Genomic DNA, 57,428 nt, shown 5'->3' with positions numbered 1-57,428 from the left:
CAGGTCCTGGTTGTTCCACACGGCCACCACCAGCCGCGGATCCGGCCAGCTGTCCCGGTACTTCGCCGCCGTGATCATCTCCGCGAGCCCGTTCATCTGCATCGCGCCGTCCCCGACGAGCGCGAACACCGGCCGGTCCGGGTGGGCGAACTTCGCCCCGATCGCGTACGGCACCCCCGGGCCCATCGTCGCCAGCGTCCCGGACAGCGAACCGCGCATGCCGGCCCGCATCGTGATGTGCCGCGCGTACCAGTTGGCGACCGAACCGGAGTCCGACGTCAGGATCGCGTTGTCCGGCAGCAGCGGGTCCAGCGCCCGCGCCACGTACTCCGGGTTGATCGGATCGGCCGACATCCCGGCCCGCCGCTCCATCGTCTCGTGCCACCGCTTGACGTTCGCGCACACCGTGTCGTGCCACTCGCGCCCGCGCCCGTCCGCCGTCAGCAGCGGGATCAGCCGCCGCAGCGTCGCCTGCGCGTCGCCGACCAGGTTCACCTCGTACGGATAGCGCATGCCGATCATGTGCGGGTCGATGTCGATCTGCACCCCGCGCGCCTTGCCGAACTCCGGCATGAACTGCGTGTACGGGAACGACGAGCCGATCGTCAGCAGGGTGTCGCAGTCCCGCATCATCTCGTACGAGGGCCGGCTGCCGAGCAGTCCGATCGGCCCCGTCACATACGGCAGTTCGTCGCTCAGCACGTCCTTGCCGAGCAGCGCCTTCGCCACGCCCGCGCCGAGCATCTCGGCGATCTCCTGCACCTCCGCGATGGCACCGGCCGCGCCCTGCCCGATCAGGACGGCCACCTTGTCGCCCGCATTCAGCACGTCCGCCGCCCGGCGCAGCGCCTCGTCCGTCGGGGTCGCCGTGTACTCGCTCATGCCGAGGCTGGACGGCACCATCTTGAACGCGTGCGTCGGCGGCGAGTAGTCCAGTTCCTGCACGTCGGCCGGGATGATCAGCGCGGTCGGGCAGCGCCGGGCGTACGCCGTGCGGATCGCCCGGTCCAGCACGTTCGGCAACTGCTCGGGCACCGTCACCGTCTCCACGAACTCGGAGGCGACGTCCTTGTACAGCGTGTGCAGGTCGACTTCCTGCTGGTAGGAGCCGCCCATCGCGGTCCGGTTGGTCTGGCCGACGATCGCCAGCACCGGCACGTGGTCCAGCTTCGCGTCGTACAGGCCGTTGAGCAGGTGGATCGCGCCGGGTCCGGACGTCGCCGCGCACACCCCGAGACGTCCGCTGAACTTCGCGTAGCCGACCGCCTCGAAGGCGGACATCTCCTCGTGCCGGGACTGGATGAACCGCGGGTGGTTCTCGGCGCGGCCCCAGGCGGCGAGCAGCCCGTTGATGCCGTCGCCCGGATAGCCGAAAACCTGTTCCACGCCCCAGGCGCGCAGGCGCTCGAGGATGTGGTCCGAGACCTTGGTGCCCATGGAGAGACCTCCCCGGTGCGGTACGAAGCGGACGGTCGGTCCAGCGGGTACCGAGTCACCTGCGCGGCAGCCGGAAAACCTCCGGCGCGCCCGAAGGTGCGGGCTCCGCGCGTGCCGTCACCCGGCCGGCCCCGCGTGTCGCGCGAATGGGCTCCGGCCGCGCGCGGTACGGCCCCGGCCGGGCTGTCATGACAGCGAGGGCACCGAACCGTGCCCCCGTGGCCGGGCGCCGTACGGCGTCGCCGTGGTACCGGTGCGCCGGCGCACGGCCGTCCGACCGCCCGCCGCAGCCTGCCGAGGAGTCCCTCCCATGCGCCGCACCGCCCGCGCCCTGTCCGCCGCCTTCGCCGCCGGTGCCGTGCTCGCCCTCACCGGGCCGGCCGCCTCCGCCGCCCCCGCCGCCCCCGCCGCCCCTGCCGTCCCCGCGTCCTGCGATCCCGGCACCGGTCTGCTGCTCCCGGACGCCTTCGCCGCCACCCCGCCGGCCGCCGCGCAGGGCACCGGGCACCCGGACGGTGCCTCCGGTACCGGCGGCAGCGCGGCCGGTCCTCCCTACCCGGGCACCGCCCGCCTGCGTGCCGGCGTCCCGGCCCAGGGCGAGCCGGGAGGCCCGGCGTGCGACGACGGGGCCGGGTGGAGGGAGCCCGGGGCTGAGGCGTCCGGGCAGGCCGGCGCCGGGCCGCTCGGCGCCGACCCGCTCGGCGGCGGGCAGGAGGGAGGAGGGCAGGCCGTGGGGGGCCAGATCGGTGGGGGGCAGGCCGTGGGTGGCTCGCGCAGTGGTGCTCCGAGCGGTGCCGACCCGGGCGGTGGTGAGCTGAACGGTGGTGGCCCGGGCGGTGGTGACCTGGGCGGTATCGGCCCGGGCGGTGACCTGGGCGGTGGTGGTCCGGGTGGTGGTGATCTGGGCGGTGCAGGGCGGGCGGACGCCGGGCAGGACGGTGGCGCCGGGCACGACACCGCCGGGCACGACGGCGGCGGCCCGGACGGCGGAGGACCGGACGGCGGCGGCCCGGATGGCGGAGGACCGGACGGCGGCGGCCCGGATGGCGGAGGACCGGACGGCGGCGGCTGGGACGGGAGCGGGAAGGACGGCGGTGGCCGGGACGGCGGCGGGCAGGAGTGCGCGGGCGCGGACTGTGCGGGCGGTGGTCACGGCTGCGGTGACGCGCCCGGCGCCGACGGCTGTGCGCCCGCCGCCGTCCAGCACGGCGTGGACGCGGGCCGGGGCGGCGTCTTCGGGGACTCCGTGCCGGCGCTCGCGGCCGGTGCCGCGCTGATCGCCGTCGCCTGCGCGGGCGCCGGCTACCGGGTGTACGGCCGCGTACGGTCCGCGGCGGGCCGGTCCGCCTAGGAATCCGTCCGAGAGGCCGCGGATGTGACCTGGGCAACTCGGGGCGGCGCCATGGACGGCCGCGCGGCGGGTACACACCCTCCCGAGGGCGGCACCAGGGGCCCCGCCGGTGGCACCCGCCGCACTTCCGGGCCCCGCCCACCCGGGTACGGCGGCCCGGGACGGCCGCCCGGCCCGGGCCGGGCGGCGGCACGGCACCACGGACTCGCGGAGGCGGACATGCGGCGCACGGACTCCGGGCGGGGCCGCCGGGAGGACCACGGTCCCGTCCGCTACGGCCCGCCGTTCCCGGGCGACGGCCTGCCCGTGCTCCCGGAACTGTCCGCCGTGCTCGCCGCCGCCGCGGGCCGCGCCGACGCCCAGCCGGTCGGCGGCGCCCCCGCCCTGCTGGAAGCGGCCTGCGGCTACTGGACCCGGCGCGGGCTGCCCAGCGTCCCCGACCAGGTGGCCGCGGGCCCCGGCGCGCCCGCCCTGCTGCTCGCCCTGACCGCCGCGCTCGCCGGGGACGGCGCCGACGTCCTCGTGCCCCGGCCCTGCGCCGCCTGGTGGGCGCCGTACGCCCGGATCCTGGGCCGGCCCGTCTACCACGTGCCGACGCCTCCCGAGAGCGGCGGGGTGCCCGACCCGTACGCGCTGCTGGAGACCGTCCGCCGGGTCCGCGCCGAGGGCGGCGACCCACGGCTGCTGGTGCTGTCCGTCGCCGACGATCCCACCGCCGGTGTCGCCCCGCCCGAACTGCTGCACGAGACCGTGGAGGCCGCCACCGCCGAGGGCCTGCACCTGGCCAGCGACGAGACCTGGCGCGACACCGTGCACGCCCCGCACGGCACCGTCCTGCTCAGCCCGGCCGAGATGTGGCCCGACGCCGTCACCGTCGTCACCGACCTGGCCGGTGCCCTGCTGCCCCCGGCCTGGCCCGCCGCCGTCGCCCGCTTCCCGGCCACCGGTGCCGGCCGGCACCTGCACGCGCGCGTGCTGGACATCCTCACCGGTCTCGGCGCCGCCCTCGCCGGACCGGTCGCCGCGGCCGCCGGCTACGCCCTGGACGAACCGCCGCCCGTCATCGAGCGCCGGGAGGCCGCCGTACGGCTGCACGCGCGCGTGGCCGCCGCCGCGCACGCCGCCGTCGTCGCCGCCGGCGCGCTCGCCCGGCCCCCGGCGGCCGGCCGTCACCTGTACGCCGACCTCGCCCCGCTCCGCGAGCCGCTGGCCGCCCGGGGCGTCGGCGACGCGCAGGAACTGGAGGACTTCCTCACCGCCCGGCTCGGCATGCCCGCCCCCGGCGGCCACCGCTTCGGCGACGACCTCGGGGCGCTGCGCGTACGGCTCTCCACCGGGCCGCTGCTGGGCGGCACGGACGAGGAGCGCACGGAGGGGCTCACCTCCCCGGCCCCGTTGGAACTGCCGCACCTGCACCGCGCGTTGGCCTCCTTGCGGTCGGCCTTCGACGAACTTGGCGACGACGCTCAGCGATGGGAGCCTCCTCGATGACGCAGCAGACGCACGAGCCCGGCCCGGCCGCGACGACCACGGCGGCCGGCGTACCCGGCACACCGGTCCCCGGCGCCGTACCCTTCCCCCCGCTGGCCGAGCCGCGTCCGCTGGGCGAACACCGGGTGTGGCCGCGCGCCTTCCACGACCGGCTGACCGCGCCGCTGCCCGGACTGAAGGGCCTCGCCCGCTTCGCCCGCGAAGGCGCCGTACGCCCCGGCCCCGAGGGTCTCGCCGACATCCCCCGCCTGCCGTACGCGCCGGCCCCGCTGCCCCGCGTCGACGCCCGCACCCTCGCCGTGAGCTGGGCGGGCCACGCGAGCTGGGTCGTCCAGGTCGGCGGGCTCACCGTCCTCACCGACCCCGTCTGGTCCCGCCGCATCCTCGGCACCCCGGCCCGCGTCACCCCGGTGGGCGTGCCCTGGGAAGACCTGCCGCGCGTGGACGCCGTCGTCATCAGCCACAACCACTACGACCACCTGGACGCCCCGACCCTGCGCCGGCTGCCGCGCGAGACCCCGGTGTTCGCGCCCGCTGGCCTCGGCCCCTGGTTCCGCCGCCGCCGGTTCACCCGCGTCACCGAGCTGGACTGGTGGGAGGGCGCCGAACTCTCCGGTGTGCGCTTCGACTTCGTGCCCGCCCACCACTGGTCCAAGCGCACCCTCACCGACACCTGCCACAGCCTCTGGGGCGGCTGGGTGCTGACCGCGCCCGACGGGCAGCGCCTGTACTTCGCCGGCGACACCGGCTACGGCCACTGGTTCTCCCGCATCGGCCGCCGCTACCCGGGCATCGACCTCGCCCTGATGCCCATCGGCGCCTACGACCCGCGCTGGTGGCTCAGCGACGTCCACTGCGACCCGGAGGAAGCGGTCCAGGCCACCGTCGACCTCGGCGCCCGCCGTATGGCCCCCATGCACTGGGGCACGTTCATCCTCTCGGCGGAACCGGTCCTGGAACCGCTCACCCGGGTGCGGGCGGCCTGGGAGAAGGCGGGCCGGGACCGCGCGGACCTGTGGGACCTGCCGATCGGCGGCTCGGCGGTGCTCGGCTGACCCCGCCTCAGGCGGCGGGAGCCCTCCCGGTCCCGGTTCAGCCGGCGGCCCGGACCCGCCGCCACAGCCCGGGCGCCACGCTGACGACGACGGTCAGCACCACCGCCACCACGACCCCCTCCCACGGCTCCTTGAACAACGAGCCGCCCAGCACACCGATCACCTGGTAGGTGGCCGTCCAGGCCAGACACGCGGGCAGGTTCCCGCGCGCGAACCGGCGCGGCGGCCACTGGGCCATCAGACACGCCAGCATCACGGGTATCCGCCCGGCCGGCACCAGCCGGGACAGCACCAGCACGGCCGTCCCGTGCGCGGCCAGCTTCGCCCGCGCCTGCGCGAGCCGGTCCTCCGGTGCCCGCGCCCGGATCGCCTCCAGCCACCGCGACCCGTTCTTCGACCGCATCCCGCGCCGCCCCAGCCAGTACAGCGCCGCGTCCCCGAGGAACGCGGCCAGCGACGCGGCCAGGAACACCCAGAGCAGCGCGAACGGCGCCGACCGGTGGAAGGCCACCACCGCCGCCGAACTCACCAGCGCGCCCGTCGGCACCACCGGCACCAGCGCCCCGATCAGCACCAGCAGGAACAACGACGGGTAGCCGGCCGCCTGGTGCGCGGCCTCAGGCGTCAGGGTGCCGGCCGCGTCGGCGAACCACGTCACCGCGCGACCTCCAGCCGCACGCTCTGCCCGTGCCCCAGCCTGTGCACCGCCACCTCCGGCGCGGCCGCCGCGGCCAGCCGCACGAACTCGTCGCCCGGCGCGTGGAACTCGTGCGGGCGCACCGCGTCCATGCCGAGCGGCCAGTACGTCCCGTAGTGCACCGGCACCGCGGCCCGCGGCGCCAGCCGGGCCAGCGCCCGCGCGGCCCGGCCCGCGTCCAGGTGCCCCTCGCCGAGGTACGGCCCCCAGCCGCCCACCGGCAGCAGCGCCACGTCCACCGGCCCGACCTGCTCCGCCATCCCGTCGAACAGGCCGGTGTCCCCGGCGAAGTAGGTCCGCGCCTCGCCCTCCACGACGTAGCCCAGCGCGGGCGAGCGGTGCGGGCCCACCGGCAGCCGCCGCCCGTCGTGCAGCGCCGGCACCACCCGGACCAGCACCTCGCCGATCCGCACCTCGTCCCCGGGCGCCACTTCGGTGATGCGCAACTGCCCGAGCCGGCGCAGTCCGGGTACCGCCCGTGGTGCGCCCCGGGGCACGAGCAGGCGCGCGCCCGGACGGAGCGAGGCCAGCGAGGGCAGATGCAGATGGTCGGCGTGCAGGTGGGAGACGAGCACCACGTCCGCGCGCCGGTCCGCGGCGGGCGGCACGGCACCCCGGCGGCGGCGCAGATGCGCCAGCCGGCGGGCGAACAGGGGGTCGGTGAGCACCCGGACGTTCGCATCCTCCACCACACAGGTGGCGTGACCCCACCAGGTGATCTCCACCGGCACCTTCTCCGCCTCCTTCACGCGACTCCCCGAAGCCTACGGGCAGGAGTAGGGTCGGCGGCGAAAACCGGAGGTGAGGGGAGTGCCATGAGACAGCTACGGGGTGTTTCCGGCGTGCTCACGCCGGTGCGGGTCACCGCCATCGCGAGCCTGACACCTCTGGAGGAACTGGAGGCCGACCCCTTCCTGGTGGACTCGCGCAGCCAGCACGCCATGTGCGCCCGGTGGGCCGCCGAGCGCGGCTACGTCGTCGCGCGGGAACTCCTCCTCGGCGGACTGCGCGTCGACCACTGCGCGTTATGGGAGGGAGTGCGGCCCGGCGCGGACGTGTTCGTCGCGCCCAGCCTGCGGGTGCTGCGCCGGGCGCTGTCGTCGGTGGAGGAGTTCACCGCCGAGTGCGCGCGCCGGGGCGTGCGCGTGGAGACGGTCGGGCGCGCCGAGCCGTCGTACGACGCGCAGATGAAGGCGCGGGTGCACCGCCGCCTGTCCATGCCGACGGCGGGCTACGACGGCGGGTGACGCGGGCCCGCCCGGCCGCCCGTCCGGCCCGCCGTGTCCCGTGTGACAGGGTGGGGCCGGGGCCGACCGGCCCGGTGGAGCGAGAGGCGGGTCCCTCCCGGCCCGGAGGGCGGGGGAGGGCCGGGACGTGAGGTGTACGGGGCGTGCGAGGCGTGCGGTGGCGGCGGATCGCCAGTCAGGTCGGACGGAGCGTCGCCGTGTGGGCGGTCTCCACGGTCACCATGCTGGTCCTCGCCGGGCTCCTGCCCGACTTCCGGCTCCAGTCCGCCGACGGTGACAGCGCCACGCGCATCGCGGCCACCGCCGTCTGCGGCGCCGGTGCCTTCGGCGTCCTGTCGGCCGTGGTCTGGCCGCTCCTGGTGCGTCTGCTGCTGCTCGTGCCCGCGCTGATCCTCGGCCTGCTGGTCTTCTTTCTCAACGGTTCGCTGCTGCTGCTCGCCCTGCGGGCCAACCCCTACGGCCGTGGCGAGGCGGCCCCCGAGACCGCCGTCATCGTGGCCGCCGTGATGTCCGCGGTCGCCTCCGCGACCGGCGCGGCCCTCGCCGTGCGCGACGACGAGGCGTACCGCCGCCGGCTGCACCGCCTCGCCACCCGCGGCCGCCGGGCACAGCCGCCCTGCCCCACCGCGCCCGGCCTGGTCTGCGTCCAGCTCGACGGCGTGGGCCACGACGTCCTCACGGACGCGGTCCGCAAGGGCCTGATGCCGACGGTGGCCCGCTGGCTGTCCCCGGCGGCCGGCGACACCCGGCCGCCGGGCGGGGGCACGCGCGCCCCGAACGGCGGCCCGCACCCCGTGACCGGCCCCGGCCGGCCCCCCCACCGGCTCACCCCCTGGCGCACCGACTGGTCCAGCCAGACCGGCGCCAGCCAGCTCGGCATCCTGCACGGCAGCACCTTCGACGTGCCGGCCTTCCGCTGGTACGAGAAGGACCGCGGCGAGGTGATGGTCTGCAACCGGCCGACGAGCGCGGCCGAACTCCAGCGCCGTGCCGTCCTGCGGACCGGTGACGGCGGGCTGCTCGCCGTCGACGGCGCCAGCCGCGGCAACCTGTTCGGCGGCGGCGCCGGCGAACAGGCCCTCGTGCTGTCCATAGCGACCCGCCGCCGCGGCCGGGGCAACCGGTCCCGCGCCGGCTACTTCGCCTACTTCAGCGACCCCGCCAACGCCGTCCGCACCGCCCTGTCCTTCGTCGCCGAGGTGGCCCGCGAGATCGGCCAGTCCACCCGCGCCCGGCTGCGGGGCCGGCGCCCGCGGGTCGGCCGCGGCGGGCTCTACCCGCTCGTCCGCGCCTTCGCCACCGTCGTCGAGCGGGACGTCGTCGTCGCCGCGGTCATGGGCGACATGCTCGCCGGCCGCACCGTCGTCTACGCCGACCTGGTCGCCTACGACGAGGTCGCCCACCACTCCGGGCCGCACAGCCGCGACGCCGAGAAGGTCCTCGAACGCCTCGACCGCTGCCTGGCCCTGCTGGAACGCGTCGCCGAGCACGCCCCGCGCCCCTACCGGATCGTCGTCCTGTCCGATCACGGCCAGAGCCCGGGGGAGACGTTCCGCGCCCGCTACGGCCTCACCCTCGGCGATCTGGTCCGGGCCGGCTGCGGGCTGCCCGTGCCGCGCAAGGCGGGCCGCACCCGCAGCGGCGCCGAGGCCCGCGCCGCCGTCCGGGCCGCCCTGCGCCGGCCCGTGGAGGAGAAGAGCGGGCGCCGGGAGCCCGCGCCCTCCCGGGAGCCGGTCGTGCTGGCCTCCGGCAACCTCGGCCTGGTCTCCTTCCCGGACGTGCCGCACCGCATGTCCAAGGAGGAGATCGACGCCCGCCACCCCGCGCTGCTCACCACCCTCGCCAACCACCCCGGCATCGGCTTCCTGCTGGTGCGCAGCGAGCAGCACGACGGCGTGGTGCTCGGTGCCCACGGCGCCGAGATCCCGCTGGCCGCGCTCGACGACGAGCCCGGCCCGCTGGCCCGCTTCGGCCCCGGCGCCGCCGACGCCGTCCGCCGCACCCACGCCTTCCCGCACACCGCGGACATCATGGTGAACTCCGCCTACGAACCCGCCGACGGCGAAGTCCTCGCCTTCGAGGAGCAGATCGGCTCCCACGGCGGGCTCGGCGGCGCCCAGTCACGCCCGTTCCTGCTCGCCCCGGCGGACCTGTCGGCGCCGGCCGCGGACGGGCGGGAGCCGGCCGGCGCGGAGCAGGTGCACGCCGTCCTGCGCCGCTGGCTGGGCGAACTGAGCGGCCCCCAGGTGCCGGTCGCCGCCGCGGCGGAGGAGGAACAGGCCGCCTGAGGGACATCCGCCGTTCACACCGGGTGGGGCGGTCCGCGCGGTGCCGGGGGCCCGGATGTGATCGGATAGGGAGACCGGGAACCCCGGCACCGCGACACTCGCGAAAGGAAGCATCGTGGCAACCACGCGCACCGCGCACACCGTCTGGGAAGGCAACCTGCTCGAAGGCAACGGAGTCGTCACCTTCGACTCCTCCGGCATCGGCCAGCAGCCGGTGTCGTGGCCCTCGCGCGCCGAGCAGGCGAACGGCAAGACCAGCCCCGAGGAGCTGATCGCCGCCGCCCACTCCAGCTGCTTCTCCATGGCCCTCTCGCACGGCCTGGCCGGCGCCGGCACCCCGCCCACCCGGCTGGAGACCAAGGCCGACGTCACCTTCCAGCCGGGCGAGGGCATCACCGGCATCCACCTCACCGTGCGCGGTGAGGTGCCCGGTCTGGACGCGGAGGGCTTCGCCTCGGCCGCCGAGGACGCCAAGAAGAACTGCCCGGTCAGCCAGGCGCTGAGCGGTACGAAGATCACCCTGACGGCCGAGCTGGCCTGACGCCCGGACGTTCTTGGGTGCCGTGCCCCGCTCTCCGGGGCACGGCACCCGCGCCGTTCCCGGCCGCTCAGCCGCCCAGCCGTTCCCAGCCCCGCCGGTCCGCGCGCGGGCCGAGCTGACGCGGGTCCCGGGTCCGGTAGACGACGTACGGGCGGAAGAGGTACTGCACCGGCGCGCTGAACATGTGCACCAGCCGGCTGTACGGCACGAACGCGATCAGCACCATCCCGGCCACCGCGTGCACCTGGTACAGCACCGGCACGCCCTCCATCAGCGTGATCCGCGGCCGGAGCGTGAACAGGCTGCGCGCCCAGGGCGCGATCGTGGTCCGGTAGTCGTAGCCCGCGCCGGTGGTGTGCGACAGCTTGGCGGCCATGCCGAGCACGGTCGCGCCGCACAGCAGCAGGTACATCGCCTTGTCGTTGGCCGTGGTGGCGCGGAAGACGGGGGCGCGGGTGCGGCGGCGGTACACCAGCAGCAGGATGCCGGCGACCGTGAGCACCCCGGCCGCCGTCCCGCCGTACAGCGAGAACAGGTGGTAGGCGCGCTCGTGCACGCCGGCCGCGTCCGTCCAGGACGCCGGCACGAACAGCCCGACCAGGTGCCCGACGAGCACGAACAGGATGCCGTAGTGGAAGACCGGGGAGGCGATGTTCAGCAGCGGTGACTCGTACACCTGCGAGGAGCGGGTGGTCCAGCCGTACTTGTCGTAGCGGTAGCGCCAGACCAGGCCGGCGGCCAGCAGGGCGAAGGCGGTGTAGGGCAGGGCGCCCCAGAGGAGGACGGTCATCGGCGCGCTCCGGAGGGTGCGGCGGGCAGGGTGGCGCACACCGCGTCCAGGACGCCCGCGTACGGGGTGCCGCAGGCGGTCAGCCGCGCCCGCAGCTCCGCCAGCGCCTCGCGGTGTCCGGTCAGCAGGCTGGTGTCGCCGGTCCGCGCGGTGAACTCCAGCACCGCCGGCAGGAAGTCCGGCAGCTCCTCGCCGCTGAACTCCAGGCCGTGCCGGCGGTAGACCTCCTTGAAGCGGACCAGGGACATCCCGCGGCGCCGGGTGTCGCCGTCGTGCCACCAGCTCAGGTACAGGCTGTGCCGGTTCTTCAGGTCGAAGACCTGCACATAGTGCGCGGCGAGGTCCCCGGGCGGGGTGACGGCCGCGTAATCGGTGAACGCGCGCAGCCGCGGGGCGGCCTCGCGCAGCAGCGGCAGCCGGGCGGTGAAGTCCTCGTCCGGGTAGGTCAGACAGAGGGCCGCCGCCTGGTAGAACACCGCGTCCGAGGGCATCAGGCCTCCTTGGCGTCGTCGGACGTCTGCCGCCGGCGCAGCAGATGGAAGTTCTCCACGGACACCAGCGGCAGCCTGCGGCGGCCGGAGTCCCGGCCGAACGGTCCGTCGCCGCCCATGCCGGGCCCGCCGGCGACGTCGAGGCTGCACTCCCCGGGCACCGCGGACTCCTCCAGCCGGCGGGCGTCACCGACGGCCGCGGTCGGGATGACGTAGCGCTCCTCGTACTTGGCGATCGCCAGCAGCCGGTACATGGCCTCGATCTCCTCCGGGCCCAGACCGGCCGCCGCGGCGGCCCGCGGGTCCGGTTCCTCGCCGAGGTTGATCGCCCGCATGTGGGACCGCATCGCGGCGAGCCGCTCCAGCGCCGTGCGCACCGGAGCGGTGTCGCCCGCCGTGAACAGCTCCGCCAGGTACTCCAGCGGCACGCGCAGGGTGTCGATCGCGCCGAACAGGTTGCCCGCGTCCTCCCCGTCGTGCCCGGTCTCGGCCAGCGCGTCCACCACCGGCGACAGCGGCGGGATGTACCAGACCATCGGCAGCGTCCGGTACTCCGGATGCAGCGGCAGCGCCACCCGGTAGCGGCTGATCAGCGCGTGCACGGGGGAGCGGCGGGCGGCCTCGGTCCAGTCGCGCGGGATGCCCGCCTCCTCGCAGGCCCGCAGCACCTCGGGGTCGTCCGGGTCGAGGAAGACGCCCAACTGTGCCTCGTACAGGTCCTTCTCGTCCGGTACGCGGGCCGCGGCCGTCACCTTGTCGGCGTCGTAGAGCAGGACGCCGAGGTAGCGCAGCCGGCCCACGCAGGTCTCCGAGCAGACCGTCGGCAGGCCGACCTCGATCCGCGGGTAGCACAGGGTGCACTTCTCGGCCTTGCCGGTGGCGTGGTTGAAGTACACCTTCTTGTACGGGCATCCGGTCACGCACATCCGCCAGCCCCGGCACCCGTCCTGGTCGACCAGGACGATGCCGTCCTCGGCCCGCTTGTACATCGCCCCGGACGGACAGGAGGCCACGCAGGACGGGTTCAGGCAGTGCTCGCAGATCCGCGGCAGATAGAACATGAACGTCTCCTCGAAGGCGAACCGCACCTTTTCGGACGCCTGTTGCCGGGTCCGTTCCACCATCGGGTCCAGGCCGCCGTAGGCCGGGGCGCCGCCCAGGTTGTCGTCCCAGTTCGACGACCACTCGATCTTCATCGGCTTGCCGGTGATCGCCGACACCGGCCGGGCCACCGGGTAGTCGTCGCCGAGCGGGGCGTCGGTGAGGTTCCGGTACTCGTACGTCCAGGGCTCGTAGTAGTCCTTGATCTCCGGCAGCCGGAGGTTGGAGAAGATCCCGGCCAGCTTGCGCAGCCGGCCGCCCGCCTTGAGTGTCAGCGCGCCGCGCCGGTTCAGCTCCCAGCCGCCGCGCCACTTCTCCTGGTCCTCGTAGCGGCGCGGATAGCCCTGCCCGGGGCGGGTCTCCACGTTGTTGAACCAGACGTACTCCATGCCGCGCCGGTTGGTCCACGCCTGTTTGCAGGTGACCGAACAGGTGTGGCAGCCGATGCACTTGTCGAGGTTCATCACCATCGCGATCTGGGCCATGGGGCGCATCAGTACTCCACCTCCTGGGCGCGGCGGCGGATGACGGTGACCTCGTCGCGCTGGTTGCCCGTCGGGCCCAGGTAGTTGAACGCCCAGCTCAACTGGGCGTAGCCGCCGATGAGATGGGACGGTTTGAGGAGCAGCCGGGTGAGGGAGTTGTGGATGCCGCCGCGCATCCCGGTGGTCTCCGTCCTCGGCACGCTCACCGTGCGTTCCTGCGCGTGGTGCATGTAGACGGTGCCCTCCGGCATGCGGTGCGAGACGATCGCGCGGGCCACCACCACGCCGTTGCGGTTGACCGCCTCGACCCAGTCGTTGTCCCGCACCCCGATCGCGTCGGCGTCCCCCGGGGACATCCAGATGGTCTGCCCGCCCCGGGACAGGGCCAGCATGAACAGGTTGTCCTGGTACTCGGAGTGGATCGACCACTTGTTGTGCGGGGTGAGGTATCGGACCGTCACCTGGCGCTGTCCGTCCGCGCCGAGGACCGGTTCGCCGAACAGCCGGTGCATGTCCAGCGGCGGTCGGTAGACCGGCAGGGCCTCGCCGAGTTCGTGGATCCAGTCGTGGTCCAGGAAGAAGTGCTGGCGGCCGGTGAGGGTGTGCCAAGGCTTGCCGTGCTCGGTGTTGAGCGTGAAGGCGGTGTAGCGCCGGCCGCCGGCCTCGCTGCCCGACCACTCCGGTGAGGTGATCACCGGCACGGGCGCCGCCTGGGTGTCGGCGTACGTGACCCGCTTGCCCTCGTGCTCGGCGGCCAGGTGGGCCATCTCCCGCCCGGTGCGCCGCTGAAGGGTGCGGAAACCCTGGGTGGCCAGGCGGCCGTTGGTGGTGCCGGACAGGGCGAGGATGGTGTCGGCCGCCTTCACCGCCGTGTCCAGCGCCGGGCGCCCGTCCGCCGGGCCGCCGCGCACCGCGCCGTTCCGCCGCAGCAGGTGCGCGACCTCCTCGTCCGGCCGCAGGGTGATGCCCTTGGCGGGCAGGCCCCGTTCCTCCACGAGCGGGCCGAGCGCGGCGAACTTCGCGCCGACCGCGGTGTAGTCGCGTTCCACGACGGCCAGGTGCGGCATCGTCCGGCCGGGCTCGGGCGCGCACTCGTCGCGCCGCCAGTCCCGGACGGTCCCGCCCGGCTGGGCGGTCTCGCCCGGGGTGTCGTGCTGGAGCGGGCTCGCCACCAGGTCCCGGCGCACGCCCAGGTGGTCCACGGCGAGTTCGCTCAGCTTCTCCGCGAGCGCCTTGAAGGTGTCGAAGTCGGTGCGGGCCTGCCAGGGCGGGTCGACGGCCGGGGTGAACGCGTGCACATAGGGGTGCATGTCGGTGGAGGACAGATCGTGCTTCTCGTACCAGGTGGCCGCCGGCAGCACCACGTCCGACAGCAGGGTGGAGGAGGTGTGCCGGAAGTCCAGCGACAGCAGCAGGTCCAGCTTGCCCTCCGGGGCCCGCTCCCGCCAGGTCACGTCCCGGGGCCGCTCGTCCGGCGCGGCCTCCTCGGCGCGCAGCGAGGAGTGGGTGCCCAGCAGGTGCCGGGCGAAGTACTCGGCGCCCTTGGCCGAGGAGCCCAGCAGGTTGGCCCGCCACAGGGTGAGCACGCGCGGCCAGTTACCCGGCGCGTCCGGGTCCTCGCAGGCGAACCGCAGGGTGCCGGCGCGCAGTCCGGCCACCGCCCGCGCCACCGGGTCGCCGGGCTCCTCGCCCAGCTCCAGCGGATTGCGGTCGAAGGTGGGGTACGACGGCATCCAGCCGGCCCGGGCCGACAGGGCCAGGCAGTCGGCCGCGGTCATCCCGGCGAACCGGCCCTCGCCGAGCGGCGAGGCCAGCACATCGGCGCCGAACCGGTCGTAGCGCCACTGGTCGGTGTGCAGGTACCAGTACGCGGTGCCGATCATCTGCCGGGGCGGGCGGGCCCAGTCGGAGGCGGCGGCCAGCGTCGCCCAGCCGGTCACCGGACGGCACTTCTCCTGGCCGACGTAGTGCGCCCAGCCGCCGCCGTTGCGGCCCTGGCAGCCGGTGAGCTGGAGCAGGGCCAGGAAGGCGCGGTAGATGGTCTCCGAGTGGAACCAGTGGTTGGTGCCGGCGCCCATCAGGATCATGCAGCGGCCCCGGGACCGCTCGGCGGTCCGCGCGAACTCCCGGGCGATCTTCACGCACCGCGCGGCCGGCACCGAGGTGTGCGCCTCCTGCCAGGCGGGCGTGGCCGGCGTGCGCGGATCGTCGTAGGAGTCCGGCCAGTCGCCCGGCAGACCGGGCCGCGCCACCCCGTACTGGGCCAGCAGCAGATCGAACACCGTGGTCACCAGCGGGCCGTCCGGACCGCCCAGCCGGGTCACCGGCACCCCGCGCCGCAGCACCTCGCCGCGCCCCTGCCCGTGCGGTCCGCCCTCGGTGTCGAACCGGGGCAGCAGCACCTCCAGCGGGACCGCGACCTCCCTGCCGTACAGGCTCAACAGGGGCTCCACGTCACCGAGTTCCAGGTTCCAGCGGCCCTCGCCCGACGCGGTCCAGCGAAAGCCCAGCGAGCCGTTCGGCACCACCGCGCGGCCGGTCGCCCCGTCCAGCACGACCGTCTTCCACTGCGCGCCCTCGCCGTCCTGGCCGACGTCGGCGGCGCGCAGGAACTTCGCCGGCACCCACGCCCCGTCCCGCTCGGTGAGCGTCACCAGGAACGGCAGGTCGGTGAACTTGCGGACGTAGTCCGTGAAGAACGGCGTCTCCCGGTCGACGTAGCACTCCTTGAGGATCACATGGCCCATCGCCATGGCCAGCGCGCCGTCCGTGCCCGGGTGCGGGTGCAGCCACTCGTCGGCGAACTTGGCGTTGTCGGCGTAGTCGGGCGCGACCACCACGACCTTCTGGCCGCGGTAGCGCGCCTCCGCCATCCAGTGGGCGTCCGGGGTCCGGGTCACCGGCACGTTGGAGCCCCACATCACCAGATAGGCGGCGTCCCACCAGTCGCCCGACTCCGGCACGTCGGTCTGGTCGCCGAAGACCTGCGGCGAGGCCACCGGGAGGTCGGCGTACCAGTCGTAGAACGACAGCATGGCCGCGCCGATCAGCGAGTGGTAGCGGGCGCCGGCCGCGTGCGACACCATCGACATCGCCGGGATCGGGGAGAACCCGGCGATCCGGTCCGGGCCGTAAGCCTTGATGGTGTGCACCTGCGCGGCGGCGACGATCTCCACCGCCTCCTCCCAGCGGGCCCGCACCAGACCGCCCTTGCCGCGCGCCCGCTGGTAGCGGCGGCGCCGCTCCGGGTCGCCCTGGATGTCCGCCCAGGCCAGCACCGGGTCCTTCAGCCGGCCCTTGGCCTCCCGGTACATCTCCAGCAGCACGCCCCTGACGTACGGGTAGCGCACCCGGGTGGGGGAGTAGGTGTACCAGGAGAACGCGGCGCCGCGCGGGCAGCCGCGCGGCTCGTACTCGGGGCGGTCCGGGCCCACCGACGGGTAGTCCGTCTCCTGGGTCTCCCAGGTGATGATCCCGTCCTTGACGTACACCTTCCACCGGCACGATCCGGTGCAGTTCACCCCGTGGGTGGAGTGCACCACCTTGTCGTGGCTCCACCGGTCGCGGTAGAAGGCGTCCGCCTGCCGGCCGCCGGTCAGGGTCACGCTGTGCAGGTCGGGCGCGGGCGTGCCGGGCCGGAAGAAACGGCCGGCGGCCAGCAGCGCCGCGCCGGGCTCGCGCGGCGGTGTCTGCGTGTCGGTCACGTGCGCTCCCTAGGTTCACCCCGTACTCCGAACCTAGGGGCGGCCCCGGCAACCCACCTGTCCGCAGACCCGTACGGGTCACGCCGGGGCCGGTGCTCACAGGCGGGCGCGGTGCTCCCGCAGCAGCCTCAGGGTGCGCCGGGCGGACGCGGCGCGGGCCGTCATGTGGTCCAGCACCTCCAGGTGCGCGGCGACCTCCCGGCGCGAGTCCAGGTAGAGCGCGCCGGTCAGGTACTCGGTGAACACCATGTCCGGCAGCTCCGGCTCGGCGAACCGGAACAGCGTGAACGGCGCGTACGTCCCCGGGTGCGGGCCCGCCGCGAACTCGGCTATCTGGAGCGTCACCCGGTCCCGCTCGGCGTACTCCAGCAGCCGGTCCACCTGGTCCCTGAGCACCCGCGGCCGGGTGCTCACCGGGCGCCTGAGCACGGTCTCGTCCATGATCACCCACAGGTGGGGCGGGTCCTCCCGCTCCAGCAGCCGCTGCCGTTCCATACGCAGCGACACATGCCGGTCCACCGCCTGGGGCGAGGACTGCCCGACGGTGCCCGCCTCCATCACCGCGCGCGCGTACTCCTCGGTCTGGAGCAGGCCGGGCACGAAGTGCGGTTCGTAGGAGCGGATGATCCGGGCCGCGCCCTCCAGGCTGACGTACAGGCTGAACCAGTCCGGCAGCACGTCGTGGAACCGCTGCCACCACCCCGGCTGGTTCGCCTCCTCGGCCAGCCGCACGAAGGCGTCGGCCTCCTCACCGGCCACCCCGTAGGCGTTCAGCAGCACCTGCACGTAGGGGATCTTCAGCGCGACCTCGGCCATCTCCATCCGCCGTACGGTTGCCGACGCCACCCTGAGGACCCGGGCGGCCTCCTCGCGGCCGAGCCCCGCGGCCTCCCGCAGCTCCTGCAACCGCTTGCCGAGCACCACCTGGCCCACGGTGGGCGCAGCCCGCCGCTCACTCACCGCCACGCCCTCCCCTACGCGCCGACGTACGCGGGCAGCAGTCTGTCACGCGCGGGCCGTCTCGCACATGTGCCCGAGGCAACTGATCGCCGGACGGGCTCAACCGGCCAGCGTGTGCAGGTACTTCGCGGTCGCCGGATCGGCCGGCAGGAAGGTCTCGACGGCGAGTTCCGCGACCGTGACGTCCATCGGCGTGTTGAAGGTGGAGATCGAGGACACGAACGACAGGGTCCGCCCGGCGTGCTCGATCCGCAGCGGCAGCGCGAAGTACGGCACGGGAGCGGCCGGTTCGGCGGCGGGCGGCTCCTCGGGCACCGGGTAGGCCGCCACCTCCTCGTACAGGGCGCGCAGCCGGTCCGAGCGGTGCAGGGCGATCTCCCGCTCCATCTGGGCCAGCAGATGGCCGCGCCACTCCCGCAGATTGCGGATGCGCGGTGCCAGCCCCTCCGGGTGCAGCGTCAGCCGCATCGCGTTCGGCGCCGGGCCGAGCAGCTTTGCCGGGACGCCCTCCAGCAGCAGGGCGATGCCCCGGTTGGCGGCGACGACCGTGTAACCGGCGTCGACCACCAGCGCCGGATACGGCTCGTAGCCCCGCAGCAGCCGCTCCAGCCCGTCGCGCAGCGCGTCCAGTGCCGGGTCGTCCAGCGGGGTCTCCGGATAGCGCGGCGCGTAACCGGCGGCCAGCAGCAGGGCGTTGCGCTCGCGCACCGGCACGTCCAGCCGCTCGGCGAGCCGCAGCACCAGTTCCTCGCTGGGCCGGGACCGCCCGGTCTCGACGAAGCTGATGTGCCGCGCGGAGGAGCCGGCGCGCAGGGCCAGCTCCAACTGGGAGATCCGGCGCCGCTCACGCCAGGCACGCAGCAACGGCCCGACCCCGCGCCCGGCGGCGGAGGCGGTGCCGACGGGAGGAAAGACGGCAAGGGACATACGCCCGACCCTAACCGAGCCCCACCACCCCCCGACGAGCCGCCGGCCGGAACACCCGGTGCGCCGGTCCGCGTCGGTCCGGCGTGTCCGGTGGGGGCGTGGCAGGGTGAGTCCGTATCCGCCCGTGCCCGCCTCGCCCCGCACGGGACCCGTAGCGAAGGGAGCCCAACGCCATGGCCGTCGGACCGCTGTCGCAGCAGGAGATCGAGGACGGGCTGGCCGGGCTGCCCGGCTGGTCGGTGCGGGACGGCCGGCTCAGCCGGACCTACCGGCTCGGCTCGCACGTCGCCGCCGCCGCGCTGGTGATGCACATCGCCGCCGTCCAGGACGCGCTGGACCACCACTCCGAACTGACCCTCGGCTACCGGAGCGTCTCACTCGGCGTGCACACCCACAGCGCGGGCGGCGCCCTCACCGCGAAGGACTTCGCCCTCGCCCGCGAAGTGGAGGACATCGCGCCGAGCCACGGGGCACACTGAGCGGTGTGCTGGACTACGAGCAGGAAGCCGGGAGGTACGACGCCTCCCGCGGGGGCGAGGCCCGCGCCGAAGCCGCCGCACGGGCCGTCCTCGGACTGGTCCCGCCCGGGCCGGGCCGCCTCCTCGACGTCGCCTGCGGCACCGGGATCGTCACCCGGCGGCTCGCCGCCGCGCGCCCCGGGCTGCGGGTGACCGGCGCCGACCTCACCCCGGCCATGGCCGGCCGGGCGGCGGCGCGGCTGCCCGGCGCGATCGTCCGGGCCGACAGCCGCCGACTGCCCTTCCCGGACGGCACGTTCGACGCGGTCACCACCATCTGGCTGCTGCACCTGCTGTTCGATCCCGGGGACCTGGACGCGGTCGTCGCCGAGTGCGCCCGGGTGCTGCGCCCCGGCGGGGTGTACGTCACCACCGTCGACAAGGCCGCCGCGCACAACGTCGGCAGCGACATAGACGCCGTCCTCGCCGGCCGTCCGTACCGGCCCCCGGCCGACGCCGCCGGCACCGTCGCCGCCCACGCGGCCCGGCACGGGCTGCAACCCGCAGGCGCGGGCTCCTTCCGCAGCCCCGGGCAGGGCCGCAGCCCCCGGAGCACCATCGCCGACCTGCGCCGGGGCTGGTTCACCCTGCTGCCGCCCGGCGAGCCGCGCACCGAGGAGTTCGCCGCGCGCCTGGCCCGGCTCCCCGACCAGGACCGCCCCCGCGCCGACCCGCGCTTCAGCGTGCGCGCCTTCCGGAAACCGGGACCGGGCGGGACACCCGGCAACCCACCGGCCGCCGGCGGCGACTGACGGACGACCTGTCCGACTCCCCCGGGAGGAACGTCAGATGCAGCACCCGCACCCGCCCGCCCCGCCCCCGCGCCCCCGCCCGCGGCGCCGCCGCCGGATCGCCGGCCTGACCGCCGCGGTCGCCGCCGCCGCACTGGCCGCCGCCGGCCTGACCGGACTGTCCGCCACCACCGCCCGGGCGGCCACCGCCCGGCAGCTGGAGAAGCTGGACCGCGGCCTGGTCAGCGTGCACACCGACAGCGGCAACCTGCTGAGCTGGCGCTGGCTGGCCACCGACCCGGACCAGGTGGCCTTCAACGTCTACCGCGCCGGCACGAAGGTCAACTCCAGCCCGGTCACCGCCTCCACGACCTACTTCCACGCCGGCGCGCCCGCCCAGGCCGACTACACGGTCCGCGCCGTCGTGAACGGCGTGGAGCAGCCGGACTCCGAGCACGCGCTCCAGTTCCGCACCGGCTACAAGGACGTCCCGATCACCCCGCCCGCCGGCGGCACCACCCCGGACAAGACGGCGTACACCTACGAGGCGAACGACGCCTCCGTCGGCGACCTGGACGGCGACGGACAACTGGAGTTCGTCCTGAAGTGGCAGCCCACCAACGCCAAGGACAACTCCCAGTCCGGCTACACCGGCGACACCTACCTGGACGGCGTCCGGCTGGACGGCACCCGGCTGTGGCGGATCGACCTGGGCCGCAACATCCGCTCCGGCGCGCACTACACCCAGTTCCAGGTGTACGACTACGACGGCGACGGCCGGGCCGAGATCGCCGCCAAGACGGCCGACGGCACGGTGGACGGCACCGGGACGGTGCTCGGCGACGCCGCGGCCGACCATCGCAACGGCAGCGGATACATCCTGTCCGGCCCCGAGTACCTGACCATGTTCGACGGCCGGACCGGCCGGGCGATGCAGTCCGTCGACTATGTGCCGGCCCGTGGCACCGTCTCCTCCTGGGGCGACTCCTACGGCAACCGCGTCGACCGCTTCCTGGCCGGCACCGCCTACCTCGACGGTAGCCGCCCGTCCCTGATCGAGGCGCGCGGCTACTACACCCGGACGGTCATCGCCGCCTGGGACTGGCGGGACGGCCGGTTCACCCGCCGCTGGACCTTCGACACCAGCTCCTCCACCAACAGCGGCAAGGGCTACGACGGCCAGGGCAACCACCAGCTCTCGGTCGCCGACGTCGACGGCGACGGCCGGGACGAGATCGTGTACGGCTCGATGGCCGTGGACGACGACGGCAGCGCCCTGTGGACGACGCGCAACGGCCACGGCGATGCGATGCACGTCGGCGATCTGGACCCGTCCCGGCCGGGACTGGAGGAGTTCAAGGTGGACGAGGACTCCGCCAAGCCCTCGTCCTGGATGGCGGACGCGCGGACCGGCCAGGTGCTGTGGTCCACCGCGCCCAACGGCGACAACGGCCGGGGCGTCTCGGACGACGTCTGGGCGGGCAGCGCGGGCGCCGAGTCCTGGTCGTCGGCGGAGAGCGGCCTGCGCGGCCCGAAGGGCACGGTCGTCGCCGCGCGCAAGCCGTCCAGCGCCAACTTCCTGTTGTGGTGGGACGGCGACCCGGTCCGTGAACTCCTCGACGGCACCCACGTCGACAAGTACGGCACCGCGTCCGACACCCGGCTGCTGACCGGCTCCGGGGTCCACTCGGACAACGGCACGAAGGCGACCCCGGCGCTGTCCGGCGACATCCTCGGCGACTGGCGCGAGGAGGTGGTCTGGCCGACGACGGACAACACGGCCCTGCGGATCTACTCCACGCCCTACGACACCACGGTCCGCCTCACCACCCTGCTGCACGACTCCCCGTACCGCACGGCCCTCGCCTGGCAGAACACCGCGTACAACCAGCCGCCGCACCCCGGCTTCTTCCTCGGTGCCCAAATGGCCACCCCGCCCCGGCCCGCCGTCTCCACGCCCTGAGGCGGTGACGCCGGACACGTCCCGCACCGCGGTCGTCGCCGTGGCGGCGGCCGTCGTGGCGGCCGTGGTCTCGGCCCAAGCTGCTCGCCGGCCGCTCCCTGAACGTGCCGTGGGGCTGTGAACTGCCCAAGGGCGGGAAGCTGATCCAGATCGAGGTCAGCCCCGACTACGAGTCGGACGCGGCGATCTTCACCGGGAGCGTCGGCTAGCGGTCCGGGGCGGGGGCACCGCCGGTGCGCGGTGCCCCCGCCCGGCCGGTCAGGTGACCGTGCAGACCGTGCCGCCCAGCGTGAAGGACGGCGGCCGGGTGTTCGTGGCCGACCGGCTCGCCGTGAACCCGAAGGCCACCGAGGAGCCCGCCGCCACCGTGCCGTTCCAGGACGCGGGGGTGACCATGACCGCCGGACCCGACTGTGTGTAGCCGGCGTTCCAGAGCTGGGTGATCCGCTGGCCGTCCGCGAAGGACCAGCCGAGGGACCAGCCGGTCCAGGCCGCCGGGCCGGTGTCGGTCAGCCGGACGTCCGCCTGGAACCCGTCCTGCCACTGGCCGGTGACCTGATAGCTGACGGTGCAGGCGCCCGCCGGCGCCGGGTCCGTGCCACCGCCGCCGCCACCGCCGCCGGTGTCGCCGGTGCCGGACGGGTCGCCGTAGACGACGCCCCTGCCGTTCGTCGACACGTACACCCGGCCGTACACCCGCGGGTCACCGGTGATCGCCGCGCCGGTCCAGCCCCACTGGTGGGCGTCGTCATTGACCCGGGTCCAGGACGCGCCCTTGTCCGTGGAGCGGAAGATCCCGCGCACCCCGCCGATCCTCGCGCTGGTGAACAGCGTCTGGTACGAGGCTCCCGGCGCGGCCTTGCCGAAGCCGATCGTGTCGGCCTGCTCCACGTTCGCCAGCCTGGTGAAGCGCGCCCCGCCGTCCGTGGAGTGCCACAGGCCGTACGCGCCGTCCGCCGCCCCGCCCGCCAGCCACACGTCACCCCGGGCGCCGGGCAGCGCCTTGAAGCGCACGCTGTCGCCGCCCGGCAGGCCGGCGGCCGCGGAGGCGGTGAAGGTGGCGCCGCCGTCCGTACTGACGTAGAACGTCCCGGACTTGAAGCCGTAGAAGGTCTTCGGGTCGACGCGGTCCGACTCGACGACCGCGCCGGCCGGGAGGCCGGCCGACTGGGCCCAGGACGTGCCGAAGCCCGTCGTATACCGCACGCCGGTGCCGGCCGGGCTCCAGACGAACCGGCTGCCGTCCGCGGCCGCCGCCACCGTGCCGCCGCCCGAGACACCGGGCGGGTCCGTGCCCGCGAACCAGTGGGCGCCGTTGTCCGTCGAGAACGCGATGTGCGGGCCGGAGTCCAGGTCGCCCACGCGGACCACCGTGCCCGGGTCGGTCTCGGCGAAGTCCAGGCTGGTGGTCGTGGTGAAGGCCGGTGAGGTGTACATCAGGGACGGCACGGCGGTCAGGTCCGTGTGCCGGAAGCCGCCGATGTCGCCGAGGGCGCTGAACAGCCGGGCGTCGCCGGAGGGCGGCGCCGCGAGGTCGTTCACCGCCGTCTCCTCCAGGCCGCGCGCCATGGGCTTGACGGTGAACTTCCCGCCGCTGTCCCACTCGCCGAGGTTCTCGGTGCCGTAGAGGGTGGCGCCCGTGCCGTACATCATGCGGGAGGAGTCGAACGGGTCGATCTCCAGGGCCTCCGTCATCCAGCCCAGCTGCGGCGACTGCTCGGGCGGGGACGGGTGCGCGCCGAAGGTCAGCCACGGCGAGGAGGAGACGTCCATGGTGTACCGGTTCGAGCGCTCCGGGTACGAGGTGTAGTCCCACGCCCTGGTCCAGGTGGCGCCGCTGTCGGTGGACCGGAAGAGCTGGGTGTCCGGCCACCAGGAGCTGTAGGCGGTGGCCATGAGGGTGGACGGGTGCCGGCGGTCGACCGTCAGCCCGCTGAAGCCGTAGGAGGTGTCCGCCTCCGCGGCCGGGCTGATGTCGGTCCAGGTGCCGGTCACCGTCGCGTACCGCCACAGCCGGCCCTTGCCGCCGTCGTACGGTCCGCCCGTGTCGCTGTAGGCGAGGTACAGGAAACCGTTGTGGGCGTCCAGGACTCCCTTGTGCGCCAGGTATCCCGTGGGCTGGCCCGCCAGCCGGGACCAGGTGGCGCCGGCGTCCGTCGAGCGGTAGACCGCGTTGTCCTTGTCCGCGACCCCGGCGTAGACCGTCTTCGTCGCGGTCCCGGAGGTGCCCGTCGACTCGTCGAAGGTGACCCAGACGACGCCCTGGTTGTCGCTCGCGTAGCCCGTCGGATCGGTGGGGTCCTGCCGGTAGTCGCCGGGGTTCGGGAAGGCGGTGATCTGCGACCAGGTCACGCCGGAGTCCGTCGAGCGCCACAGGCCCTTGCCGCTGGGCGCGCCCAGGTACAGCACGCTGTTCTTGTTCGGGTCGATCGCCAGCCGCTCGCCCATGCCCCGGCCGGGCATGTTGCCGCCCAGCTTGAACGGCAGGTCGGCCGCGTGCCAGGTCGTGCCCCGGTCCGCCGAGCGCAGCACCGCGCCGTCGCCCGGGTCCCAGCTGTTGGTGTACGTCCCGACGGCCGCGTACACGTTGTCCGGGTCGACCGGGTCGGAGGCGAGGCTCACCACCGAGGTGTGGCCCCAGTCGTTCCAGCCGACCGAGTCCAGCAGCGGGGTCCAGGTCTTGGCCGGCTCCTGCCAGCGGTAGGCGCCGCCGATGTCGGTGCGGGCGTAGACCAGGTTCTTCTCGGAGCGGTTGAACACGATTCCGGGGACGAAACCGCCGCCGTCGATCCGGGCGTTGTGCCAGGTGTAGGTGTCCGCCGCGGCGGTGGTGCCGGCGGCGGGCGCGGCCAGCGCGGGCGGGGTGCCGGACAGCAGGCCGGCGGCGAGGAGCAGCACGGCGGTGAGGATGCGGGGGGAGCGCATGGGGAGTCCTCTCGCAAGAGGGGGCGGCCCCCGGTGGGAACGGGGGCCGCCCGGAAAGAAGGTGCCGGACTATTCGAGGAGTTCGGCGTACGAGCCCATGGCCAGGGCGATGTCCGCCTGGGCCCAGAAGCGGTGGTACGTGAAGACCGGCGCGGCCCCGCCCTTGAGGTAGGCCTCGATCTTCGACCAGTTCGGGTCGCTCTTGTAGAAGGACCGCAGCGAGGAGAACGTGGACGAGGAGCTGATCGCGTCACCGTTCGGCATGGTGCCGGTCCAGCCGCTCGGCACGTACACGCTGTCGTTGAACCGGCTGTAGTCGGTGCGGGTCTCCGGGACGGCGATGCCGAGGCTGTCCTGGTAGTGGTCCCACATGCCGTCCAGCAGCGCCTTCGCGGTGGACTTGGCGGTCGCGTCACCGGACTTGGCGGCGTAGTACGACAGGGTCTTGGCGTACGCGGCGGCCACGCCGACGTCGTCGGTGTAGTCGGCGACGGTGACGTGCAGTCCGGTGTTGGCGCCGGGGCTCGACGCGTTCCAGGTGTCGGGCTGGCCCGACCACTTGAGGGTGGAGGGGATGCGGTAGGTGCCGTCCGGGTTGACCGTGGTCTTGGACAGCGCCCACTTCACCCACTTGTCCAGGACCGCCTTCGCCGTGGCGTTCCCGGTCTGCTGGTAGTACTCGGCGACGCGCTCCATCGACCACGCCTGGAAGCCGAACCACTGGTTGGACGGCGGGTCGTGGTAGACGGGCGCCTCGTCGTAGTACATCCCGTAGAAGGTGGAGGTGCCGGCCGGCGGGGCGGCGTAGCGCCCGGCCCAGCTATTGGTCGCACCGCCCGCGATGCCGCCCTCGGAGGACTGGAGCCACTGGTAGAACTCCAGTTGCCGCTGGAGCGACTTGCTCCAGTCGGCGGCACCCGTGGCCGACTTGGGCTTCAGGTCGGCGACGGAGCTGAGCGCGTAGGCGGCCAGCGGGTTCTGGTAGCCGCCGTGGACGTGGCTGGAGCCGATCCGCCAGGCCCAGCCGGCGGAGGTGTCGGTGGCGCCGCCCCAGGCGTAGTACCAGGACAGCAGGTAGTGCGAGGCGTCCTTGCCGGTGCCGGCCGGGCAGGACGGGCTGGCGCAGTTGCCGATCTTCTTGAAGTACTTGTCGTACATCGCGTACCGCAGGTAGTCGCCCATCTTCGCGGCCTTGGCGACCGTCGCGGACACCTCGCCGCTCTTGCCCTGCTGCTTGGCCCACACGTCCGCCCAGTAGGCGGCCTGCACCGCGCGCGAGTCCGCGTCCGGGGCGTCCGTGTACTTCCACTGCTTGGCGTAGGAGCTGTCGCCGGTGAACAGGTCCAGGTAGCCGTTCTTGCCGCCGTACTTGAAGGCGTCACAGGTGGGCTGCGGGACCGTCTCCCAGACGGACTCCTGCGGGCCGCGCTGGAAGGTGTTGATGTACGACGGTCCGGTGGCCGTCGGGCCGGCCTCGCACTTGCCGGGCTCGTTGCCGAAGCCGTAGACGTTGTCCACGTCCTGGATCCAGTGCATGCCGTAGACGTCGTCCGTGCCGTACGCGCTCTTCAGCTCGCCCGCGATCGGGTCCGGGCCGACCGACGCCGAGGTGTCCAGCTTCGCCGGGTACTCGTTCGGGGTGTCGTACTCGGGCGCGTAGGTGGCCGGCTTGGAGGCGTTGTAGAAGGAGTTCGTCGGCTGGTCGGCGTGGGTGGGGATCATGTACTTCTCCATGATCTCCCAGGCGCCGTTGAACTTCGACCAGTCGCCGGTGACCTTGCCGTACATCGCCTGGAGCCACAGCAGGTAGCTGTACGCCTCGGACGTGGTCTCGTGGCCCTGGTCCGGGGCCTCGACGATCAGCGTCTCCACCGAGTGGTACGGGATGCCCTCGGGGGAGAAGTAGCCGTTCGCCGGGTTGGTGATCTTCCCGTACAGGTCCAGGAACCGGGCGTCGTACGCCTTCGCCGCGGGCAGCTCGGTGACCGTGACCGTCGCCTTGGCGTGGCCGGTGGCCGACGCGGTGAAGGTCGCGCTGCCGGTGCCGGCGGAGTCGGCCGTGACGGTCACGTTCTGCGCGGTGTTCCAGTTCGCCGGGGTGAAGGTCAGCGAGGCCCCGCCGGTCACGGACAGACCGGTGTTGCCGTCCGTGCGAGCCGTGCTCACCGTGACGTTCGCGCTCGGCTGCGTGGACAGCTTCACCGCGAACGTGCCGGACTTGCCCTGCTGCACGCCCAGTTGGGCCGGCGAGGCGACCACGGCGGGACCGGAGGCGACGGTGATGCCCACCGGGGTGGAGGCGGCGGACGCGCCCAGGCTGTCGTACGCCTTCGCCACCAGGGAATGACTGCCCACGGTCAAACTGGAGGCCGAGAGCGTGTACGGCGCGCTGGTGTCCGTGCCCAGCAGCGTGGTGTCGTCGTAGAACTCCACCTTGGCGATGGTCGCGTTGTCGGCCGCGGCGGCGGTCGCCGCGAGCGGTACCGCGGCCCCTTGCGTGTACACCGCGCCCGCGCTCGGGCTGGTCAGCACGGTCACCGGCGGCTGGTGGGCGCCGGCGCAGGTCGTGCCGTTGACCGCGAAGGACGTGGGGGCGGTGTTGGCGCCGCTGTAGGTGAACTGGGCGCCGGTGGTCACGGCGGCGCCCGCGGCGATGGTGCCGTTGTACGACGCGTTCTTCGCGGTGACCGTCTGCCCGGACTGGGACCAGGTGCCGTTCCAGCCGCTGGTCAGTTTCTGGTTGCCCGCGTAGGCGTACGTCAGCGTCCATCCGTTGATGGCGTCCGTACCGCGGTTGGTGAGCGTGAGGTCGGCGGTGAAGCCGGAACCCCAGTCGTTGGTCTTGTAGTCGACGCTGCACTGGACGGCGGCCGCGTGCGCGGCCTCCGTGCCCGTGGCGAGCATCGACAGGGGCAGGGCGAACGCGGCGGCCACCGCGGTCCACAGGCGACGCACCGTTCTGCGTCTGCGTCCGGGATCCATGTGCTGGTTCCTCCTTGCGGCGTCGGCTCGGGGAGAAGTCAAGGCTTGAACCAGTGGGAGCGCTCCCATAGTGCGGACGGGGCAAGGAGTGGTCAAGATGCTTGAAGAGTCGAAAAGATTCGACAGGGCCGTTCGAGAAAAGTCGCGCAACAGCCCTGGGCTTTCCGGTCACTTGGCGCTAACTTCCTTCGCACCAGTGGGAGCGGTTCCGTTCAGTCGACGCGTCGGTCACGGCGCGCCAAACTGCAAGGACTCGCTCATGCGACACCCCCCGCGTTCAGTACTTTTAGCCGCCGCCGACGCGGTCGCGCTCCTCGTGAGCACGGTCGTCCCGGCGGCCCCGGCCACCCTCGACCTCACCGACGGCCAGGAGAGCACCCGGAGCCGGAACACCGAGTGGTTCCCGTCCGGCACCGCCGGCGCCACCCGCCGGCCGCTCGGTGTGCACCGTTCCGGCGGCGCGTTCCGTTGCGTGCAGGGCCATGCCCTCCGGGACGGCCGGGCCGGCGGCGCGCCGGTCGAGGCGATCGCCGGCCGGAAGGCGGACGCGGTCCGTGTCCCGCTGCACGAGGAGTGCCGGCCGGGCCCGTCCGGCCTCACCCCCGTGTATGCCGGCGCCCCAAGCACCGCCGCGGCCAAGCTCCACCGCCGCGGCGGTCCGGACCCGCCGGCGCGACGGCGGCACCTGTCCGACGACGGCACACCCACCCGTACGGCGCCGGGCCGTGCGACCACCCGCGCGCCGTCGACCCGTAGATCCCTACAGCACACCGAAGGAAACCCGCACTCATGAGTCGTACCCGAACATCACTGCTCGCCGCCCTGGCGCTGGTCGCCGGGGCCTCCGGGACGGCGCTCGGCATGCAGCCGGCGTCCGCGGCGGCGGCAGCCGTCCCCTGCACCGTCGACTACAAGGTGCAGAACCAGTGGGACACCGGCTTCACCGCCGCCGTCACCCTCACCAACAACGCGGCGACCAAGTCGAGTTGGTCGCTGAAGTGGTCGTACGCCGGCAACCAGAAGATCACCAGCGGCTGGAACGCCAAGCTGACCCAGAGCGGCACCGCGGTCACCGCGGCCAACGAGAGCTACAACGGCTCGCTGGCCACCGGCGGCACGGTCAGCTTCGGCCTCCAGGGCAGCTACAGCGGCACCAACGCCCTGCCCGCCACCTTCACCCTCGACGGCGTCACCTGCAACGTCGACAGCGGAGGCGGCGACACCGGCGGGGGCGGCGGTGACACCGGCGGCGGCGGTGGCGGCGGCGACACCGGCGGAGGCAGCGCCGGCCGCGTCGACAACCCGTACTCCGGGGCCAAGGTGTACGTGAACCCGGAGTGGTCGAAGCTGGCCGCCGCCGAGCCGGGCGGCAGCCGCGTCTCCAGCCAGCCGACCTTCGTGTGGCTGGACCGCATCGCCACCATCAACGGCGTCAACGGCGGCATGGGGCTGCGCGCCCACCTGGACGAGGCCCTGAAGCAGAAGGGCTCCGGCCAGCTCGTCGTCCAGCTGGTCATCTACGACCTCCCCGGCCGTGACTGCGCCGCCCTCGCCTCCAACGGCGAACTCGGCCCGACGGACCTCGACAAGTACAAGACGCAGTACATCGACGCGATCGCCTCGATCCTGTCCGACGCCAAGTACGCGGGCCTGCGCATCTCCGCCCTCATCGAGCCCGACTCGCTGCCCAACCTGGTCACCAACGCCGGCGGCACCAACACCACCACCGACGCCTGCGTGACCATGAAGGCCAACGGCAACTACGAGAAGGGCGTCAGCTACGCCCTGGACAAGCTGGGCAACCTCTCCAACGTCTACAACTACATCGACGCCGGCCACCACGGCTGGCTCGGCTGGGACACCAACCTCGGCCCGTCCGCCCAGGAGTTCTACAAGGTCGCCACGACCAACGGCGCCAGCGTGAACGACGTGGCCGGCTTCATCGTCAACACGGCCAACTACAGCCCGACCAAGGAGCCTTACTTCAAGGTCACCGACAGCGTCAACGGCCAGACCGTCCGCCAGTCGAAGTGGGTCGACTGGAACCAGTACGTGGACGAGCAGTCGTACGCCCAGGGCCTGCGGGACAAGCTGGTCTCGGCCGGGTTCAACTCCGGTATCGGCATGCTGATCGACACCTCCCGCAACGGCTGGGGCGGCTCCGGCCGGCCCTCCGGTGCCGGCCCGCTGACCTCCGTCGACGCCTATGTCGACGGAGGCCGCATCGACCGGCGCATCCACGTCGGCAACTGGTGCAACCAGTCCGGTGCCGGACTCGGCGAACGCCCGACCGCGGCCCCCGCGGCCGGCATAGACGCCTACGTGTGGGCCAAGCCGCCGGGGGAGTCCGACGGAGCCAGCTCCGCCGTCAGCAACGACGAGGGCAAGGGCTTCGACCGGATGTGCGACCCGACCTACGGCGGCAACGCGCGCAACGGCAACAACCCCACGGGCGCGCTGCCCAACTCGCCGCTGGCCGGGCACTGGTTCTCCGCCCAGTTCCAGCAGTTGCTGCAGAACGCCAACCCGCCGCTGTCCTGACGCGGTGACTCCGCCGGGGCCCGTCCGTCCCCCGGGCCCCGGCGGACCGTAACGGCATCCGTGTTTGCCGAAACGGCAACGGAAGTGGCCCGCGTCCGGTGTGCCGTCGCACGCTGACGGCACACCGGACGAGAGGCTGACCACCCATGGCACACCACCACCACGACCACGACGACCGGCACCACGCCGGGCACCCGCACGATCACGGCACCGACATCGACTGGAACGAGCTGGCCCCCCTGCTGGAGTCGCAGGCGGAACTGCTCGCCCCGGTCTACCGGCGGGCCATGGAGTGGCTCGGCGAAGAGGTGACCGGGCCGCGGCTGATCGTGGACGCGGGCAGCGGCCCCGGAGTCGTCTCCTGTCTGTTCGCCGAGACCTTCCCCGGCGCCCGGGTCGTCGCCGTCGACGGCACGGCACCGCTGCTGGAACGCGCCCGGGCACGGGCCGCCCGGCACGGCGTCGGCGACCGCTTCGGCACCGTCGCCGGTGACCTGCCCGAGGCGCTCGACCGCCTGGACGGCCCGGCCGACCTGCTGTGGGCCAGCCGCAGCCTGCACCACCTGGGCGACCAGCGGGCCGCGCTCACCGCGTTCGCCGGACACCTGGCCCCCGGCGGCACCCTGGCCCTCCTCGAAGGCGGCCTGCCCTCCCGCTTCCTGCCCCGGGACACCGGCATCGGCCGCCCCGGACTCCAGGCGCGGCTCGACGCGCTGGAGGAGGAGTGGTTCGCCCGGATGCGGGCGGACCTGCCCGGCTCCGTGGCCGAGACCGAGGACTGGCCCGCGCTGCTGACTGCGGCCGGCCTCGCCCACACCGGCACCCGCACCTTCCTGCTCGACCTGCCCGCCCCGGCCGACGAGCGGGCCCGCGCCTATGTCGTCGCGCATCTGTCCCGGCTGCGCGAGGGCTTCGGCGACGCGCTGGACGCCGACGACCGCGCCACCCTGGACCGGCTGCTCGACCCGGCCGACCCGGCGAGCGTGCACGTACGGCCGGACGTGTTCGTCCTGGGCGCGTACACCGTGCACACGGCGGTCCGCAGGGGTTAGGGCCTCTCGTTTGGATCATGCCGGGCTCGCGGGCCCTGGCACCGCTCCCCCAAGCTCTTCGAGCAGGGGGTGCCCCCAGCCGCGTTGTCGTCGGTTGCCATGGCTCCGCCATGGCGCCCTCCTCCGCCTTGCGATGCACGGCACCAGACCCCGCTCCCTGATCCGGCCTGATCCAAACGAAAGACCCTAGTTGGCGGCGAGGAACTGCTTGGCGAGCTGGTCGCCGAGGGAGACCGCGGCGCTGTGGCTCTCTATGGGCGAGACCTTGGAGTTCTTGAACAGGATGTAGGTCACGCCCGACTCGGCGCCGCCGGTCTCCGGGTCCGGGTCGATGCCGAGCGCCTTGGCGGTGGCGTACGACGCCTCGCCGATGATCTTCGAGGGGCCGGTGTCGCCGACGACGGCGTACTCCACCTTGTTGTTGTAGATGACGGCGACCACTCCGCCGCCCTTGATGCCGGCGCCGGAGTAGTCCCAGATACTGCTGGTGCTGGGCACGACGACGTACGGCAGGGTCTCCGCCTTCAGCGGCTTGCCGTCGGACTGGTGGAAGGCGGTGTCGTCCTGGTACCAGGGGTCGCGGTCCTCGTTGCAGTTGGTGGTGCGCTGGCCGTCGCAGTCGATGTCCATGTCGGCCTTCCAGAACACCGCGCCGTTCTTGCCGCACACGGGGACGGTGGCCGAGGTCTCGTCGTCGGTCTTGTACTTGCCGTTGGAGACCTGCGCACAGGAGGTCACCTTGGCGAGCAGGTCGGCGGCGCTGACCGTGCCCTCCTGGGCGGTCCGGGGAGAGGCGGCGGCCGAGGCGTGCGCGGGGAGGAGCCCGGCGGCGAGCAGGGCGGTGCCGGAGGCCACGGCGAGGGAGAGGGTGCGAAGACGCATGGGGGGACCCTTCTGTTAGGAAAGTTTCCTTACCGGGTGTCCTCACACGGTGGCGCCGACGGCATGCCCTCGTCAACCCCCGGGAGGCGGACGGCTGAAACCGGGGGGCATTGCGGTGACGGTGACCACTGACGAGACTGAGAGAGCAGGATGCAGCCGTATGTCCGCTCTGTCCGTGGCCACCGCTCCCGGAGGCGAGTCCCATGTTCGTACGCGCGGTGTACGCGACCGGTGATCCGGCGCTGCTGGACACGGCCGTCCGGTCGCTGAACAGCGAGGGGCGGGACCTGCTGGAGGAACGCCCGGGCTACCGCGGCGCCAGTGTGTTCGCGGACCGGGACCTCGGCAAACTGCTCACGGTGAGCTGGTGGGAGACCGAGGAGGCGCGGCGCAACAGCGACGAGGTGATGCGCGAGCGGCGCGGCGCGCTGCTGGAGCCGTTCGCGGGCACCGTGTCGGTCGCCGTCTACGAGGCGGCGGTGTTCCTTCAGGCCCGGCCGCCCCGGCAGGGCGGCGGACTGCGCGCCACCAGGCTGGAGTTCGACCCGCGCGACGCGGATCTGGTCGTCGACGCCTTCCGGGCCGCGGTGGTGCCGAGGGCCGAGGCACTGCCGGGGCTGTCCCGGACGTCGCTGCTGCTGGACCGGGAGCGGGGCCGGGCCGTGGCCGGTGTGCTGTTCACCGACCGGCCGTCGCTGGCCGCCTCGCGCGCCGCCCTGGCGGGCGTGCGCGACGAGGCGTCGGCGAAGGGGCGGGTGGACGTGGTCGGCCTGGAGGAGTTCGAGGTCGTCCACGCGGACGTGCGCCTGGACTGAGCCGCGCGGGCGCCGGGCGCCGCCGCCCGGCGGGCCGCAGGACGGCCGTGCGGCCCGCCGCGGTGCGGGGCGCACGGCCGTGACCGGTGGCCGGTCCGGGTCCCGGGAGTGTCAGGCCATATCGAAGGCGGCCGGGTCGGGACCGATGCGCCGGTCCTCGTTCAGCGCGCTGATCGCGGCGAGGTCCTCGTCGTCCAGGCTGAAGTCGAACACCTCGATGTTCTCCTTGATCCGGGACGGCGTCACGGACTTCGGGATCACGATGGTGCCGAGCTGGAGGTGCCAGCGCAGCACGACCTGGGCCGGGGTGCGGTCGTGCTTGCGCGCGATCGCGACGACGGCGGGCACCTCCAGCAGGCCCTTGCCCTGGCCGAGCGGCGACCACGCCTCGGTGGCGATGCCGTGCTCCGCGTGGAACGCGCGCGCCTCGCCCTGCTGGAGGTGCGGGTGCAGCTCGATCTGGTTGACCGCGGGGACCACGGAGGTCTCCTCGATCAGCCGCCGCAGGTGCTCGGGGAGGAAGTTGGAGACGCCGATGGCCCGGACGCGGCCGTCGGAGTGCAGCTTCTCGAACGCCTTGTAGGTGTCGATGTACTTGTCCCTGGACGGCAGCGGCCAGTGGATCAGGTACAGGTCGACGTAGTCGAGCCCCAGCTTCGCCAGCGAGGTGTCGAAGGCGCGCAGCGTGGAGTCGTAGCCCTGGTCGCTGTTCCAGAGCTTGGTGGTGACGAAGATCTCCTCGCGGGGCAGGCCGGAGGCGGCGATGGCCTTGCCGGTGCCCGCTTCGTTGCCGTAGATCGCGGCGGTGTCGATGCTGCGGTACCCGGCCTCAAGCGCCGTGCCGACGGCCCGCTCGGCGTCGTCGTCCGGCACCTGCCAGACGCCGTAGCCCAGCTGGGGCATCTCGACGCCGTTGTTGAGGATGATCGGGGGGACGTTGCTGCTCACGAGCCTCTTGATCCTTCGCTTGTCGACAGGTGGTACTGCCATCCTCAACGATCACGGGCCGCTCCGCATTCCTGACGCACCGGCGCGGCCGGCGCGGGCGGCGCGTCAGGTCCGGTAGAGGGCCTCCACCTCGTCGCCGTACGCCTTCTCGATCGCCTTGCGCTTCAGCTTCAACGACGGTGTCAGCAGCCCGTGTTCCTCGGTGAACGGCTGGGCCAGGATACGGAACGTGCGGATCGACTCGGCCTGCGAGACCAGGGTGTTCGCGGCGACCACCGCCCGGCGCACCTCCCTCTCCAGGTCCGGGTCGCGCACCAGGTCGGCCGGGGCCGGCCGCGGGGTGCCGCGCAGCTGGAGCCAGTGCTCGACCGCCTCCTGGTCCAGGGTGACCAGGGCGGCGATGTAGGGGCGGTCGTTGCCGACGACGATGCACTGGCTGATCAGCGGATGGTCGCGGACCCGCTCCTCCAGCACGCCCGGCGAGACGCTCTTGCCGCCGGAGGTCACCAGGATCTCCTTCTTGCGGCCGGTGATGGTCAGATAGCCGTCCTGGTCCAGCATGCCCAGGTCGCCGGTGGCGAGCCAGCCGTCGTGCAGGGTGGCGTCGGTGGCCTTCTGGTTGTTCAGATAGCCGTGGAAGACGTTGCCGCCGCGCAGCCAGACCTCGCCGTCGTCGGCGATGTGCACCGTCACGCCCGGGATGGCCCGGCCGACGGTGCCGTAGCGGGTGCGTCCGGGCGGGTTCGCGGTCGCCGCGGCCGTCGACTCGGTCAGGCCGTAGCCCTCGTAGATCTGCACGCCCGCGCCCGCGAAGAACAGCCCCAGCCGGCGGTCCATCGCCGAACCGCCGGACATCGCGTTGCGGATCCGGCCGCCCATCGCGGCGCGCACCTTGGCATAGACCAGCTTGTCGAAGAGCTGGTGCTGCATGCGCAGCGCCGCCGACGGGCCGGGCCCGGTGCCCCACGCCTTCGCCTCCACCGCCTCCGCGTACTTCACGGCGACGTCGACGGCCTTCTCGAACGGCCCTGCCCGGCCCTCCCTCTCGGCCTTGCGGCGGGCGGCGTTGAACACCTTCTCGAAGATGTACGGCACCGCGAGGACGAATGTCGGCCGGAAGGCGGCCAGGTCGGGCAGCAGGGCGGCGGCGTGCAACTGCGGCTGGTGGCCGAAGCGGACCCGGCCGCGGACGGCGGCGACCTGCACCATCCGCCCGAAGACGTGCGCCAGCGGCAGGAACAGCAGGGTGGACGCCTCGTCGCCCTTCTTCGAGTGGAACACCGGCTCCCACCGCCTCAGCACGGTGTCCGCCTCGAACATGAAGTTGCCGTGGGAGAGCACACAGCCCTTGGGGCGGCCGGTGGTGCCGGAGGTGTAGATGACGGTGGCGACCGAGTCCGGCGTGATCGCCTGCCGGTGCCGGTGGACCACCTCGTCGTCCAGGTGCGCCCCGGCGTCGTACAGCTCCCGCACGCAGCCGGCGTCCAGCTGCCAGAGCCGGCGCAGCCGGGGCAGCCGGTCGATGACGGTGGCGATGGTCATCGCGTGGTCCTCGTGCTCCACGACCGCGGCGCTCACCTCGGCGTCGTAGAGCATCCAGAAGCACTGCTCGGCGGAGGAGGTCGGGTAGACGGGCACCACCTGGGCGCCGATGGCCCACAGGGCGAAGTCGAAGAGGGTCCACTCGTAGCGGGTGCGGGACATGACGGCGACCCGGTCGCCGAAGCGGACGCCGTCGGCGAGCAGGCCCTTGGCGAGGGCGAGGACCTCGTCGCGGAACTCGGCGGCGGTGACGTCCCGCCACTGCCCGGTCTCGTCCTTGCGGCCGAGCGCTATGTGCAGCGGGTCGGTCTCGGCATGCTCGAAGACGACGTCTGCCAGACCGCCCACCGGCGGCGGCGACGCCAGCGGAGGGTTGGTGAACTCGCGCAACCTCGCTCCCCGTGTCTCGCGCCTTAAGTGTCGTTGGTCCACGCACCGCACAGCGCGGTGAAAGCTACCCCACGCGGTCGGTGTCCGGGAGGGGGTCGGAATCCGGGCAAACCGCGTGTTCCGCCCGGACGGCGAGCAGGAAATGCCCGCACATGGGGAAGGGCCGGACACGCTACTGACTGGTTGGTAACTTACGGTACCGTAATCTCCACCGAATCTGTACGCACCGCTTACCGGGCCGGGTGACGCCGTGAGCGGCGGGCCCGCCGCCGGGCGCGGCCGGGCCGTCAGCCGCCGCTGCGGCGCAGCCGCTCGCCGCCCGCCAGGACCGCCGCCGCCAGCGCGTCCGCCGCCTCCTCGGCCGGCCCGCTGCGGCGGCCATGGGCCAGGACGAAGTCGATCTTGCCCAGCTCGGGCAGGCCGGCCCGGTCGGGCAGCCGGAACAGGCCCGGCGGGATCAGCCGCCGGGAGTGGGCCATCACGCCGAGGCCGGCGCGGGCCGCCGCGACCAGCCCGTTGAGGCTGCCGCTCGTGCACACGATCCGCCAGGCACGGCCCTGCCGCTCCAGCACCTCCAGCGCACGGGCCCGGGTGATGCCGGGCGGCGGGTACACGATCAGCGGCACCGGCCGGTCCGGGTCCAGCCGCAGCCGCTCGGCGCCGATCCACACCAAGTCGTCCCGCCAGACCAGCTCGCCGCGCGGGTCCTGCGGGCGCCGCTTGGCCAGCACCAGGTCCAGCTTCCCGGCGGCCAGCCGCTCGTGCAGCGTCCCGGACAGCTCCACCGTCAGCTCCAGGTCGACCTCCGGATGGTCGTAGCGGAAGCCCTCCAGGATCTCCGGCAGCCGGGTCAGCACGAAGTCCTCCGAGGCGCCGAACCGCAGCCGGCCCCGCACGCGCGTGCCGGTGAAGTACGCCGCCGCCTGCTCGTGCACCTCCAGGATGCGGCGGGCGAACCCCAGCATCGCCTCGCCGTCCTCGGTCAGCTCCACCGCGTGGGTGTCCCGGGAGAACAACTGCCGGCCGGCCGCGTCCTCCAGCCGGCGCACATGCTGGCTGACCGTGGACTGGCGCAGCCCCAGCCGCCGGGCGGCCTGCGTGAAGCTCAGCGTCTGGGCGACCGCGAGGAACGTGCGCAACTGCGCCGGTTCGTACATGAACCCAGGCTAGCGCGGTCATCACGGAACATGATGACAGTCAGAGCGGTATACGGGATTTACGATCGGCGGTCGCGGGAGGACGATGGAGAGGGGCGCTGCGCGCCCGGGACCGCACGTCACAGAGCACGCCACAGACACAGCACGCCACACAGCAATCGGAGCACCGTGAAACGTCTGCGCCGGCCGAGTCGGATGCCGATCGACCCGTACATCCTGCTGCTGCTCGGGACGGTGGGTCTCGCCGCGCTCGTCCCGGCCCGGTCCACCGCGGCCGACGTGACCTCGGGCGCCTCCACGGCGGCCATCGCCTTCCTGTTCTTCCTGTACGGCGCCCGGCTGTCCACCCGGGAGGCGCTGGACGGACTGAAGCACTGGCGGCTGCACGTCACCGTGCTGATCTGCACCTTCGTCCTCTTCCCGGTCTTCGGGCTCGCCGCGCGCGCCCTGGTGCCGGTCCTGCTCACCCAGCCGCTCTACCAGGGCCTGCTGTTCCTGACGCTGGTGCCGTCCACGATCCAGTCGTCCATCGCGTTCACCTCCATCGCCCGCGGCAACGTGCCCGCGGCGATCTGCGCCGGCTCCTTCTCCTCTCTCGTCGGCATCGTGCTGACCCCACTGCTCGCCGCGGGCCTGCTCGGCGGCGACACGGTCGGGTTCTCCACGGACTCGCTGGTGAAGATCGTGCTCCAGTTGCTGGTGCCGTTCGTCGCCGGGCAGGTGCTGCGGCGCTGGATCGGACCGTTCGTCACCCGGCACAAGAAGGTCCTCGGCCTCGTCGACCGCGGCTCCATCCTGCTGGTCGTCTACACCGCCTTCAGCGAGGGCATGATCCGGGGCGTCTGGCACCAGGTCAGCCCGCTGCGGCTGGCCGGGCTGCTCGGCGTCGAGGCCGTCCTGCTGGCGGTCATGCTGGCCCTGACCTGGTACGGCGCCAAGGCGCTCGGCTTCAGCCGGGAGGACCGGATCGCGATCCAGTTCGCCGGGTCGAAGAAGTCCCTCGCGTCCGGGCTGCCGATGGCGAGCGTCCTGTTCGCCGGCCAGGCCTCCCTGGCCGTCCTGCCGCTGATGCTCTTCCACCAGATGCAACTGATGGTGTGCGCGGTCATCGCCAAGCGCCGGGCCCACGACCTGGAGGCGGCCGCCGCCCAGGAGGCCGGGGACACGGCCGGGACGAGCGCGGACACGGGCGGCGGATCAGCCGCGCACCCGGTCCAGGGGCAGCCACACCACCGTGTCCTGCGCTGACCGCAGCACCTCCGGGTCGGCCAGCTCCTCGTCGGTCAGTGCCCGGTCCCAGATCCGCACCTCGTCCAGCGCGCCGGTGAGGAAGGCCCGGCCGTCCATGCGCTGACCGAGGTGGACACCGAAGGGCGAGTTGCGGCTGACCGAGCCCGGCCGGTCCGCCGTGGCGGTCTCCGTGCCGTCGACCGACAGCGACAGCCGGCCGCCGCCGCGCCGCAGCACGGCGTGGTGCCAGCGGCCGTCGTTGTACGCGACGGCCGTGCGCACGGACGCGCTCTGCGCGGCGCCGGCCCCGTTCCGTACGGTGATCAGCGCCTGCATCCGGTCGCTCGCCGGCTCGCCGCGCAGCCACACCTGGGGCTGGTTGGTGCCGGTCCCGCCCATCCACAGCAGCGGCTGCTCCCCGGCCGCCGCCGTGTACCGGAACCACAGCGACACCGTGAAGTCCGCCGTCCCCAGCGGCAGGCCCGCGCGGTACGGCAGCCGGACCGCGTCGTCGGTGCCGTCGAACTCCAGCGCGTTCCCGGACACGCCGTCGGTCCGCGCCGGGCCGCCGAGCACCGCCGCCGGGCGGGCGCGCGGGGCGAGGTCGGCGGTGACCGGGTCGGGACCGCGGCGCGGCGCCAGCCAGTCCTCGGTGAAGCGGGCGAAGCGGATCTCGTCGCGGGCGTCCGCCGCGCCGCCCTCGTACAGCAGGCCCACCGTGCCGGCGTCGGCGCGCACCAGATCGGAGTAGCCGGACCAGTCGGTGGTGACGACCGTGCCGCGGTCGGCGCTGTCCCAGGTGCGCCCGCCGTCGTAGGAGGAGCGGATCATCATCGTGCGGCGCCGGTCCGGGTCGCCGGGGCAGGCGAGCAGCAGCCGGTCGCCCAGCCGCAGCAGCGAGCCCTGCACCTGCGGGGTGTACAGGTCCGGCAGGCCGCGGAAGGGCGCGGTGAACGCGGTGCCGCCGTCGCGGCTGACGGCCTGGGTGCGGTGGCCGAGGTCGGTGCCGTCCTGCTCCCGCCCGCTGACCAGGAGCGAACCGTCACCGCGCTCGGCGAGGGCCAGTTCGGAGGGCTTCTGCCGGAAGGTGCCGTCGTCGGCGACGGGCCAGGAGTCGGTGGCGCCGGTCCGCCAGTGGCCGCCGTGGTCGTCGCTGACGATCAGGGCCGCGTGGTTGGCGGTGATCCGGCCGCCGGCGAACGTCTCGGCGTTGACGCCGAACACCAGGCGTCCCGCGTACCGGCCGCGGGTGAGCTGGATGCCGTGCACGGGCCCGGTGGCGTACCAGGAGTTCCAGTCGGCGGGCAGGATCTCGGGACTCAGGTCACGCGGCGGTGACCAGGTCAGGCCGTCGTCGTCGCTGTACTGGAGGTGCGGGGTCCGGTCGCAGGGTACGGAGCAACTCGCGCCGTCCGTACGGCCCGTGTTGTACGTTTCCGCGAGCCAGACCCGGCCGGTGACGCGGTCCACGACGGGGGCCGGGTTGCCGTGCGTGTCGCCGGCGCCCTCGCCGACCACCCGGAGCGGTCCCCAGGTGCGCCCGCCGTCGGTGGAGCGCTTGAGCACCAGGTCGATGTCGGCGGCGTCACCGCAGTTGAGGACCCGGCCCTCGGCGAACGCCAGCAGGGTGCCGTCGGTCGTGCGCACGATCGCCGGGATGCGGAAGCACGCGTACCCGGGGTCCTGTGCGGCCTTGAAGAGCACCTGCTGCGCGAACACCGGTGCGCGGGGCGCTGGCTGGGCGCCTGCCGGGAGAGCGGTGAGGAACGGCAGGAGCAGGCCGGCCGCGGCCGCGGCGGCGGTGAGCAGCGGGCGGAGACGGGCGCGGAGACCTGGCGGCACGTGCGACCTGCCCTTCGTCGGCCGCACGGCTGGACATCCGGACATCCCACGTCCAACGTGCGGTCCCCTGAAGGTAGTTGGGTGAGACGCGCCTCACAAGAACCGCGACAAGCCGCGGTCACGGCCGCGGGACGACCGCGCCCGGGCCCAGGCCGGCCCGGCCGGCCGGTGCCCGTGTGTCCGTGTGGCCCGGTCAGCCGTGGGCGGCCGGTTCCCGCAGGGTGATCCGGGACTCGCCCGCGTACACGTTCATCGAGCTGCCCCGCAGGAAACCCACCAGGGTCAGGCCCGTCTCCGCCGCCAGGTCCACCGCCAGCGACGACGGCGCCGAGACGGCCGCGAGCACCGGGATGCCCGCCATGACCGCCTTCTGGACCAGCTCGAACGAGGCCCGGCCGGAGACCATGAGGATCGTCCGGGACAGCGGCAGCGCGTCGTCGCGCAGCGCCCGTCCCACCAGCTTGTCGACCGCGTTGTGCCGGCCCACGTCCTCGCGGGTGTCCAGCAGTTCCCCGTGCTCGTCGAACAGGGCCGCCGCGTGCAGGCCGCCGGTCCGGTCGAACACCCGCTGGGCCGCCCGCAGCCGGTCGGGCAGGGCCGCCAGCAGCTCGGGGGCGACCCGGAGCGGGGGAGTGTCGGCGATCGGCCAGCGCGCGGTCGTGCGGACGGCGTCCAGGCTGGCCTTGCCGCACAGGCCGCACGAGGAGGAGGTGTAGACGTTGCGCTCCAGGGTGAAGTCCGGGACCGCGACACCGGGCGCGGTCCGGACGTCGACCACGTTGTAGGTGTTCGACCCGTCCTCGGTGGCTCCCGCGCAGTAGACGATGTTCCGCAGGTCGGCCGCCGTGGCCAGGACGCCCTCGCTGACCAGGAAACCGGCCGCCAGCGCGAAGTCGTCGCCGGGCGTCCGCATGGTGATCGCCAGCGGCTTGCCGTTCAGCCGGATCTCCAGCGGCTCCTCCGCGACGAGCGTGTCCGGCCGGGTGGTGACCGCCCCGTCCCGGATGCGCAGGACCTTGCGGCGTTCCGTGACTCGTCCCATGTTCTGATCAGCCCCGGTTCTGTGCGTACTGGCAGCCGAAACGGCCCTTGCTGCGGATCGGTCCCATTGTCCTACGCGGCGGTCCGGCGGTCCCGACCGGTGCCGGTGCGGTCCCGGCCGGCCCGCCCCTGTCCGCCCCTGTCTGTGCCCCGCCGGCGCCGGCGGGCGGCCGGATGCCGGAAAGCGGCGGCCGGCTGACCGGAGCCGACAATCGCGGCGCCGGAATCCTGTGGCCTCACCTGCCGTCGTACCCGCGAGTCACTGACCAGACTGGAGCATCCCGCCATCCACGGCAACGAGGGGATCCCCGTATGAACGGCTCGCGCATCGTCGCCATCGGCCACTACCAGCCCGCCCGGGTGCTGACCAACGACGACCTGGCGGCCATGGTCGACACCAGCGACGAGTGGATCCGCAGCCGCGTGGGCATCCGGACCCGGCGCATCGCCGGCCCCGACGAGCCCGTGGACGAGCTGGCCGCGCACGCCGCCGCCAAGGCCCTCGCCGCGGCCGGTCTGACCCCCGGCGACATCGACCTGGTCATCGTCGCCACCTCCACCGCCGTCGACCGCTCCCCGAACACCGCCGCCCGGGTCGCGGCCCGGCTCGGCATCCCGTCCCCCGCCGCGCTGGACCTCAACGTGGTCTGCGCCGGTTTCACCCACGCGCTCGCCACCGCCGACCACACCCTGCGGGCCGGCGCCGCCACCCGCGCGCTGGTCATCGGCGCCGACAAGATGTCCGACGTCACCGACTGGACCGACCGCGGCACCTGCGTCCTCGTCGGCGACGGGGCCGGGGCCGCCGTCGTGACCGCGTGCCCGCCGGGAGAGGAACCCGGCATCGGTCCGGTGCTGTGGGGCTCGGTGCCGGAGATGGGGCACGCGGTGCGGATCGAGGGCACACCGCCGCGGTTCGCGCAGGAGGGCCAGAGCGTCTACCGCTGGGCCACCACACGGCTGCCGGCCCTCGCCCGCCAGGCCTGCGAGAAGGCCGGGGTGAGCCCCGCGGAACTGGCCGGGGTCGTCCTGCACCAGGCCAATCTGCGGATCATCGAGCCGCTGGCCGAGAAGCTGGGCGCCGTCAACGCGGTGATCGCCCGCGATGTCGCCGAATCCGGCAACACCTCGGCCGGCAGCATCCCGCTCGCCTTCTCCAAGCTGCGCGAACAGGGCGCGCTGCGCGCCGGCGACCCGGTGCTGCTGTTCGGCTTCGGCGGCAACCTCTCCTACGCCGGCCAGGTCGTCCGCTGCCCCTGAGCACCGCTCGCTTGGGCCCGAACACCGCGCGCCCGCGGACTGGATCCTGTGCGCCGTAGACTGTAGACGAAAGACAATCGATACTGAGCCTCCAGCGCCCACGCGTTCCGACCCGCCCAGGAGGAGACCGCGATGTTGTCGACCGGACTGCCGCCGGGGGCGGTGCCCAGGCTGGAACGCCCGGGCCCGCTGCGCGAGCGCGTGTACGAGGCGCTGCTGGAACTGATCACCACCCGCGCCCTCCGGCCCGGCCAGCATCTGGTGGAGAGCGAACTCGCCGGGCACCTCGGCGTCTCCCGGCAGCCCGTGCGCGAGGCGCTGCAACGGCTCAACACCGAGGGCTGGGTCGATCTGCGGCCCGCCCAGGGCGCGTTCGTGCACGAGCCGACCGAGGAGGAGGCCGACCAGCTCCTCACGGTCCGCACGCTGCTGGAGGCGGAGGCGGCCCGGCTGGCCGCCGCCCACGCGGACGCCGACTCCATCGCCGTGCTGGAGGAGCTGTGCGACGAGGGCGAGCGGGCGGTGGCGGCCGAGGACGTGGACCGCGCGGTCGCCCTGAACGCGGCGTTCCACAGCAAGGTGATGGAGCTGGCCGGCAACACCGTCCTCGCCGGACTCGCCGCCCAGGTGGACCGGCGGGTCCGCTGGTACTACACCCCGGTGGCCCGGCGGCGCGGCGGCCAGTCCTGGACCGAGCACCGGGCGCTCATCGCCGCGATCGCCGGCCGTGACGAACAGCGCGCCACCCGGCTGATGCGCGAGCACACCGAGCACACCCGGCGCTCGTACCACGCGCGCGGGACGGACTGAGCGACGCCCGCGCCGTACCGGCCGGTGACGCGCGGGCGTTCCCCCTCCGGTGCGCGGCCGGCCGGCCGCGCGAGGGGAGCACCCGGGGGTGCGGGGCGCCGGCACGGCCGTCAGTTGACCGGCCGCGCCGCCGGTGCCGGACCCGCGCCGGACCGGCCCGGCTGCCGCAGCAGCAGGGCGAGCGCCGCCGCGGCCATCGAGACCCCGCCGGCCAGCGCGTAGGCGCCGTCGTAGCCCCAGGCGCCGACCACCAGCGAGCCGAGCCCGCCGCCGAACAGGCCGCTGACCAGCTTGCCGCTGTAGACCAGGCCGTAGTTGGTGGCGTTGTAGTTCTCGCCGAAGTAGTCCGGGGTGAGCGCGGCGAACAGCGGGTAGAACGCGCCGCCGCCGAAGCCGGACAGGAAGGCGAAGAACAGGAACAGCCACTGGTTGCGCAGGTCGCCGGCCCAGATGACGCCGAACTGGGCGAGCCCGAGCACCACGATCACGAACACGAGCGTCGTCCTGCGGCCCCACAGGTCCGAGAGCCAGCCGACCACCGCGCGCCCGACGCCGTTGACGACGGCCATGACGCCCATCGAGGAGGCGGCGACCAGCGGTCCGAAGCCGACCTCCTTGGCGAAGTCCACCTGGAAGGAGATCCCGAAGATGGACACCCCCGCCGTCAGCACGATCATGACCCACATCAGCGGGAGCATCCCGGTCCGGACGGCCTCGCCGGGCGTGTACTGCCGTACCGCGGGCGGGTTCTTGGCCAGGCTCACCGCGCTCCCGCCGGACCGCGACAGCGGGTCGAGGCCGGCCGGCCACCAGTTCTTCGGCGGGTCCCGGAAGAAGCACGCGCAGGCGGCGACCACGAGCAGGACGTAGACGCCGATCAGATCGAGCACCCGGTGGTAATTGCCGGTGTCGAAGGCGTAGTTGAAGATGAAGATGAAGGGCAGCGAGCCGTAGGCGAAGCCCCCGTTGACGAAGCCGGTCTTGGCGCCGCGCCGCTCCGGGAACCACTTGCCGACCATGTTGATGCACGTCGCGTAGATCAGCCCGGAGCCGGCCCCGCCCACGACGCCGAAGCCGAGGACGGCCGGCAGCACCTCGCGCAGATGGGACAGGGCCAGGAAGCCGAGCAGACACATCACGGCGCCCAGGTGCATCGCGCGCCGCGCCGTGAGGAGGCCGCGCTCGCGCAGCCACCCGGCCGGGAAGGCGACGCCGGCCTGGAAGAAGACCCAGACGCTCAGGATCCAGAACGTGTTGCTCTGGGTCCAGCCGTGGGCCGCCGACAGGGTGTCCTCCGCGGAGCCGTAGGCGTACTCCGAGACGCTGATGGCCATCATGGAGACCCACGGCAGGTACACCATGAGCGCGCGGGGGTGACCGAGGATGTCCCGGTCCGTCTCGCCGACGCGGTAGACCCGGCCGCGGGCGTCGGTCACCTCGCGGTACGCGGGCTGCGGCGCGTCCGGTCCGGCCGGAGTGTGCCGTGTCTTCATGGGATCTGACGTCATGTCCGTCCAGCTCCTCGCCGGGGGATGCGGATGAGGGACGGCGCCCCGGGCCGGGACGGGCCCGGGGCACCTGGAGGAACGGGGGTGCGGCGCCGGCCTCAGGAACCGTCCGGCAGCCGGCCGGCCGCCCGCGCCCACCGGTACTTCGCGCCGAGCACGGCCACCGGCTTCTCGGTCGTGTACGGGTACGCCACGACACCCCGGGCGAACAGGTACCGGCAGGCCTCCTCGACCTCCACGTCACCGGCCAGGGACGCCACCACCGGCTTCTCCACGCCCCGCGCGCGGAACTCGGCCACCACCCGCGCGGTGAGTTCGGCGAACACCATCGGCGGGGTGAGGATGGTGTGCCAGTAGCCGAGCACCAGGGCGTGCACGCGCGGGTCCGCCAGACCCAGCCGGATCGCCGCCTCGTACGTCGACGGCGGCTCGCCGCCGGTGAGGTCGACCGGGTTGCCGGCCGCGCCGAACGGCGGGATGAGCCGGCGGAACGCCTCGTCCAGGTCGGGCGGGATCTCCATCAGGCGCAGCCCGTTGTCCGTCACCGCGTCCGACAGCAGCACCCCGCTGCCGCCTGCGCCGGTGATGATGACGACGTTGTCACCGCGCGGGACGGGCAGGACCGGCAACGCGCGCGCGTACTCCAGCAGGTCCTCCAGGCCGGGCGCCCGGATCACCCCGGCCTGGCGCAGGATGTCGTCGTAGACCGCGTCGTCGCCCGCGAGCGCGCCGGTGTGCGAGCCGGCCGCCCGCGCGCCCGCCGCCGTACGGCCCGCCTTCAGCACCACGACCGGCTTCCTCGGCACGGTGGCGCGCGCCGCCGCCACGAACGCCCGCCCGTCCTTGAGGTCCTCGAAGTGCATGGCGACGCACTCGGTGTGCGGGTCCTCGCCGAACCAGGTGAGCAGGTCGTCCTCGGCCAGGTCCGCCTTGTTGCCGAGGCCGACGATCGCCGACACTCCCGTCCGCGTGGTGCGGGCGAAGCCCAGGACGGCCATGCCGATCCCGCCGGACTGCGAGGTCAGCGCCACCGGGCCCTTCACGTCGTACGGCGTGCAGAACGTGGCGCACAGGTCGTGCCAGGGGGAGTAGTAGCCGTAGATGTTCGGGCCGAGCAGGCGGACGCCGTACCGCTCGGCGATCTCGGTGATCTCCGCCTGGAGCGCGTGCTCGCCGGTCTCCGCGAACCCGGACGGGATGAGCACGGCGTTGGGGATGCCCTTGCGCCCCACCTCCTCCAGGGCCGCCGCGACGGACCGGGCCGGGATGGCGAAGACGGCCACGTCCACCTCGCCGGGCACGTCCAGGACGCTCCGGTACGCCTTGCGGCCCAGGATGTCGTCGGCCCGGGGGTTGACCGGGTGGATGTCACCGGCGAACCCGCCGTCCAGCAGGTTCCGCAGCACCGAGTTGCCGATCTTCCCGGGCTCGGGGGAGGCGCCGATCACGGCGACGGCGGAGGGACGCATCAGCCGGCGCATGGACGTGAGGACCTCCTCGCGGGTGTACCTCCTCCTCGGCACCGGCTGCCGCTCGGCCAGGATCACCCGGATGTCCGCGGCGACCGCGCCCCGGGCCGTCGCGATCACCGGATTGAGGTCCACCTCCGCGATCTCCGGGAAGTCCGCGACCAGTTCGGAGACCCGCCGGATCAGTTCGGCCACCGCCCGCCGGTCCACCCCGGGCCGGCCGCGGACCCCGCGCAGCACGGGCGCCGCCCGGATGGAGCCGAGCATCGACAGCGCCTCGTCGGCGGTGACCGGCGCGAGGCGGAACGTGACGTCCTTCAGCACCTCGACCAGCGTCCCGCCGAGCCCGAACGCCACCACCTTGCCGAACGCCGGATCGGTGACCGCGCCGACGATGACCTCCTGGCCCGCCGGCACCAGCTCCTGCACCTGGACGCCCACGATGCGGGCGCCGGCGTCGTACGCGCGCGCGTTCTCCACGATCCGGTGGAACGCGGCCCGCACGTCCGCCGCTCCGGCCACGCCCACCACGACCCCGCCGGCCTCGGTCTTGTGCAGGATGTCCGGCGAGACGATCTTCAGCACCACCGGCCCGCCCAGACGCGCCGCCGCGGCCACCGCCTCGTCCACGTCCCCGGCCAGCGCCTCGCCCGGCACGGCGATCCCGTACGCGTCGGCGAGCACCCTGCCCTCGGGCGCGGTCAGCGCGGTACGGCCCTCGGCCCGCACGGCCCGCAGCAGGGCCCGCACGCTCTCCTTCCGGTCCTCGGCGCGCACGCCCTCCTTCGGGTCCTCGGCGCGCACGCTCTCGCTCCGGTCCTCGGCCCGCACGCTCCCCTTCGGGTCCTCGGCGCGCACGCTGTCCCTCCGGTCCTCGGCCCGCACCTCAGATCACCCCGTCCGACTTCAGCAGGCGCAGTTCCTCTTGCCCGAGGCCCAGTTCGCCGGCGTAGACCTCTTCGTTGTGCTCGCCGAGGAGCGGCGAGGCGGTCACCTCCACGGGGGAGTCGGACAGCTTCAGCGGACTGCCGACGGTCACGAACTCGCCGCGCTCGGGGTGCGGGACGCGCACCACCATGCCGTCGGCGGCCAGCGAGGCGTCCTCGATGATCTCCTTGGTGGACAGGACCGGGCCGCACGGGACGCCGTGCGCGGTCAGCCGGTCCAGCACCTCCCACTTGGGGAGCGTGGCCGACCACTCCTCGATCAGCTGGAACATCTTGGCGAGCTTCGGCAGCCGGGCCTCCGGCGTCGCCCACTCCGGGTCGTCGGCGAGTTCGGGCCGGCCGATGAGCGCGGTGACCGGCCGCCAGCCGGCCGGCTGCACGATGACGTACACATAGTCGTTCGGGCCGCCCGGCGCGCATCTGACCGCCCAGCCCGGCTGACCGCCGCCGGAGGCGTTGCCCGAGCGGGGCACCTCCTCGCCGAAGTCGGTGTTGGGGTACTCGGCGAGCGGCCCGTGCGCCAGGCGCTGCTGGTCGCGCAGCTTCACCCGGCACAGGTTGAGCACGGCGTGCTGCATGGCCACGCCGACCCGCTGCCCGCGCCCGGTCCGCTCGCGCTGGAACAAGGCCGCGAGGATCCCCGCCACGACGTGCACACCCGTCCCGGAGTCCCCGATCTGCGCGCCCGTCGCCAGCGGCGGCCCGTCCGCGAACCCGGTGGTCGACATCGCGCCGCCCATGGCCTGCGCGACCACCTCGTACGCCTTGAACCGGGTGTAGGGGCCGTCCCCGAACCCCTTGACGGAGGCGTAGACGATCCGCGGGTTGATCTCCCGGACGCGTTCCCAGGGGAAGCCCATCCGGTCGACGGCGCCCGGCCCGAAGTTCTCGACCAGGACGTCCGAGCGCCGGATCAGCTCGGTGAGGATCTCCCTGCCGCGCCCGGTCTTGGTGTTCAGGGTGATGCTCCGCTTGTTGCAGTTGAGCATCGTGAAGTAGAGGGAGTCGACGTCCGGCAGGTCCCGAAGCTGCCTGCGGGTGATGTCGCCGGACGGCGCCTCCAGTTTGACGACGTCGGCGCCGAGCCAGGCGAGTAGCTGCGTGGCGGACGGCCCGGACTGGACGTGGGTCATGTCGAGGACGCGGATGCCCTCGAGTGCCCTGGCGGTCATGGGCGTTCCCCTCACTTGTACATGGTCTGGTTCATGGTTCCGGGGGCGTACGCGTCCGGGTCGACCCAGACGTTGATCAGCGACGGCTTGCCGGACTCGCGGGCCCGGCGCAGGGCGGGACCGATCTCGGCGGGGTCGCGGACCTCCTCGCCGTAGCCGCCGAGGATCTGCGCGAACCTGTCGTACGGGACGTCGCCGAGGGTGTTGCCGACGCGCTCGCGGTCCTTGCCGTACTTGGCCGACTGGCCGTAGCGGATCTGGTTCATGGAGGAGTTGTTGCCGACGACGCCGACGAACGGCAGGCCGTAGCGGACCAGGGTCTCGAAGTCCCAGCCGGTGAGGGAGAAGGCGCCGTCCCCGAACAGGGCGACCACCTCCTTGTCGGGCCGGGCCTGCTTGGCGGCGAGCACGAAGGGGATGCCGACACCGAGCGTGCCGAGCGGGCCCGGGTCCATCCAGTGGCCGGGAGACTTGGGCTGCACGACCTGCCCGGAGAAGGTGACGATGTCGCCGCCGTCGCCGATGTAGACGGAGTCCTCGGTGAGGAAGTCGTTGATCTCGCTGACCAGCCGGTACGGATGGATCGGCGAGGCGTCCGACCGCAGTTGCGGCAGCCGCTTCCGCACCGCCGCCCGCTCGACGGCGCGCAGCTCCTCCAGCCACTCCTTGCGCCGGGCCGCGCCGCTGCCGAGGCGTCCGGTCGCGGCCTCGGCCACCGCCGCCAGCACCAGGCCGGCGTCGCCGACGATGCCGAGGGCGATGTCGCGGTTCCTGCCGACGGTGCGGTAGTCCAGGTCGATCTGCACGACCGTCGCGGCGGGGGAGAGGCGCTTGCCGTAGCCCATGCGGAAGTCGAACGGGGTGCCGACGATCACGATGACGTCGGCGTGGGAGAAGGCGTGGCGCCGGGAGAGCTGGAAGTGGTGCGGGTCGCCCGGCGGGAGGGTGCCGCGCCCGGCGCCGTTCATGTACGCCGGGATGTCCAGGGCGCGCACCAGCTCGACGGCGGCCCCGGTGCCCCGGGTCGTCCACACCTGGCTGCCCAGCAGGATCACCGGCTTCTCGGCGTGCGTCAGCAGGTCGGCGAGCCGCTCGACCGCGTCCGGATCGCCGGCCGAGCGGGTCGAGGCCCGGTAGGCGCCGGCCCGCGGCACCCGGGCCGCCGCGCGAGGCACCCTGGCGTCCAGCACGTCCCGGGGGATCTCCAGGAAGGAGGGTCCGGGCGCGCCGTGGTAGCACTCCCGGAAGGCCATCGACACCATGTCCGCCGCCCGCGCGGTGTCCGGCACGGTCGCGGCGAACTTGGTGATCGGCGTCATCATGTCGACGTGCGGCAGGTCCTGGAGGGAGCCCATCTTGTGCTGGGCCAGCGCGCCCTGGCCGCCGATCAGCAGCATCGGGGACTCCGCGCGGAGGGCGTTGGCGACGCCGGTGACGGCGTCGGTCGTCCCGGGCCCGGCGGTGACGACCGCGCAGCCCGGTTTGCCGGTGATGCGGGCGTAGCCGTCGGCGGCGTGCGCGGCCACCTGCTCGTGGCGTACGTCGACGACCTCGATCCCCTCGTCCACACAGCCGTCGTAGATGTCGATGATGTGGCCGCCGCACAGGGTGTAGACGCGGTCGACCCCTTCCGCTTTCAGCGCCTTGGCCACGAGATGGCCACCGGAGATCAGGTCCTGGGTGTCGTCGGGCATGGCGACGTCCTGTCCTTTGCGTAGGGTGCGGAGCGTCTCACGAGGTGCATACAGCACATTGCATACAGTCGACGAATGCTGAGCCTGTTATCCCGCACGCCGTGCAGGTTGTCCAGGGGGCCGGAGAGACTTTCGGCCACCGCCGCGGGGGCCGATTCCGGTCAGGGCCGGCCCGCAGTCTCCCGGCCCCGCCGCCAGGGGGGCGGATACGCAGGTGAAACGCACTCCGAAACCTTGGTATTGTTGTCCATGTCGCCGCGGGGAACACACCCACGCAGGGCGGCAGACACCTGGTCCGGGTGGCGGAATGGCAGACGCGCTAGCTTGAGGTGCTAGTGCCCTTTATCGGGCGTGGGGGTTCAAGTCCCCCCTCGGACACCAGAGGGACGTTCACGAGATCGTCCCGAAGCGTTCACGAATTACCGGTCGAGTCATGTGACTCACCGGTATTTCGTCGTTTCTGGGGCCTTCAGGCCTCGTGATCGGCTCGGTGAGGGGGTGGGGCGGTGGCGGTCCGGGTACTGCGCCTCTCAAGGCGGACATCGGCGGCGGTGACCTCGCCCACCTCGACGACAACAGCTCCGCGATGCGCTACCTGCGTCGTCGCTACCGCCATATCGTCGTCGACGAGGCCCAGGACCTCAGCCCCGCCCACTGGAAGATGCTGCGCGCCATGGTCGCGACCGGCCCGGACGACCTGTTCATCGTCAGCGACACCCACCAGCGAATCTAGGACCGGCAAGTCACCCTTTCCACCGTCGGCATCAACATCCGCGGCCGCTCATCGAAGCTGACGCTGAGCTACCGCACCACCCAGGAGATCCTCGACCAGGCTGCCAAGCTCGTCCGCGGGGGCACCTATGACGACCTCGACGACGGCACCGACATCCTCGACGGCTACCACTCCCTGCTGCACGGGCCGGCCCCCGAGTATGTCGCCTGCACCGACTGGACCGACGAGATCACTCAGCTCGCCGAGGCCCTCAAGCAGTGGCGCGCGGACATCACCAAGCCTGACAAGGACGGCACCGTGCGCGACCCGAGCGGCACCACGGCCGTCTGCGTCGCCGACGGCGACATGGCAGGCCGGGTCGCCGCCGACCTGGAGACGAAGCACGGCATCACCACAGCGACCCTCACCAAGGACGGCCCACAGGGCGGCGGCGAGGTCCACATCGGAACGATGCATCGCTTCAAGGGACTTGAGTACCAGAAGCTCGCGGTCATCGGCGCGAGCGACGGCATCCTCCCGCACCGCCGTCATCGAGAAGTACGAGACGACCGACCCCAAGCGATACGAACGCGAACTCAAGAAGAGCCGCAACCAGCCGTTCGTCGCCACCACCCGAGCCCGCGACGCACTGCGCATCTACTGGCACGGCAAACCTAGCCCGTTTCTACCCTTGTAGGCCGGGGCGACTATAAGAGGTCCTAACAAAGGCGTTGGACGTGTCGGTGGGTGATGAGGCAGGTAGCGAGGCCGAGGAAGGCCTCGTGAATGTCGTCGCGCCGTTCCCAGCGGATGCGCAGGCGGCGGAAGCCGTGCAGCCAGGAGATCGTTCGCTCGACGACCCAGCGGAAGATGCCCAGGCCAGAGCCGTGCGGCTGTCCTCGTTCGGCGATCACGGGCCGGATGCCTCCTTTCCACAGCAGCCGCCGGTACTTGTCGTGGTCGTAGCCGCGGTCCGCGAAGAGCATGTCCGGCCGTCGCCGTGGCCTGCCGACGACGCCGGCGACCGGTGGGACCTTGTCCAGCAGGGGCAGGAGCTGGGTGACGTCGTTGCGGTTTCCGCCGGTCAGCGACACTGCGAGCGGGATGCCCTGCCCGTCGACCAGGACGTGGTGCTTGCTGCCCGGCCGTGCACGGTCGACCGGGCTGGGACCGCTTTTGGGCCCCGCCGGGCCGCCCGCACGTGGGAGGAATCAATCACCGCCCGGGACCAGTCCAGCCGCTTCGCCGACCGCAGCTTCTTCAGCAGCACCAGGTGCAGCTTCTCCCACACACCGGCCTCGTTCCATGCGGCCAGGCGCCGCCAGCAGGTCATACCGGATCCGAAGCCCAGCTCCTGGGGCAGGTACTCCCACTGGATCCCGGTGTGCAGCACGAACAGGATCCCGCACAACGCCTCCCGGTCCGGCACCCGTGGCCGGCCCGCCACCAGCTTCGGCCCCGGCTCGGGCAACAACGGCTCGATCAGCGACCACAGTTCGTCCGACACGATCCACGGCCGCGACCTCTAACTGATCATTTCAGAATGAGGTTCGGAGTCGTCTCAAGCAGATGATGCTGCAGGTGAGTTGGAGAAGTCCGAGGTGGAGGTCGGCTCGTATCGCGTAGCGGATCCGCAGGCGTTTGAACTGGTGGAGCCAGGCGAAGGTTCGCTCGACGACCCACCTGGTCCTGCCCAGGCCGGACCCGTGGGCCGTCCCCTTGCGCGCGAACTTTGGCGTGATGCCGCGGGCGCGGAGGAGCCGCCGGTACTTGTCGTAGTCGTAGCCGCGGTTGGCGAACAGCCGCCGTGGCCGGTGGCGGGGCCGGCCCACCAGGCCGCGGATGCGGGGGATCGCGTCCAGCAGGGGCATGAGCTGGGTGACATCGTGCCGGTTCCCGCCGGTCAACGACACTGCGAGGGGGGTTTCGTGCCGGTCGGTGATCAGGTGGTGCTTGCTGCCCCGGCGCGCGCGGTCGACCGGCGAAGGTCCGGTGTGAGCCCCCCCTTTGAGAGCTCTGACGTGCGAGCCGTCGACCGCGGCGTCCTCCATGTCCAACAGTCCGGCCTTGCGGAGTTCCGTGAGGAGGATGGCGTGCAGGCGGGGCCAGACACCGGCCTCGGTCCAGTCCCGCAGGCGCCGCCAGCACGTCACCCCGCTGCAGCCGATCGTCTCGGCCGGCACGTGCGCCCAAGTCACACCCGTGCGCAGCACGTAGATGATCCCGCGCAGAGCCGCACGGTCATCCGCGGGCAGCCGGCCCGGGTACCGCCGGCGCCGCGGTGGGCGATGCGGGAGCAGCGGAGCGACACGGTCCCACAGATCATCAGGCACAAGATCATCCGACATCTGCAGAACTCTGCCGCTCACCAGCCCAACTGCCAAGCCTGTGAGCCAAACTCATACTGAAATGATCAGTAAGCCGCTACGGGAGGGCGGGCCCGGAGCATCCCGCCCAGCGAACTATGTTAGCGGGGGCGTGTTTTGGGCAAGGCGGACGCGGTGGCCTTCTGCGGTATCGCCGAAGTCGCATTCGTCGTCGTCGCGGAAGCGTTTGTAGAACCACTCGGGTACTCGGGTGGTGTCCAGGCGGGTGCGGAGTACGCCGTCCTGAACGTCCCGTGCAACGTTTCGAAGGCGGTGCCATTCGTCGGCGGGGACGGGGCCGGGGCGTCCGTTGTGTAGCTCGGTGTTGACGACCTTGGTGAGGCGGTCGCGTTCGTCGGCCACCTTGCGTTGGCCGGACCAGATCTCGTAAGCGATCTGGTAGGCCGCCAGGGATGGGACGAAGAAGCTGAGGAGGGTGTCGCCCAGAGTGGCGTCCGCGACCACCAGACCAGCGACGAGGCCGACGCCGGCCCACAGCATCGCGGTAGCGGCGATGAGGTGGCTGTAGCGGCGGCGGAGGCGGGCGTCCCAGGCGAGGTTCTGTTCCTGGGCGATGAAGACGTCGTAGGGGTGGTGGACGTCGTGGGTGGGGTCGTACCAGCCGTCGGTGATGCGCTTGTCCTTGGGACCACCTCGGGGGAGCTTGCGCGCGAGACGGCGGATGTCGGGGTCGGGGACGGGGTCGCCTGCAACGGTGGCGCGCCACGGCAAGTGAAATAGGGCGACGTCGAACATCTCCTGGAGCAGGGCGCCCTGGCGGGCGGTGTTACCGGCGAGGCCCTTGAGCAGGAACGCGGAGACGACGAACCAGAAGAACCCGACGATCGAGACCACTGTCCGGCCGTGGCCGATCAGCGTGATCAGGACACCGGCGGCGGCGAGCGCGACGGCGGCGGTGACGCGCACGGCTTCGAGGAACTGGCCGCGTTGGTGGCTTGCCGACGCGGCGCGCTGGAGGAGCAACATGTCGTCGTCGAGCTGCCGCTCGTGGATAGCCCGAGGCGGGATCCCGTGGACGCCGCCGGGGTCGGTGGAGAGGTTCATGGCCTGGTCATCCTGTTCCCGAACAGCTTCTTCCACTCGTCGTAGGCGGCGCGCTCCTGGCCCTCGTCCTCCAGATCGACCGCCCGCTCTGCGATGGAGCGGGCCTGGGTAAGTGCGTTGGCCGCGGCGAGCTTCTGAGTGGCGTTCATGACGGTGTTGACGTCACCGCCCAGGCCAGCGGGGTCAGGCCACTCGTCGCCGATGCGTTCGGCAGCTGTGGCCAGAAACGACACGATCTCGTCCTGGTAGAGCCCGATCGGCGGTTTCACCAGTGACTGGGCCATGACCTCCAGCAGGAAGGAGGGCGACACGGGCTCACCGAGTTCGCGGTTGATACCCTTGACCATCTTGACGAAGGGTACGTACTTGCCGTCGCATTCGGCGTTCTTGGCGATGCTCAGCTCGTGGTGGCGCTTGGGGTTGGTCGCGATCCAGTCGCCTGCCGAGGGATTGGGGATGTAGTAGCCGCCCTCGTCTCGCTTGAAGGCGGGGACTACGTCGATCGACATGACCTCGTCGTCGGGGCCGTAGGGGATGACGACGGCCATGCCGTCGCGGGCGGCGTCGCTCCACTTCTGACGGAGCAGGGTCTCCAGGGCGTTGATCACTTGGATGGGGGCCTGATCGCGGAAGCCGGCCTGGGAACCGTCGGCGTCGAGGACCACGAAGATGTCGATGTCCTTGAGCTTCTTCGTCTTGGTGTCGCGCCGGTAGCTGCCGGTGAGGAAGTCGTCGGCGAGGTCCCAGTGCGACCGGACGAAATCGCGGATGGCCTCGTGTCGTGCCTTCGCCAGGTTCTGTTCGGTCTGGGTGATCTCCAGGTTGTGCTTGAGCTTGGTGAAGGCGTCGTCGATGTATCCCATAGCGGTGTCTTCCTGCTCGTGGTCTCAGGTGTGGTAATACCGCATGCCGGTCGAGGCGTGCGGGGCGGAGCCGAGGGTGCCGAAGGTGATGCCGCGCAGGCCGTCGGTGCTCGCCCGCTGGCTGGGGCCCCAACCCGGTTGCGGGGTGCGGGGCCCGTTGAAGGTGCAGAACAGCCGGTAGGTGGTGCCCGCGGGCACCCGGTCGAACTTGGCCCGGAAGCGGGCGGCTCGGGCACGAGAGGCGGTGAACTCGGCGTTGCCGTCGCCGGAGGTGGTGTAGGACACCGGGAACTCGATCACCGGTGCCACGGCGCCCGAGGGCTGGTGGCACTCCAAGACGACCGTGTCGAGGGAGCTCTCCTCGATCCACGCCTTGATCGCATCCTCGTTCTGCACCCAGTCACGACGGAACCGATCCATGTTGATCCCCAGGTCGGCGAGGATGTCGGTGATGGTGCCGAGGATGACGTCGGTCAGGTGCGTGGCGGTGTGGGTCCGGGTGTAGCTGTAGGTATAGGTGGAGGTCATCGCTGAGTCACCGACCGCCGCAGAGCCTCACGGTCGATCAGCGGACCGGAGTTGGCCGCCTTCGTCTCCGGAGCGGGCGGGACAGCGTCGGACAACCGGGAGTGACCGTCGACGGCTGCCTTCACCTGTTCCTGGAGCGGGGCCGGGGACGGCAGGTGGATTGTGAAATCGTCGGCGCCCGCCGCGCCGGGGACGGGGTTGAGGTTCTCGTCCAACGTCAGCGCCGCCGTGCCGGACACCGTCGTGATCTCGCAGTGGACCTTGCCGGCCACCAGGGTGATCGGGTGCTGCTGCAGGTGCCCTGCCGCGATCAGCATCCGCCCGACTGCCTCGGCGGCCGACATCGCCTCCACCGCCTCGTCGCGGGACAGCGCGGAGGACTGCGCCACAGTGTCCGCCACGAGGTCCGAGATCACCGCCCAGGTTCCGCTGGCGCTGCGGATGGGAGAGGCCGCCACCTGCCTAGTGCGGTGCACGGGACACCTCCGGCTGGCCCGTCTCCGTGACGGCGTTGTGCACTGCGGCGGCCAGGTCGTCTTCGGTGAGGCTGCTGGGGTCCAGCACCGTGTCCAGTCGCTGAGCCAGGGCTTCGAAGACCACCTTGCGTGTACGGCGGCCGTCTAGTCCGTGAGCCGCCTCGGCGATGCGCTCCATCGCCGAGGAGCGCGCCAGCTCACCCAAGGTGGGGTACTTGTCGGCCAGCATCAGCAGCGTGGAGGCCAGGATCTTCCGCAGTGCCTCCGGCTCGGGAAGCGGGACGAGGATGGCGGCGTCGGAGCGGGAAAGGAACGCCTCGTCCAGGGCGGTGGTGAAGTTGCTGGTCGCGACGAAGAACAGGTGCGGGTGCTCGGCAGCGTTGAGATCCAAGGCAGTGAGCACCGCGTCGGTGGCACGGTGGACATCGGCCGGGTTGGCGGCCAGCGACGCCGCCGAGCGGGCGACCGCCATTGACTCGACCTCGTCGAGGATCACCACGGTCGGCACGCCATCCGACGCGAGACCCGGCACGTACTCGCCGAGCAACTCGCTGACCCGCTGCTGCGACTGCCCGTGCTCGGCACTCATTAGCCCGTGCGGGTTGATCTCGATCCGCCGGACCGCGCCTCCGGCGACGTAGCGGGCGACCTGCGCCGGCAGACCCCGTGCCAGGGTGGTCTTGCCGGTGCCGGGAGGGCCGTAGAGCGTGCACAAACCGTGCAACGCCGTCACCGCAAACGGCAGGTCAGGCCGCACGAGCAGCGACAACACCGTCTGGTTGCGCAACCGCTCCTTGATCTCCTCCGGTACCACGATGGCGTCCCACAACGCGGCCTCCGCCGAGTCTGCGGTCATCACCTCGTCCGACAGCACGCACTCCTGAACCCGCATCCCCTCAACCCCATCCCCCCACGCACGGTGGGTCACCTCAGATTTGAACATCATATTCCGAGTTTTAGGTAGAATACACGACGTGACGGAGATGCAACTCGACACACTTCACTCAGGCGTGTTCGGCTGGAGCTGGGTGATTTGACCGCCCGGTAACCAAGGTGTGCCTAAGATGCGAGCGAAGCATTCAAGATCGAGATCCGTCCGCTGATCGGTGGACGTCGACTGGCGCGGAGACGAGCGACGTGAACGACCCGCAACTGGACCCTGGCGACATCGCGGCCCTGTTCGATCGCGCCAGGCTGCGAATGGCACGCGAACTCCGTGGACTCACCCAGGTGCAGCTGGCCCGGGAAGTCGGCTCCGTCACCGCAGCTTCGATCAGCCAGTTCGAGAACGGACACACCAAGCCCGCCACATCGACGCTTCGCCGACTTGCGGTCGCCCTGCGGGTACCGCCGTCGTTCTTCGCCGCGCCAGCCCGCCCCCCTGCTCAGGATCAGGTCAACGGGTTCTTCCGCAGCCTTCGATCCACCTCGCCC

47 protein-coding genes and 1 tRNA gene (2 of these 48 cut by a window edge) are annotated in these 57,428 nt (G+C 72.7%); 19 read left to right on the top strand and 29 right to left on the bottom strand.

Annotated elements, in window-relative coordinates; genetic code table 11:
• A protein-coding gene (locus tag ACZ4SV_RS25820; RefSeq protein WP_468006774.1) for a thiamine pyrophosphate-requiring protein crosses the window boundary here: on the bottom strand, positions 1-1,437 show its 5' portion. It extends 360 nt beyond the left edge of the window; only the first 1,437 of its 1,797 coding nucleotides appear in the window; its start codon is at positions 1,435-1,437; its stop codon lies off the left edge, out of view.
• A gap of 310 nt (positions 1,438-1,747) precedes the next feature.
• On the opposite strand from ACZ4SV_RS25820, the gene ACZ4SV_RS25815 reads away from it, so the two are divergent.
• From ACZ4SV_RS25815 to ACZ4SV_RS25805, 3 genes are all read left to right on the top strand, one after another.
• Positions 1,748-2,788 carry a hypothetical protein gene (locus tag ACZ4SV_RS25815; RefSeq protein ID WP_468006772.1) on the top strand — a complete coding sequence of 347 codons (1,041 nt, stop codon included), beginning with the start codon at positions 1,748-1,750 and terminating at the stop codon, positions 2,786-2,788.
• Between the two features lie 219 nt (positions 2,789-3,007).
• The gene (locus ACZ4SV_RS25810) at positions 3,008-4,279 is read left to right on the top strand and encodes an aminotransferase class I/II-fold pyridoxal phosphate-dependent enzyme (RefSeq protein WP_468006770.1); all 1,272 of its coding nucleotides are present in this window, start codon (positions 3,008-3,010) and stop codon (positions 4,277-4,279) included.
• Positions 4,276-5,334, top strand: coding sequence for an MBL fold metallo-hydrolase (locus ACZ4SV_RS25805; RefSeq protein ID WP_468006768.1), 1,059 nt, complete (start codon positions 4,276-4,278; stop codon positions 5,332-5,334). The genes ACZ4SV_RS25810 and ACZ4SV_RS25805 overlap by 4 nt, the downstream gene beginning before the upstream one ends.
• A 37-nt stretch (positions 5,335-5,371) precedes the next feature.
• Here ACZ4SV_RS25805 and ACZ4SV_RS25800 read toward each other — a convergent pair whose 3' ends face one another.
• Both ACZ4SV_RS25800 and ACZ4SV_RS25795 read right to left on the bottom strand, forming a co-directional pair.
• Entirely contained in the window at positions 5,372-5,992 is a 621-nt protein-coding gene (locus tag ACZ4SV_RS25800) for a DedA family protein (protein WP_468006766.1), read from the bottom strand.
• Complete coding sequence (locus ACZ4SV_RS25795) at positions 5,989-6,762, bottom strand: MBL fold metallo-hydrolase (RefSeq protein WP_468007024.1); 774 nt, start codon at positions 6,760-6,762, stop codon at positions 5,989-5,991. The genes ACZ4SV_RS25800 and ACZ4SV_RS25795 overlap by 4 nt, the downstream gene beginning before the upstream one ends.
• A gap of 84 nt (positions 6,763-6,846) precedes the next feature.
• On the opposite strand from ACZ4SV_RS25795, the gene ACZ4SV_RS25790 reads away from it, so the two are divergent.
• The 3 genes from ACZ4SV_RS25790 (at position 6,847) to ACZ4SV_RS25780 (ending at position 10,107) form a co-directional block, all read left to right on the top strand.
• A complete protein-coding gene (locus tag ACZ4SV_RS25790) occupies positions 6,847-7,278 on the top strand; it encodes a hypothetical protein (protein WP_365875384.1) in 432 nt (143 codons plus the stop codon).
• Between the two features lie 143 nt (positions 7,279-7,421).
• A complete protein-coding gene (locus ACZ4SV_RS25785; RefSeq protein WP_468006764.1) occupies positions 7,422-9,566 on the top strand; it encodes a phage holin family protein in 2,145 nt (714 codons plus the stop codon).
• 115 nt (positions 9,567-9,681) lie between these two features.
• Positions 9,682-10,107, top strand: coding sequence for an OsmC family protein (locus tag ACZ4SV_RS25780; RefSeq protein WP_365875388.1), 426 nt, complete (start codon positions 9,682-9,684; stop codon positions 10,105-10,107).
• A 67-nt stretch (positions 10,108-10,174) separates the two neighbouring features.
• Here the strand turns inward: ACZ4SV_RS25780 and narI are convergent, their stop codons facing one another.
• The 6 genes from narI to ACZ4SV_RS25750 all read right to left on the bottom strand — a co-directional run bounded on the left by narI (position 10,175) and on the right by ACZ4SV_RS25750 (position 18,565).
• Positions 10,175-10,897 carry a respiratory nitrate reductase subunit gamma gene (narI, locus tag ACZ4SV_RS25775; protein ID WP_365875390.1) on the bottom strand — a complete coding sequence of 241 codons (723 nt, stop codon included), beginning with the start codon at positions 10,895-10,897 and terminating at the stop codon, positions 10,175-10,177.
• Complete coding sequence (narJ, locus tag ACZ4SV_RS25770; protein ID WP_365875392.1) at positions 10,894-11,388, bottom strand: nitrate reductase molybdenum cofactor assembly chaperone; 495 nt, start codon at positions 11,386-11,388, stop codon at positions 10,894-10,896. Before narJ ends, narI begins: the two co-directional genes overlap by 4 nt.
• On the bottom strand, positions 11,388-12,983 hold the full coding sequence (narH, locus tag ACZ4SV_RS25765; RefSeq protein WP_468006761.1) for a nitrate reductase subunit beta: 1,596 nt from the start codon (positions 12,981-12,983) through the stop codon (positions 11,388-11,390). The genes narJ and narH overlap by 1 nt, the downstream gene beginning before the upstream one ends.
• The gene (locus tag ACZ4SV_RS25760; RefSeq protein ID WP_468006759.1) at positions 12,983-16,678 is read right to left on the bottom strand and encodes a nitrate reductase subunit alpha; all 3,696 of its coding nucleotides are present in this window, start codon (positions 16,676-16,678) and stop codon (positions 12,983-12,985) included. Before ACZ4SV_RS25760 ends, narH begins: the two co-directional genes overlap by 1 nt.
• 96 nt (positions 16,679-16,774) lie before the next feature.
• Entirely contained in the window at positions 16,775-17,638 is an 864-nt protein-coding gene (locus ACZ4SV_RS25755; RefSeq protein WP_365875398.1) for a helix-turn-helix domain-containing protein, read from the bottom strand.
• A gap of 99 nt (positions 17,639-17,737) precedes the next feature.
• On the bottom strand, positions 17,738-18,565 hold the full coding sequence (locus ACZ4SV_RS25750) for a helix-turn-helix domain-containing protein (protein ID WP_468006757.1): 828 nt from the start codon (positions 18,563-18,565) through the stop codon (positions 17,738-17,740).
• A gap of 173 nt (positions 18,566-18,738) precedes the next feature.
• Here ACZ4SV_RS25750 and ACZ4SV_RS25745 point away from each other — a divergent pair, with 173 nt between their 5' ends.
• The 3 genes from ACZ4SV_RS25745 to ACZ4SV_RS25735 are packed head-to-tail and all read left to right on the top strand — an operon-like array spanning position 18,739 to position 21,777.
• Positions 18,739-19,044, top strand: a complete 306-nt coding sequence (locus tag ACZ4SV_RS25745; protein ID WP_365875402.1) for a 4a-hydroxytetrahydrobiopterin dehydratase — start codon at positions 18,739-18,741, stop codon at positions 19,042-19,044.
• 5 nt (positions 19,045-19,049) lie between these two features.
• Positions 19,050-19,835 (top strand): class I SAM-dependent methyltransferase, encoded by a 786-nt coding sequence (locus ACZ4SV_RS25740; protein ID WP_365875404.1) that lies wholly within the window; start codon positions 19,050-19,052, stop codon positions 19,833-19,835.
• Between the two features lie 37 nt (positions 19,836-19,872).
• On the top strand, positions 19,873-21,777 hold the full coding sequence (locus ACZ4SV_RS25735; protein ID WP_468006755.1) for a rhamnogalacturonan lyase: 1,905 nt from the start codon (positions 19,873-19,875) through the stop codon (positions 21,775-21,777).
• A 258-nt stretch (positions 21,778-22,035) separates the two neighbouring features.
• On the opposite strand, the gene ACZ4SV_RS25730 is transcribed toward ACZ4SV_RS25735, so the two are convergent.
• Both ACZ4SV_RS25730 and ACZ4SV_RS25725 read right to left on the bottom strand, forming a co-directional pair.
• Positions 22,036-24,702, bottom strand: coding sequence for a cellulose binding domain-containing protein (locus ACZ4SV_RS25730; protein ID WP_468006753.1), 2,667 nt, complete (start codon positions 24,700-24,702; stop codon positions 22,036-22,038).
• A 69-nt stretch (positions 24,703-24,771) separates the two neighbouring features.
• A complete protein-coding gene (locus ACZ4SV_RS25725) occupies positions 24,772-27,684 on the bottom strand; it encodes a glycoside hydrolase family 48 protein (protein ID WP_468006751.1) in 2,913 nt (970 codons plus the stop codon).
• Between the two features lie 259 nt (positions 27,685-27,943).
• On the opposite strand from ACZ4SV_RS25725, the gene ACZ4SV_RS25720 reads away from it, so the two are divergent.
• From ACZ4SV_RS25720 to ACZ4SV_RS25710, 3 genes are all read left to right on the top strand, one after another.
• Complete coding sequence (locus ACZ4SV_RS25720) at positions 27,944-28,477, top strand: hypothetical protein (RefSeq protein WP_468006749.1); 534 nt, start codon at positions 27,944-27,946, stop codon at positions 28,475-28,477.
• Positions 28,474-30,225, top strand: a complete 1,752-nt coding sequence (locus ACZ4SV_RS25715) for a glycoside hydrolase family 6 protein (protein WP_468006747.1) — start codon at positions 28,474-28,476, stop codon at positions 30,223-30,225. Before ACZ4SV_RS25720 ends, ACZ4SV_RS25715 begins: the two co-directional genes overlap by 4 nt.
• Before the next feature lie 146 nt (positions 30,226-30,371).
• The gene (locus ACZ4SV_RS25710) at positions 30,372-31,277 is read left to right on the top strand and encodes a methyltransferase domain-containing protein (protein WP_468006745.1); all 906 of its coding nucleotides are present in this window, start codon (positions 30,372-30,374) and stop codon (positions 31,275-31,277) included.
• A 186-nt stretch (positions 31,278-31,463) separates the two neighbouring features.
• Here ACZ4SV_RS25710 and ACZ4SV_RS25705 read toward each other — a convergent pair whose 3' ends face one another.
• Positions 31,464-32,159: a glycoside hydrolase family 75 protein gene (locus tag ACZ4SV_RS25705; protein WP_468006743.1), complete on the bottom strand. Its 696-nt coding sequence runs from the start codon at positions 32,157-32,159 to the stop codon at positions 31,464-31,466.
• Positions 32,160-32,362: 203 nt separating this feature from the next.
• Between ACZ4SV_RS25705 and ACZ4SV_RS25700 the strand changes: the two genes are divergently transcribed.
• Positions 32,363-32,974, top strand: coding sequence for a hypothetical protein (locus ACZ4SV_RS25700; protein WP_468006741.1), 612 nt, complete (start codon positions 32,363-32,365; stop codon positions 32,972-32,974).
• Between the two features lie 111 nt (positions 32,975-33,085).
• On the opposite strand, the gene ACZ4SV_RS25695 is transcribed toward ACZ4SV_RS25700, so the two are convergent.
• The 3 genes from ACZ4SV_RS25695 to ACZ4SV_RS25685 all read right to left on the bottom strand — a co-directional run bounded on the left by ACZ4SV_RS25695 (position 33,086) and on the right by ACZ4SV_RS25685 (position 37,011).
• Positions 33,086-33,922, bottom strand: coding sequence for an aldo/keto reductase (locus ACZ4SV_RS25695; protein WP_468006739.1), 837 nt, complete (start codon positions 33,920-33,922; stop codon positions 33,086-33,088).
• A gap of 105 nt (positions 33,923-34,027) precedes the next feature.
• A complete protein-coding gene (locus tag ACZ4SV_RS25690; RefSeq protein WP_468006737.1) occupies positions 34,028-35,854 on the bottom strand; it encodes an AMP-dependent synthetase/ligase in 1,827 nt (608 codons plus the stop codon).
• A 287-nt stretch (positions 35,855-36,141) separates the two neighbouring features.
• Positions 36,142-37,011, bottom strand: a complete 870-nt coding sequence (locus tag ACZ4SV_RS25685) for a LysR substrate-binding domain-containing protein (protein ID WP_468006735.1) — start codon at positions 37,009-37,011, stop codon at positions 36,142-36,144.
• 195 nt (positions 37,012-37,206) lie between these two features.
• Here ACZ4SV_RS25685 and ACZ4SV_RS25680 point away from each other — a divergent pair, with 195 nt between their 5' ends.
• Positions 37,207-38,259 (top strand): bile acid:sodium symporter family protein, encoded by a 1,053-nt coding sequence (locus ACZ4SV_RS25680; protein WP_468007022.1) that lies wholly within the window; start codon positions 37,207-37,209, stop codon positions 38,257-38,259.
• Here the strand turns inward: ACZ4SV_RS25680 and ACZ4SV_RS25675 are convergent.
• Positions 38,209-40,083: an exo-alpha-sialidase gene (locus ACZ4SV_RS25675; protein ID WP_468006733.1), complete on the bottom strand. Its 1,875-nt coding sequence runs from the start codon at positions 40,081-40,083 to the stop codon at positions 38,209-38,211. The genes ACZ4SV_RS25680 and ACZ4SV_RS25675 overlap by 51 nt on opposite strands.
• Before the next feature lie 193 nt (positions 40,084-40,276).
• A complete protein-coding gene (gene fdhD / locus ACZ4SV_RS25670) occupies positions 40,277-41,125 on the bottom strand; it encodes a formate dehydrogenase accessory sulfurtransferase FdhD (protein WP_468006731.1) in 849 nt (282 codons plus the stop codon).
• Between the two features lie 311 nt (positions 41,126-41,436).
• On the opposite strand from fdhD, the gene ACZ4SV_RS25665 reads away from it, so the two are divergent.
• Complete coding sequence (locus ACZ4SV_RS25665) at positions 41,437-42,384, top strand: beta-ketoacyl-ACP synthase III (protein ID WP_365879838.1); 948 nt, start codon at positions 41,437-41,439, stop codon at positions 42,382-42,384.
• A gap of 132 nt (positions 42,385-42,516) precedes the next feature.
• On the top strand, positions 42,517-43,194 hold the full coding sequence (locus tag ACZ4SV_RS25660; protein WP_468006729.1) for a GntR family transcriptional regulator: 678 nt from the start codon (positions 42,517-42,519) through the stop codon (positions 43,192-43,194).
• Between the two features lie 110 nt (positions 43,195-43,304).
• Here ACZ4SV_RS25660 and ACZ4SV_RS25655 read toward each other — a convergent pair whose 3' ends face one another.
• The 4 genes from ACZ4SV_RS25655 to ACZ4SV_RS25640 form a co-directional block, all read right to left on the bottom strand.
• A complete protein-coding gene (locus ACZ4SV_RS25655) occupies positions 43,305-44,702 on the bottom strand; it encodes an OFA family MFS transporter (protein ID WP_468006727.1) in 1,398 nt (465 codons plus the stop codon).
• A gap of 98 nt (positions 44,703-44,800) precedes the next feature.
• The gene (locus ACZ4SV_RS25650) at positions 44,801-46,948 is read right to left on the bottom strand and encodes an acetate--CoA ligase family protein (protein ID WP_468007020.1); all 2,148 of its coding nucleotides are present in this window, start codon (positions 46,946-46,948) and stop codon (positions 44,801-44,803) included.
• Between the two features lie 109 nt (positions 46,949-47,057).
• Positions 47,058-48,290 (bottom strand): formyl-CoA transferase, encoded by a 1,233-nt coding sequence (gene frc, locus ACZ4SV_RS25645; RefSeq protein WP_468006725.1) that lies wholly within the window; start codon positions 48,288-48,290, stop codon positions 47,058-47,060.
• 11 nt (positions 48,291-48,301) lie between these two features.
• Positions 48,302-49,984 (bottom strand): thiamine pyrophosphate-binding protein, encoded by a 1,683-nt coding sequence (locus ACZ4SV_RS25640; protein ID WP_468006723.1) that lies wholly within the window; start codon positions 49,982-49,984, stop codon positions 48,302-48,304.
• A gap of 293 nt (positions 49,985-50,277) precedes the next feature.
• Between ACZ4SV_RS25640 and ACZ4SV_RS25635 the strand changes: the two genes are divergently transcribed.
• Together ACZ4SV_RS25635 and ACZ4SV_RS25630 are read left to right on the top strand one after the other, a co-directional pair.
• Positions 50,278-50,365, top strand: a tRNA-Leu gene (locus ACZ4SV_RS25635).
• 109 nt (positions 50,366-50,474) lie between these two features.
• Positions 50,475-50,717, top strand: a complete 243-nt coding sequence (locus tag ACZ4SV_RS25630; protein ID WP_468006721.1) for a UvrD-helicase domain-containing protein — start codon at positions 50,475-50,477, stop codon at positions 50,715-50,717.
• 48 nt (positions 50,718-50,765) lie between these two features.
• Here ACZ4SV_RS25630 and ACZ4SV_RS25625 read toward each other — a convergent pair whose 3' ends face one another.
• The 8 genes from ACZ4SV_RS25625 to ACZ4SV_RS25590 form a co-directional block, all read right to left on the bottom strand.
• Positions 50,766-51,326, bottom strand: coding sequence for a hypothetical protein (locus ACZ4SV_RS25625; RefSeq protein ID WP_468006719.1), 561 nt, complete (start codon positions 51,324-51,326; stop codon positions 50,766-50,768).
• Positions 51,327-51,415: 89 nt separating this feature from the next.
• A protein-coding gene (locus ACZ4SV_RS25620; protein ID WP_468007018.1) for an IS5 family transposase occupies positions 51,416-52,206 on the bottom strand; the annotation gives its coding sequence in 2 pieces (ribosomal slippage) (positions 51,416-51,885 and positions 51,885-52,206; 792 coding nt in all).
• Positions 52,207-52,234: 28 nt separating this feature from the next.
• The gene (locus ACZ4SV_RS25615) at positions 52,235-53,044 is read right to left on the bottom strand and encodes an IS5 family transposase (protein WP_468007016.1); all 810 of its coding nucleotides are present in this window, start codon (positions 53,042-53,044) and stop codon (positions 52,235-52,237) included.
• A 114-nt stretch (positions 53,045-53,158) separates the two neighbouring features.
• On the bottom strand, positions 53,159-54,127 hold the full coding sequence (locus ACZ4SV_RS25610; protein WP_468006717.1) for an S-4TM family putative pore-forming effector: 969 nt from the start codon (positions 54,125-54,127) through the stop codon (positions 53,159-53,161).
• The gene (locus ACZ4SV_RS25605) at positions 54,124-54,990 is read right to left on the bottom strand and encodes a CBASS oligonucleotide cyclase (RefSeq protein ID WP_468006715.1); all 867 of its coding nucleotides are present in this window, start codon (positions 54,988-54,990) and stop codon (positions 54,124-54,126) included. The genes ACZ4SV_RS25610 and ACZ4SV_RS25605 overlap by 4 nt, the downstream gene beginning before the upstream one ends.
• A 24-nt stretch (positions 54,991-55,014) precedes the next feature.
• Positions 55,015-55,518, bottom strand: coding sequence for a hypothetical protein (locus tag ACZ4SV_RS25600; protein ID WP_468006713.1), 504 nt, complete (start codon positions 55,516-55,518; stop codon positions 55,015-55,017).
• Positions 55,515-55,919, bottom strand: a complete 405-nt coding sequence (locus ACZ4SV_RS25595) for a hypothetical protein (protein WP_468006712.1) — start codon at positions 55,917-55,919, stop codon at positions 55,515-55,517. The genes ACZ4SV_RS25600 and ACZ4SV_RS25595 overlap by 4 nt, the downstream gene beginning before the upstream one ends.
• A gap of 61 nt (positions 55,920-55,980) precedes the next feature.
• On the bottom strand, positions 55,981-56,868 hold the full coding sequence (locus ACZ4SV_RS25590; protein ID WP_468006710.1) for an AAA family ATPase: 888 nt from the start codon (positions 56,866-56,868) through the stop codon (positions 55,981-55,983).
• Positions 56,869-57,131: 263 nt separating this feature from the next.
• Between ACZ4SV_RS25590 and ACZ4SV_RS25585 the strand changes: the two genes are divergently transcribed.
• Positions 57,132-57,428, top strand: the start of a protein-coding gene (locus ACZ4SV_RS25585; RefSeq protein WP_468006708.1) for a helix-turn-helix domain-containing protein. It continues 819 nt past the right edge of the window; only the first 297 of its 1,116 coding nucleotides appear in the window; it begins with the start codon at positions 57,132-57,134; its stop codon lies off the right edge, out of view.

The sequence above is a fragment of the Streptomyces sp. NPDC027672 genome (genome assembly GCF_055566335.1).
The sequence above is the reverse complement of the archived record's forward strand: the minus strand, read 5'-3'. Positions and strand labels throughout refer to the sequence as shown.

Coding starts and splice junctions, on each gene's coding strand:
- ACZ4SV_RS25815 (WP_468006772.1), top strand. CDS start 1,748: ATGCGCCGCACCGCCCGCGCCCTGTCCGCCGCCTTCGCCGCCGGTGCC.
- ACZ4SV_RS25810 (WP_468006770.1), top strand. CDS start 3,008: ATGCGGCGCACGGACTCCGGGCGGGGCCGCCGGGAGGACCACGGTCCC.
- ACZ4SV_RS25805 (WP_468006768.1), top strand. CDS start 4,276: ATGACGCAGCAGACGCACGAGCCCGGCCCGGCCGCGACGACCACGGCG.
- ACZ4SV_RS25790 (WP_365875384.1), top strand. CDS start 6,847: ATGAGACAGCTACGGGGTGTTTCCGGCGTGCTCACGCCGGTGCGGGTC.
- narI (WP_365875390.1), bottom strand. CDS start 10,897: ATGACCGTCCTCCTCTGGGGCGCCCTGCCCTACACCGCCTTCGCCCTG.
- narJ (WP_365875392.1), bottom strand. CDS start 11,388: ATGCCCTCGGACGCGGTGTTCTACCAGGCGGCGGCCCTCTGTCTGACC.
- narH (WP_468006761.1), bottom strand. CDS start 12,983: ATGCGCCCCATGGCCCAGATCGCGATGGTGATGAACCTCGACAAGTGC.
- ACZ4SV_RS25750 (WP_468006757.1), bottom strand. CDS start 18,565: ATGTCCCTTGCCGTCTTTCCTCCCGTCGGCACCGCCTCCGCCGCCGGG.
- ACZ4SV_RS25745 (WP_365875402.1), top strand. CDS start 18,739: ATGGCCGTCGGACCGCTGTCGCAGCAGGAGATCGAGGACGGGCTGGCC.
- ACZ4SV_RS25735 (WP_468006755.1), top strand. CDS start 19,873: ATGCAGCACCCGCACCCGCCCGCCCCGCCCCCGCGCCCCCGCCCGCGG.
- ACZ4SV_RS25730 (WP_468006753.1), bottom strand. CDS start 24,702: ATGCGCTCCCCCCGCATCCTCACCGCCGTGCTGCTCCTCGCCGCCGGC.
- ACZ4SV_RS25725 (WP_468006751.1), bottom strand. CDS start 27,684: ATGGATCCCGGACGCAGACGCAGAACGGTGCGTCGCCTGTGGACCGCG.
- ACZ4SV_RS25720 (WP_468006749.1), top strand. CDS start 27,944: ATGCGACACCCCCCGCGTTCAGTACTTTTAGCCGCCGCCGACGCGGTC.
- ACZ4SV_RS25715 (WP_468006747.1), top strand. CDS start 28,474: ATGAGTCGTACCCGAACATCACTGCTCGCCGCCCTGGCGCTGGTCGCC.
- ACZ4SV_RS25710 (WP_468006745.1), top strand. CDS start 30,372: ATGGCACACCACCACCACGACCACGACGACCGGCACCACGCCGGGCAC.
- ACZ4SV_RS25705 (WP_468006743.1), bottom strand. CDS start 32,159: ATGCGTCTTCGCACCCTCTCCCTCGCCGTGGCCTCCGGCACCGCCCTG.
- ACZ4SV_RS25700 (WP_468006741.1), top strand. CDS start 32,363: ATGTTCGTACGCGCGGTGTACGCGACCGGTGATCCGGCGCTGCTGGAC.
- ACZ4SV_RS25685 (WP_468006735.1), bottom strand. CDS start 37,011: ATGTACGAACCGGCGCAGTTGCGCACGTTCCTCGCGGTCGCCCAGACG.
- ACZ4SV_RS25680 (WP_468007022.1), top strand. CDS start 37,207: ATGCCGATCGACCCGTACATCCTGCTGCTGCTCGGGACGGTGGGTCTC.
- fdhD (WP_468006731.1), bottom strand. CDS start 41,125: ATGGGACGAGTCACGGAACGCCGCAAGGTCCTGCGCATCCGGGACGGG.
- ACZ4SV_RS25665 (WP_365879838.1), top strand. CDS start 41,437: ATGAACGGCTCGCGCATCGTCGCCATCGGCCACTACCAGCCCGCCCGG.
- ACZ4SV_RS25660 (WP_468006729.1), top strand. CDS start 42,517: ATGTTGTCGACCGGACTGCCGCCGGGGGCGGTGCCCAGGCTGGAACGC.
- ACZ4SV_RS25655 (WP_468006727.1), bottom strand. CDS start 44,702: ATGACGTCAGATCCCATGAAGACACGGCACACTCCGGCCGGACCGGAC.
- frc (WP_468006725.1), bottom strand. CDS start 48,290: ATGACCGCCAGGGCACTCGAGGGCATCCGCGTCCTCGACATGACCCAC.
- ACZ4SV_RS25640 (WP_468006723.1), bottom strand. CDS start 49,984: ATGCCCGACGACACCCAGGACCTGATCTCCGGTGGCCATCTCGTGGCC.
- ACZ4SV_RS25615 (WP_468007016.1), bottom strand. CDS start 53,044: ATGTCGGATGATCTTGTGCCTGATGATCTGTGGGACCGTGTCGCTCCG.
- ACZ4SV_RS25610 (WP_468006717.1), bottom strand. CDS start 54,127: ATGAACCTCTCCACCGACCCCGGCGGCGTCCACGGGATCCCGCCTCGG.
- ACZ4SV_RS25605 (WP_468006715.1), bottom strand. CDS start 54,990: ATGGGATACATCGACGACGCCTTCACCAAGCTCAAGCACAACCTGGAG.
- ACZ4SV_RS25600 (WP_468006713.1), bottom strand. CDS start 55,518: ATGACCTCCACCTATACCTACAGCTACACCCGGACCCACACCGCCACG.